Origin of the sequence: Alteromonas gracilis, assembly GCF_043642145.1 — a bacterium.
Classification (GTDB): domain Bacteria; phylum Pseudomonadota; class Gammaproteobacteria; order Enterobacterales; family Alteromonadaceae; genus Alteromonas; species Alteromonas gracilis_B.
The window spans coordinates 115,344-173,014 of the sequence record NZ_JBHZRZ010000007.1 but is presented as its reverse complement, the minus strand read 5'-3'; the positions used below and the strand labels follow the sequence as shown (position 1 = coordinate 173,014).

Genomic DNA, 57,671 nt, shown 5'->3' with positions numbered 1-57,671 from the left:
AAGCGCATTGGTCAGTACTGATAACACTTTGTCAGCAACGTCAGTTTTATCGCCTCAGAAAAGTGCATTTAATGGCGGTGCTCAACATTTGCTAGACGCCTTACTGCAGCGCAATGTAAATGTGGTAAGTATTATGTCACCCGAGCATGGGTTTCGAGGCGACAAAGGCGCAGGCGAAAAGATTAATAGTGATATAGACGTTAAAACCGGCCTACCTATTCATTCGTTGTATGGCACAACCAAAAAGCCAACGCCAAACATGCTAGCTAATACTGATGTTATTGTGTTCGACATTCAGGATGTAGGCGTGCGCTTTTATACCTACCTAAGCACTCTACACTATGTAATGGAGGCAGCGTTTGAACAAAACATTCACGTTATTGTGCTTGATAGACCGAACCCAAACGGAAAACATGTAGACGGCCCAGTATTACAGCCTGGTTTCACCTCGTTTATTGGCATGCACCCCATTCCCGTATTACACGGTATGACATTAGGTGAATTAGCTAAAATGATGATAGGTGAGCAGTGGCTTAAAATAGACGCGAACGCATATTTTAATGCAAAGCTTACTGTGGTGCCCGTAGGGCAATACAAGCGCGCTATGCATTATTCGTTGCCCGTGCCACCTAGCCCTAACTTGCCCAATGATTTAGCAATAGGACTTTATCCGACATTATGCTTCTTTGAGGGAACTGATGTGAGTATTGGGCGTGGCACCGACTTTCCTTTTCAGCTTATAGGCCACCCCGACGTTGAATTCGGCGAGAGTAAAATACAGGTTCAACCCAATAGCGCGGCGCCGCACCCCAAATATAATGGCGCTGTATTACTGGCCCATGTGTTTTCTTATCAAACGTTGCATGATGCATCTTCCAACGGCTTACCATTTAGTGGTTTGCATCTGGCTACATTAGTAAATGCCTATTCTCGGTTTTCTGCATTTAATAATACGGGAGCTGCTTTAGATAAAGGCAAAGTAACGTTTTTCACTCGCCCCGAATTCTTCGATAAGTTAGCAGGTACTGATGAACTTCGACTTCAAATAGAGGCAGGTAAAACCACTAAAGAAATTCAACAAAGCTGGCAGCAAAAGCTAAGCAAGTTTAAAGAGAAAAGAGAGACTTACTTGCTGTACGATGACGCAAATTAAGAGTTATCGACGCACATGTTTTATTGTGCGTTCTCAGCAACGCTCCCAACAAAAGGCCTTGATAGTTAGCAAACACTTACAATCAACAAGACCCACACAGAAAGGCAAACTTATTTGGTTAGCAAACACTAACCTTCTTTTGTTTTGGTTTGAACTAGTGCTGAAAGTTGAGCTTCTGCCGTCGCTTTTTTGTTTTTTAGAGCTGCCTTTTCTTCGCCTTCGCTTTCTGCAATTTTGGCATCAATGTCGGCAATGGTTTGCATCAAACTTTCTTTACTTTTTTCTTTTTTCTCAGCTTCTTCCGCTTTATCGAAAATTACATCCTCGGGCGATGTTTCTTCTTGCGTAGCTTGATGAGGCATTTTGGCAATCATTTTCAAGCCGTCAGGTTGAGGGCGCTGATTAATAAAGCCAGGTGATACTATTTCAATATCGGCATTATGCAAGGAATCGAGCACCGCTTTGTGAAGACGTGAACGTGCACTAAGCAAGCTTTTAACTTCCGTTAGTAGCCCTGAGATTTGGTAGCTTACTGAAAAGTCGCCAAGGCCGACTACCTGTACAAATGGCTCAGTCAGCTCGGCGTTTTCTGCCGCCACAAGCAAGTGCTTTTCTATAATGCTGTGATGAATATCGTAACCTAAACTAATATCAACGCTTACAATTGCACCCGAAGCGCGTGTGACTGAAACTGGTGAGTTCACCATCAAAGTATTCGCAAACGCAATGAGCTCTCTGCTTTCTGTTTGAATCTCAATATCAAGAAGGCCCATTTCAGTAACGCGACCGCTGTAGCCTTCTACTTTAATAAAGTCGCCCACCTTAAAAGGGCGGTTAACGCGAAGCACTATTCCCGCCATTAAATTACCCACCATAGTGGTAGACGAAAATGCGATAACACCTGAAATAAGTACACCTATAAGTGCAATCACTTGATTGCGCGTGCTTTCGCTTACTGGCAGCGTCATCGCAATAACAACAGCACCAACAATAGTAAGTACCAACATACCAACTTGGCGAGGAAGTTTCTGTTCGCTTGTTAGATGACTTTGTTTCGCAAGTAAAATGTAGTGAAGGGCGACAAGAACGCCGATGACAAACACAATAGCAATGAGTAATGGCGCAAATGGAAGCAGTGCTCCCAGTACATTATCTAGTATTGATTGTTGTGCACTGTTAGTTGAACTATTTGTCACTACTTCCCTTCCCTATTCTATTTTTACTTTTTAAAGGTTTTTTGGACTTCGTTGATAAAAGTCACGCGCTTTTCATCGACATAAATTCTACTTTTTTCATTAAGCCAGTCGTTAATGCTTCCGCTCCACGTCTTCTGTATTTCATTGTAACGGGCATTACTTTATCGAAACAGGAGAGCGCCCCTCGGGCGTTAGGTTGCCAACCAGTACTTCTGCAAGTGCGTTAAGGCTATGGCTCACAACTTTCTTAGTCTCTTGTTCAGCATCTTGATTGCCTGTTCCATTAATATTAATTGCATAACTAAATGTCGCAATGGCAATATCTGCAAACCCGCTAACTTCAGTAGCGTTGTAAGGCATTCGAAGCGGTGCAAAAACCACCGTTTTGCGCTGCGACCTAGCAGTCGTCATTATTTTTTTACTAAATGCCATAATTTCTGCTTCTGTTGCTCGAGCTTTAACGTGCTCTTTTTGATCGAAACCACCCAATTCATAATTCGCATGTAAAGGGCTGATGCTTCCTACTACCAACACATCTGCCTGCTTCAAAAGCCCCAGCGCTAGCTGCGTTTTAGGTAAAGCGGTAAGGGGCAAACACGCAAACTCGAAAGGCTTGCCGTTTGCGTTTGCCATTGTGCGTGTAAGTGCAGTTTCAAACGCTAAACATCTTGCAGCGTCTGGCATTAACGCTAACCAGCGTGATGCCTTTACAGGTAACTTATTCTTTCCATAAAGCACAGAAACCGATGCTTTAGAAAGCGCTTTCTCTATTTGAATCCCTCTGCTTTTCAAGCTGTTAGCGTTTTCAGCTTCCCCATTCTCTTTCGCCTCATTCAGCCACCACGCTACTGGTTTAGAGACGAACTTTTGTAACGCAAACCTTTGTTTTGTATAGATAATGCGCCTATGAGACGTCTGCAAGAAAGCGCTTTCTATCGCCAATCCAAAATTGCTATTGCTCATGCCTTTTGCCGTTTTCATGGCAACACTATTAAGTAATTTTTCAAACGCGTTAATATCGTCTTGGTTTCTTATTGTGAACGGCATAAGTGCTATATCAACACCCGCATTATATGCACGAAGGAGTGCTTCCTCGTGCGAGAAAAACTGAGTAATACCCGCCATATCTAATGCATCAGAAACAATGAGCCCTTGATACCCCAGTTGGTTTCTTAGCAGATTCGTTAAAATGTTTTTCGACAAAGTAGCTGGCACTATCTGCGGCTTGCCGTGCTTATCGATAATTGTGGAGCTATCTAGCGATGGGTACTGAATGTGCGCGCTCATTACCATGGCAGGCGGTGTTGCGCTATTGATAATATTGGCAAACGGTAACACATCGCCTTTCATTGCTTGCGCTTTCGTGTGTTGTACCTGCGGCAAACCACTGTGACTGTCTACATGCGTATCGCCATGGCCTGGAAAGTGTTTAATTGCGCCTATTACTCCTGCTCCTTGCAAAGCACCAACAAATGCTTGGCCAAGGGCAGCCACTTGCTCGGGGTTTTCTGAAAAGCTACGCACATTAATTACGGGGTTTTGGGGTTCGCTATTTACATCAACCGAGGGGGCAAAATTGGTGTTGATACCAAGTGGCAGCAAGGTTTGCCCAATATGCGACGCCACGCTTTGTGCAAATGCACTGCCTCGCTGGTGAAAAGTAGCGCCAATGGCCATATTACCAGCAAATGGCGAAAGCATGTCTGAGGGCAACCTTGCTACCCTGCCACCCTCTTGATCAACGGCGATGAATAACGGTTGTCTGCCTGCTTTTACCATGTGTTGTTGCATGGTGTAATTAAGCCTTATTAACTGCTCAGCGTTGACAATATTTTCAGAAAATAGAATGACACCACCGATATTGTGAGTGCTAAGCACATTCAATAGCGGTTGCGGAATGTCTGTCATGGGAGTTCGACAACGAGACGATGGTGTGTTGTCTTCGCAGAAATAACGAAAATCTAGAACAATTTTTTGTCCTAGCATGGCTTTGATTGTACTTATGCTTTGTGTGTCTAGCTCCGCTGCGGTGTTTGCTGGCGAATTTGGTTCAGAAAGTGGTTCTGCTGCCCTAACCGTAAAAAGGCCGCTACTTAAAAAAGCTAAAATGCCGAAAATGACGTGGGAAAGCCCAACTATACGGGTGCGTTTTTTACAAATAACTTGCTGGAATAACAATGTTTATCTAATCCTTGGTAACACGAAGCACAATACGGTACGCTAGCATAAATGAGAGAATCATGTTCGCCAACTATGAACTGTAATCACACGTTCTCTTACGCGCTATCTTAAAGGCGCTTTTAAGCAAAACAGACATACCCGTAGGACGTGTTGCCCTTTTATATACAGCAAAGTGCAAAATGCCCTAGGCACACATAAATTTAAGTTTGGAAAGAAGTATGGATTGGATGTCAGTCATCCCCCCTCTCGTGGCTATCGCCGTCGTTTTTTGGAAAAAAGAAGTCATTTTAGCGCTAGCGTTAGCGGTCCTTTGCGCCGAGGCCTTAATTTTGGTCAATGCAGATATAGCTACCAGCTACATGGCCCCTATTAACGCGATAGAGCGAGTGGTCGACACTGCCGCAAGCCCCGGCAATACACGCGTGCTTATCTTCTCAGTGTTAGTTGGCGCTCTTCTGGCGTTTATCCGGGATTCTGGTGGTGTGACTGCAACGGTAAACTTTCTCGTTAACCGAGGTGTGGCTAAAAGCCGCAGGCAAGTAGGCGGTTTAACCATGTTCACTGGCATTGCGGTGTTCATTGAGTCGAACCTAAGTGTGCTCACCGCAGGTATTTTTGCCCGAGGGCTGTTTGACCGCTTTGGCATGAGCCGCGCGCGTCTAGCCTATATTATCGATTCCACCAGCGCCCCCGTATGCATACTCATTTTATTAAATGGCTGGGGCGCCTTCATACTAAGTCTACTGGAAACGTACGAACTTCCCGCCTCTTCAGCGTCTATTTTATGGGGCAGCGTGTTCTTTAACTTTTACGCCATTTTCACGTTGCTAATTGTGGCTTATACAATTTCTGCTGACAAAGTTCACGGTCCAATGGCAGAAGAAGAAAAGGCGCTGACTCAACTTGAAGTAAATCAAACAACCGAACCTGCAACCAAAGCCAGGTTTATGCTAGTGCCGTTAGTGGTAATGGTATTAAGCATGGTAGGTTTTATGTTCTGGACTGGCGACGGTGTACTATCAGAAGGCAGCGGCAGTAAGTCTGTACTTTACGCTACCGCACTTGCTACCGCTATTGCCTATGGCCTGCTTTTAATACACAAACGTTTTACGCACAAAGAAGCGGTAGATATTGGCTTTAAAGGGATGGGTGAATTACTGCCCCTCGTAACCATAGTTTTGCTATCGTTAACGCTGGGTAATAGTTTAAAAGTACTTGGCACGGGCGTGTTTGTTGCAGGAATCGTGGGCGAATACCTTCCGCTTATGCTAATTGTTCCTATGCTGTTTATAGCTGGGGCAATTATGTCATTCACCACGGGGACGTCATGGGGCACATTCGCCATACTGATTCCTATTGGCGTACCGCTTATTCAAAGTTTAGGGTTACCCCCATCACTTGTTGTTGGGGCTATTTTAGGTGGTGGGATATTCGGCGATCATTGCTCGCCAATTTCTGATACTACCGCCGTATCATCGTTAGCTGCAGGCACTGACGTATTAACCCATGTTAAAACCCAGTTCCCATATGCACTTTTTGCTGGCGCCCTTACGCTTGTAGCCTATTTTGTAGCAAGCTTGGTTATGCTTGGCTAATTCTGTTAGCTACTCTGGCCTGACTGCTTGAGCTTAAGTGCTTGGGCTAAAGTGAGCAGGACTGACCAGGGTTTGGGTTTGGCTACTTTTGCTGGCCTTGGCATATTGATAGAAAGTCTGTAACAAGGAGTTTTCAAATGACAAAACGGATAGGAAACCTGACGTATAAGTCGGTGATAGCGGCGTTGTTTTCAGTCGCTGTTTCGGCTTTAGTTGCGTGCTCTCATGCGCCCAACACGGCGGCTAATAATACTAGCAACCCTGAAGTTGGCTTAAGTCAACAAGCGGTTGCCGTGCCAGATAGTTACAGCGCCAATGCTGCCATGCAAGTGCTTCAAGAAGGCGGAAACGCTATAGATGCAGCAATTGCGGCACAGTTCGTTTTGGCTGTAACCCTGCCAGAAGCTGGAAACGTTGGTGGCGGCGGCTTTATGACGATAAAGTTTGAAGACAGTACTGACTTTCTAGATTACCGCGAAATGGCGCCTGAAAACGCCCACCGCGACATGTACCTTGATGAACAAGGTAATGTTAAATCACAAGAACTGCTGTTTGGTGCTAAAGCATCAGGTATTCCGGGCACAGTAGCAGGCATGTGGGCCGCACATAAAAAGTACGGAACGCTAGAATGGGAGCGGTTAGTTGCCCCTGCTGTAGACTTAGCCGAACAGGGCTTTGTGGTACACGAAAAGCTTGCCAACAACATTGCTCGTTACATGTCCTATACTCAAGAAAAAGGCATTAACAGCAACTTCAATGAGTACTTTGGTCAGGCAGAAGCAGGTGTCACATTTAAACAGCCAGAGCTTGCGCGCACCCTTAAAGCTATTAAAAAGCAAGGGAAAGACGGCTTTTATAAAGGTGATGTGGCTACGCATATTGTTGAATTTATGCAGCAAAACAACGGCCTTATAACGTATGAAGACTTACTCGCTTATAAAGCCGTTTGGCGAAAACCATTGCATTTGAACTGGCAGGGTTACCAGTTAGTCACTGCTCCACCGCCCAGCTCAGGCGGCGTAGCCGTAGCGCAATGGATTGGCATGCTTGAAGCTTATGACGTAAACCACGAATTGCCAGCGCAAAATAGCACCGAATACATTCATGTGATGTCTGAAATTGGTAAACGGGTTTTCGCCGATCGTGCCAAGTACATGGGCGACCCAGACTTCGTAGAGGTTCCTGTTAAGGCATTAACAGATCCTACCTACATCACCAACCGTGCCGCGGATATTCAGCCAACCCGTATTTCTGATACGCCTAGTGTTAAACCTGGACTGAAAGAAAGCGAAGATACTACACATTTTTCAATTATGGATAGATGGGGCAATGCAGTGGCCAACACCACAACAATTAACCTTACCTTTGGTAGCGGTGTTGTTGTGCCTGGTGCAGGCTTTTTGCTAAACGACGAAATGGACGACTTTAGCGCCAAGCCTGGTGTACCAAACTTCTTTGGTGCTGTAGGCGGCGAGGCGAATGCCATTGCGCCTTACAAGCGCATGCTTTCGTCAATGACACCAACTCTTGTTACTAAAGACGGGCACGTTGTGCTAGTAACAGGCTCTCCTGGTGGCACCACCATTATTTCTTCAGTAACCCAATCACTGCTTAATGCACTACTTTACGATATGAGCGCAGAAGAGGCCGTAAACGCACCTCGTTTCCATCATCAGCTTTTACCGCAAGACACTATTCGCATGCATAACGGTATTACTGAAGCCACAATAAACGAGCTTAAAGCTTTGGGTTACACCATTGATAATCGTCGGTTTGGCGATGTGCACCTGATAAAGCGTACAAAAGATGGGGTTGAAGCGGCATCAGAGAAAAGCGGGCGTGGGAAAAGCATGGTACAGCCCTATTAATTGATTAGGCTGCGGTGATGGTACCGCAGCCAAGCTTAACAATACGATTTTAGCGCGTTACATTGCTCAACTACCTATCACACCTAGTTACGTCTTAGCGAAAAACGCTAGAAACCAATCGATGCCAATCTCGTGTTAAAGTAGCAGCGCAGTATCAATAGGCACATACCGAGAGGCGGCTTTTTGAATACTCTCTGCTGTTAGCGTAGGTACACCATAAACCGTCACGGTTTTCCCTTTTGCTTTTAGTGCGTTTACCAGAATATCGAAGTCGCCGTCACCCGATACCAGAACAACCTCGTCGACGTTATCGGCATACTCAAGCGCATCTACCGTAATACCCACGTCCCAATCGCCTTTCGCAGAGCCATCTGCACGCTGAATAAACGGCTTGAGTTTTACGTCAAACCCTATAGCACGCAAGATGTTTTGAAACTCGCGCTGCTTACTGTCGCCACGGTCGATGGCGTATGCAAAAGCGTGGGTTATATCTACGCTGTAAGTTAACGTTTGCCAAAACTGATTGTAATTGAAGTTGCGCTTGTAGGCCTGACGACAGGTGTAATACACGTTTTGCACATCTACTAGTAATAGCGCTTTTTTCACAACAACTCTCTTCTTTGGTTTACTCAAATTGTATTTTCTGATGTTATAACGTTTTGAGAATAAAGCGTAACGAAAACCATAATGATTTCATTGATGCGCAAGGCGCACGACTACCTAGGCTTAGTCTTATTTCTACAAATTGGCTTATGGTTTTTAAGTGGCTTGGTAATGGCATGGCTCCCCATAGAAGAAGTAAGAGGAAACCACCTTAAATACAAGGTTACTACTTCTTGGCAAGGCGCCAGCATCACCCCGTCAGATGTGCTTAGTAACCACAGTAATCTGGCAACGTTTTCACTGACTCATCGTATTTCAGTTACTTCACCCTCAACGCCACTCACGGCTATTCCCGTGTATAAGGTAATAGACAACAACCTGAGTTACCGATACAACGCGCTGACAGGTGAAAAGCTTTTTCCATTGGAAGAGCCTATTATTCGCGAGGTTGCAACACATCAGTATGCAGGCGAAGGAAGCATTGTTCATGCACAGCTACTAAACGCACTTCCCCAAGAAGTACAGAGTTTACCCGCGCCGCTTTGGCAGATAAGTTTCAATGACGAGTTGAACACACGCTTTTATATCGACCCAAACACAGGTGCTGTGGCTAGGGTTCGCACAGACACATGGCGGTTATTTGATTTTATGTGGATGCTTCACATTATGGATTATAAAGATCGAAGCAACTTCAATTCGCCATGGCTGATTGCATTTTCGGGCAGCGCTTTTTTGTTCACACTTACTGGCGTAGCGCTTTTGTACAGGCGTTTTAAACCAAAACGAAAAAAGCGCTAGTTAATAGCGCAAATAAATAAGGCTTAGCAGCTAAGGTTAGTTTGTTGCGAATAGCTGTGAGATATCAGCAAACGCTTTGAATTCTAGTGCATTGCCGAAAGGGTCTTTAAAGAACATAGTGGCTTGCTCCCCAGGTTTACCCTTAAAGCGAACGTAAGGCGCAATAACAAATTCAATGTTGGCTGCTTCCAGTCTATCTGCCAGTGATTGCCACTCGCTCATGGTTAGCACCACACCAAAGTGTGGCACTGGTACTGCGTGGTCATCAACACTGTTAAACGAAGGCGGAGATGGCATTGCTTCTACACAATGGGTCACTAATTGGTGGCCGAAGAAATTCCAGTCTATCCACTGACTATCACTACGACCTTTACCACAGCCCAGCAATTCACCATAGAACGCCTCGGCGTCGGTTAAATTGGTAACCGGAATGGCAAGATGAAAGGGCTGAACCATGAAAACTCCTGTTATAAAAACTTCTTAAGTAGCGATAACTTAAACTTAGAAAACGGTGCATAGCGAAAGAACACGTCTAACGCGAAAGAACGCTTCATTACCGTTTTAATGTGGCTGAATGTATCAAAGCCAGCTTGCCCATGGTAGCTGCCCATACCGCTATTACCCACGCCGCCGAACGGCAGTTCAGGGTTAGTCATAAACAACATGGTATCGTTTGTACACACACTGCCTGAGCTGGTTCGCTTAATAATGTTATCTAGTACCGCGTCTTTATCGCTAAACGCGTAAAGCGCTAGCGGTTTAGGCCTGCTGTTTACAAATTTGATGCCTGCGTCCATGTCTTCTACGGTAATAACAGGAAGAATAGGACCGAAGATCTCTTCTTTCATTACTGGGCTATCAAACGATGGCTCTAATACAATGGTTGGAGCCATTGCCGGGCGCGTGTGATCAAGTTGTCCTCCGTAAACTACGTTTACGTTTTCAAGATAACTCTCTAAGCGCTTTAAATGGCGATGATTGACAATGTTTCCGTAATCTTTAGATGACAACGGCGATTTACCGTACTGCTTTTTAAGCTCTTTTTTAACCGCATCTATAAGCTTTTTTTCAAAGCCTTTTTCCACAATCAAATAGTCTGGAGCTATACAGGTTTGCCCTGCATTCATCCATTTACCCCACACTAAACGACGTGCGGTTACGGCAAGGTTTGTATGCTTATCTACAAAACACGGGCTTTTTCCACCTAACTCAAGCGTGACGGGCGTTAGGTGCCTTGCCGCTGCGCTCATTACAATTTTTCCAACGGCTTCACCGCCTGTGTAGAAAATATGATCCCATTTGCAGGCAAGTAATGCCGATGCTTCATCTTTGCCGCCTTCAATTACAGCAACACAAGATGTATCCATATATTGAGGAATAAGCTTTGCCACCAGCGATGACGTTTCTTCGGCCAGCTCTGAGGGTTTTAGTACCGCACAGTTTCCCGCGGCTATGGCTGCAATATAAGGCGCTAGTAAAAGCTGAAGTGGATAATTCCAAGCGCCTATTATAAGCACGGTACCGAGTGGTTCAGGCTGGCGAAAACTTTTACCAGGCCACGCCACCATAGGCGTAGACACTTTTCGTGGTTTTACCCATTTATCTAGGTGCTTAAGCGTATGCTTAATATCAGAAAGTAAAAAGCCTTGTTCGGCCACGATGGCCTCAGTTTTACACTTGCCAAGGTCGTTTTTTAACGCTTGTAAAATATCGTGCTGATTATCTTTAAGTAGGGTTTCTAATGCCTTTAGCTGGTTTTTACGCCATTGAAGCGATTGTGTTTTACCCGTATCGAAACTGTTATTGAGTTTATGAACAACATCAACAAAACACACACCCGATTCAACAGCATGAAGAGAAGGTCTATTTGGCATAAGAAAGCTCCGATTGCATGAAACCCGTTGCAACAATACGCATAACCAAAGCCGAGATGTTGACGAGTAAAGCAGCGCAATAATTAACTGATACTATCTTATATTAATAGGGATGTTCCAAGACAACGCAACTAAAATGTTAATTAATGTTTAATGCATCGCGCGTTGCTACGCAATACATGCGGGTGATACCCAAGCGAAACGTGCATTTTTTCTTAAGCAATAACTATAAAAAAGCCCAACTAATGCTGGGCCTTTTAATGCAATTTATTGAAAACGACTTAGGCGTCGTAAGGGTGACGTAGAACGATAGTTTCGTTTCTGTCTGGTCCGGTTGAAACGATATCAACTGGCACACCCGTTAGCTCTTCTAAACGCTTGATGTAGTTTTTAGCCGCTTGTGGAAGCGCTTCAAACTCAGTCACACCAAAGGTGTTGTCTGACCAACCCGGCATTTCTTCGTAAACTGGCGTTACTTTTTCGTAACCGTCAGCAGCCATTGGTGGTACGTCTTTTACGTTGCCGTCTGCATCTTTATAACCAACGCAAATTTGAAGACTCTCAAGACCGTCTAGAACGTCAAGCTTAGTTAGGCAGAAGCCAGTGATAGAGTTAATTTGTACAGCGCGTTTCATCGCAACCGCATCGAACCAACCAGTACGACGCTTACGACCTGTGGTTGCACCAAACTCGTGACCTTTTACACCTAGGTGTTGGCCAACTTCGCACTCAAGCTCTGTTGGGAACGGACCTGATCCCACGCGCGTGGTGTACGCTTTCACGATACCTAGCACGTAATCTAGCTTCAGTGGGCCAAAACCTGCACCTGTCGCAACACCACCAACGGTCGTGTTTGAAGACGTAACATAAGGATAAGTACCGTGGTCGATGTCTAGAAGCGTGCCTTGTGCACCTTCAAACATAATAGGTAGACCTGCGTTGTGCGCTTTGTCTAGCTCGTCAGTTACATCAACAACCATGGCTTTCAAGATGTCAGCCACTTCCATTGCACCTTTTAAGGTTTCATCGAAGTCTACTGCCTCTTCGCCATAGTATTGCGTAAGCGTAAAGTTATGCACATCTAGTACTTCTTTAAGCTTAGCCGCGAAATCTTCTGCATTAAACAAGTCACCAACACGCAGTCCGCGACGGGCAACTTTGTCTTCGTACGCTGGACCTATACCACGGCCTGTTGTACCAATAGCTTTCGCGCCACGCGCTTTTTCGCGCGCTACGTCAAGTGCAATGTGATAAGGAAGAATAAGCGGACAAGCTTCACTAATCTTTAATCGCTCGCGTACGGGAACTCCACGCTCTTCAAGCATGGTAATTTCTTTCATAAGTGCGTCAGGGCTTAGTACCACACCATTACCAATAATACAGGTAACATTGTCGCGTAGAATGCCTGATGGGATTAAGTGAAGAACGGTTTTTTCACCGTCGATAACTAGAGTGTGACCTGCATTGTGCCCGCCTTGGTAGCGAACCACATATTTTGCGCGATCAGTGAGTAGGTCTACGACCTTGCCTTTACCCTCGTCACCCCATTGAGTGCCGAGTACCACAACGTTCTTTGCCATGAATCATATGTGTAAGAAAATTAGGCGGGGATTCTACAAAATTCTAGGGCAAGGATCACCCCTTTTTCGAACAAAAATACGACTATTTTATTTTTATTTCTGAAAACACAACCACGGTGAACAGCCGCTTTCGCTTGTTGCAAGAGAGGGGCGAAATGCTCCCAGTTGAGATTCAGTTTCTAAGACGCTAATTTTCAAAGCATTCTAAATGGAGCGAGGCATAAAAGCTGAGCAAGCGGTCTACTGCTATCTATAATAAAGCCCTCTTGCCAAGCTTAAGGCGCTTATTCATTTTTGTTTGTATACTTTGTAATTGAGTGACGCTTGTTTGCCTGTGGCCTTCGTTAAAGCCAAGTAGAGGGCGTTGTTAAGCGCATTTTTTATACAGCGGTAAAGTTATTTTATACTCACTATCTACATGGCGAACACATAGCAAATTAAGAGCAGTACGGCCAAAGCAGCGTCTAGCTAAAATAATACAGCAACAATGCACCCAGAATAACAAGCGTCCCGCCAATTTGACGTAGCTGATTGCTAGGCTGCTGACTAATTTCCAGTAAATAGTTACGCCATTTATTAGGAAATAGCAGCGGTCCTATACCCTCTATTATTAATACTATTGCTAAAGCGGGCAAAAACCACTCCATGAAATTATCCTTAATTAACGCACAAGTAGTGAACTACACCAATTTCAAAAGCGGTGATAAATCAACATAATCAGGGGTATGGTAAAGGCCAAAGCCAAACCGTAAGCGGTTACCTCTATAGTCTGTAAGAATATGGTGGGCTTTCAGTTTTAAAGCAAGGTCTTTCGTCACGTCGGCATCATCTAGTTCAAAGGTGAGGAAGTGCCCCCTACATGCTTCGTCGCTCACCGCTAAATTACCCTCGTTAAGTAAGGGATGATCGTACTTAGCCAGTTCATCTAGGAACACTTGCTGCATGTTCATAACATAGTCGTTGATTGTTTCTACGCTCATACTGTTTTTCTCGAACATACGAAGTACTGCCCGTAGTCGATACAATGCCGTAAAATCCATGGTTGCCCCCGCAAAGCGCATTCCATCTAAACTGTACTGAATGCGTTCTTGACCGCCAACAGCGCGAGGTTTGTCAAGCTCACCAAACTCGGCGAACCACCCTGTATAAGTTGGCCTCAATTCACATCCAACAGGAACGTGGGCAAAACACGCCCCCTCGCCTGCCTGTGCGTACTTATAACTCCCCGACAAATAAAAAGCCCGATGCGCAATTTCGCTGAGGTCGGTTGGTTTTGCCATAAACCCGTGATATCCGTCGACGACAACCAGCGTGCTTTCGTTGGTTACACTGTTGACAATATCAGCCACATCATTAACCACATAGCCAGAATTAAAAAAGACTTGACTAAAGAATACGAGCTCTGGATTATGTTCAGCTATGGCCGCTTTAAAGCGAGATGAAAACGAGTTGTAGGGCTTTGTTGGTACGGTTATGAGCTCTATAGTTCCTTGCTCTTGTAACCGGCTAGCTTGGCGCTGAAAACTGTGAAACTCACTGTCTGTCGATACCACTTTATAGGGTGCTGATGTGTTAAAACAGCTCATTATTCGATACAGCAGTTCATGGGTATTAGGCGCAAAAACAATTTGCTGTGGCGCGCCAGTATTGAGAATATCACTTATACGCTGCTGTAATTCCGGCACCAGCGTTTGAAAAAAGAAGCCCCATTTTTCGTCAACGTACTTGGCGCTGTCGTCCCAATATTCAAGGGTAGCTTCGCGGGTACAATCAGGCCAAAAATAGTGACTGTGACATGCATAGTGCTGTTTATGCTTATTTGCGCTTAGAAACCCAGAATAAAATTGCTGAAATGCCATGCTCGATTACCAAATATAAAAACCTTGGAAACACTAACAAATTCCGGCTTTTCTCGCATGATTCTGCCTGTACGTCTTAACATTTATTTACAAATTAACTGTAAATACTTTTGCCCACCCTTGTCTGCTAAGTGATATTTCTATTAACTACAAGCTATCTGTAATTCTTTCGAACTCTGCTATACCCTATGAATGCGAGTTTATTTTTGTTGGCCGTGTAAACAAGCTCAGTCTGTTTATTGCGGATGAACATTAAAGGTATTTTATGCGTTTTCCTAAATACGGAAATTATTCATTAGATATATCTGGCAACGTACTTGAGATCTTTGCTACTGGTGCGTGGAACCTAAAAACAACAGAATTTTTTGTAGAAGAAATGCACGAGCTTATCAGAGGGTTTAATAACGAACCATGGGCTGCTCTTATTGATGGGCGCCGCTGGGTACTCACAACCCCCGAGTGCCAAACTCGTTTAGCTGAAGCCATCAAGCTAAATATTTCTCGAGGATTAACGCGTTCGGCTTATGTGCTGGACACCGGGATGGTAAGGCGAGCTCAGCTAGAACGAACTCACCCTTTAAAACAACGCGATTTTAAGGGAGCAAACTACAAACGCGAATATTTTCAAGAATACTTCAAAGCATTAAATTGGCTGCATGCAGAAGGTTTCTCCCCCATAGTAGCGCGGTAACTTCGTTACGCAGCCTAACCCGAATTAATACAACAGGCTGTAAACTTTACGACGATATTCAGACTTCAGTGGGTCGCCATCTGCAAGGGCATTCATCATATCCATCATTAGTTTTCTTGCGTCGCCAAAACCCAGTTCTTTCTTTAAAACGCTGTATAGCAGCTCTAGAGCATCTTGGGCTTTGTTTGCTTGCTGCAGCTGAACAGCTAAGTCTACTTTCAGCTGCAAGTCATCCGGGTTAGCTTCAACTGCGGCAAGTAATTGTCTAATTTCAGGCGTATCTGCAGCCTGCTCAGCAAGTTCAATTTTTCCAGCTAAGCTATTATATCGAGAATCCTGATCCACCAGCTTTATTTCTTCAAGCAATAACTTTGCTGCGTCAATTGAGCCTGTCTCAATGTAACAATCAATAAGCATGTACTTTGCGTTTACATTGTCAGGGTTCAAAGTTAATGCTTCTTTTGCCGCAGGCAATGCTTCTGCATAATTCCCCTGCTGAATGGCCTTTCCTGCTGTGGCAAGCAAATCGTCTTCAGGGTTAGGAAGGTATTTCGCCAGCATTTCGCGAATTTGCTGCTCAGGCTGTACGCCTGCAAAGCCATCAACAGGCTGGCCATTTTGCACCACCATTACAGTAGGTAAACTTCTAATGCCAAACTGAGCTGCTACTTCTTGCTGCGCTTCACAGTCTACCTTTGCCAAAATCAGATGCTGACTAAACTCGGCCGCCAGCTTTTCTAGAATGGGCATTAAGTCTTTACACGGTTCGCACCAATCTGCCCAAAAGTCGATAAGCACCAGCTTTTCTTGAGACGCTTCGACAATGATTTGCTGAAAGTTTTCTACCGTAATATCAACAATAGTTGCTTGGCTATTTGCAACGAGATTTTCCATAACGCAGGCCTTTAATTTCTTTAATTGAATGGAATATGGGGCAGGAGGTAGGAAATTACAAGGTTAGTGACAAGCGAATAGCGGCTTATTCATTGTCGCTTTCACGACAATTTAATTTAACGCGAGATGTTAATGTAGTGTAAAATTGTGCTACTACAGCTTGACTGAGAGGGTTTATGACCACACAAACCAGCGCCAACACTCAATTTGCGTCTTTCAAAGAATTTTATCCGTTTTATCTTAACGAGCACAAAGACAGCACCTGTCGCACACTACATTTTATTGGCTCTTGGCTAGTGCTGGGTGTAATTGCACTGGCAATATTCACTGCAACATGGTCCTACCTATGGTTTATTCCAGTGGTCGGGTATGGCTTTGCTTGGGTTGGACATTTCTTTTTTGAAAAAAACCGCCCTGCCACCTTCAAACATCCAATATATAGCCTTATTGGCGACTGGGTTATGTTTAAAGACATTCTGACTGGCAAAATAAGTTTAAAAGGCGAATAGATTAAGGACGTAAATATTCCTTTAACATGTTAATCCGCCGCTTTAACGCACACGCTTTACATACAAGAAACGAAAGCGATATGGTTAGTGTTTAGCCTTGGTGATCATTGCTATGTTTGTTTAAGTAGCGAAAGGCAAAAACACTTAACCTATTGTGCGTAGCTTCATAACAGTGAAACGCGCTGCGCCATAAATATAATAAAGGAATCGTTATGTTTGCGTCACGTTTCGCCTCATGCCCTTTACGCAAAGGCTTAAATTTAACTTCTACCGCGCTTTCCCTTCTGTTCTTAGGTGTTAGCCAGGCTAATGCGCTGCAGCAACCTAGTTCTGACTCGATACCTAGCAACATACTGTCTTATAACGATACTTTTAATCTTGAGTTTGTTGCTAACCCGCAATTTATTGACAAAGAAACCGTTATTTATGCACGCCAGAGCATGGATGTCATGACCGACAGTCGACAAAGTAGATTGTGGCAAGTAAACATCAAGTCGGGGGAGCATCGCCCATTTATTGGCTTAGATGAAAATTTGTCGCAGGCAACCTTATCGCCAAACGGTAAAATGCTGGCGTATACCAAGTCGGTAAAAGGTCGCGCGCAATTGCATCTTTATTATTTAGATACCCTGCAGTCGGTGCGCTTAACCAATACCAGTGAAGCCCCCCGGCAGTTAACGTGGTCGCACGACAGCAAAACACTGGCATTTACTCAGTTTACTGAAGAAAAACAAAAACCGTTGTTTAGCGAAATGCCTAGCAAACCGAAAGGGGCTAAGTGGGCAGAACAAGCGACCTACATAGACGCAGTGCAATATAGGGGGGACGGAAGGGGTTATTTGCGAGACGGCTTCGATCAAATCTTTGTTCTACCTGTTGAAGGTGGAACACCTCGCCAGCTAACCACAGGTAAATTCCCAAGCGGCGGTACGCTTTCTTTTTCTAAAGACAACGACTGGATTTACTTCGCTACGCCACAGCGCGAAGACTACGCGTTACACCCGCTGTTTAGCGACATTTATAAAGTTAACGTGAATACGGCAGCGGTGGAACAAGTTACCGATATTGACGGGCCTGAAGGCAGACCAACGTTAAGCCCTGATGGCAAATACCTTGCGTTTACCCAACTTAACGACAGAAAGCTGTCTTATCAAAACGGTGACCTAGCAGTACTTGAGCTTAAAAGCGGCGACATTACGCGCTTAACAACGTCTTTAGATAGAAGCTTAGGTAAGTTTGAATGGCGTAAAGACAGCCGCGGATTAATATTTTCATATCTAGACCACGGTGAAACCAAGCTTGCAACGGTGAACTTAAAGGGTGATATAAAAACCCTTGATGTAAGCGTGGGTGGTCAAGCGTTTGGTCGTCCTTATACATCTGGCGATTTTGCGGTTAGCGACAAAGGTGACATTGTTTATACCACCGCACCTCGCACCACGCCTGGCGACCTAGCCCTTTTTAGAAAGGGCAAAGATGACACGCAGCTAACCAATTTAAATAGCGACGCCTTGGCCCATAAAGCCCTTGCTGAAGTGCAAGACCTAGCGGTTACTTCAAGCATTGATGAACGCGCTATCGACGCATGGGTAGCGTTACCACCAGGGTTTGATAGCAGCAAAAAATACCCGCTTATTTTAGAGATCCATGGCGGCCCACATGCAGCCTATGGCCCGCACTTTGCCATGGAAATTCAATTAATGGCGGCGCAAGGCTATGTGGTCGTATGGTCAAACCCCAGAGGCAGTAGCTCGTACGGTGAAGACTTTGGTAATTTAATTCATCATAACTACCCGTCGGAAGACTATAACGATCTTATGGATGTGGTGGATGCAGTTATAGAAAAAGGCTATGTGGATACAGACAACCTATTTATTACAGGTGGCTCTGGTGGTGGTGTACTTACCGCTTGGTCCATTGGGAAAACTGACCGCTTTAAAGCCGCGGTTGTAGCGAAACCCGTTATTAACTGGATGAGCTTTGCTCTGACAGCCGATGCTTATCCATTCTTTAGCCAATACTGGATGGCTGATATGCCGTGGAATGTTGCCGATAAGCTATGGAAGCGCAGCCCACTAAGCTTGGTTGGAAATGTAACTACTCCAACAATGCTACTCACGGGCGAAGCAGACTATCGCACGCCTATTAGTGAATCTGAGCAGTACTATCAAGCGTTAAAGTTACAAGGTGTTGATGCTGCAATGGTGCGAATTCCAGGTGCATCACACGGGATTGCCAGCCGCCCTTCTCGCCTCATTCAAAAGGTGGGGAATATTATCGCGTGGTTTGAACGATACAAAAAAGATGAGAATGATGAGTAGGTAGGATTACGTTAGTGCCGTTCAGCACATAGCTTTATCGCTGAATCGACACCTATTCAATAAGCACTTAATGTAGAAAGGGCGCTATCGGCGCCCTTTTCATTGCTGACACTATTTCGTCAACTTCAAGACTTTTCCGTTTGGCGCATCGGTTAATAAGTAAATGGCGCCGTCTGGGCCAACTTCAACATCGCGGATGCGAGCATGATTGTCGCGTACATATTCAAATTGCTCGCCTGGTTTACCGTCTTCCACTTTAATGCGGCGTAAATGTGTGAACTTTAAAGAGCCAACAAGCACATCGCCATTCCACTCTTTAAACATGTCACCTTGATAGAAGGTTAGTCCGCTTGGAGCAATTGAGGGATCCCAGTAGACCCACGGCTGCTTCATGCCTTCCATGTGTGTTTTATCACTAATGATAGCGCCGCTGTAATCAACGCCATAGGTAATGACAGGCCAGCCGTAGTTAGCTCCTCGCTCAAGAATATTAATCTCGTCACCGCCTTTTGGGCCATGCTCCATTGCCCACACTGCACCTGTTTCAGGGTGCACCGTCAAGCCCTGAACATTTCTATGCCCATAGCTGAATACTTCAGGTGCTTTACCGTCGATAAACGGGTTGTTTTTTACCGCGCTGCCTTCACGATTAATGCGCACTATTTTACCGAAGTGATTGTCAGTGTTTTGCGCTTCTTTCATGTATTTGTAACGGTCACCCATTGCGACATACAGTTGCTTTTCGGCGTCGAACACTAGGCGACAACCAAAGTGAAAACCGTTATCTACAATTGAATCGGCGCTAAAAATTTCGTTAACGTCTTCAAGGCCTGTATTTGTTAGCGTTGCTTTCGCTACGCTACTGCTGCTGCCTGACTTACCCTCTGCATCACTGGCTTTGCTGTAGCAAAAGTAAATGGTGTTGTTGCTGGCAAAATCTGGATCAATTGCAATATCAAGCATTCCGCCTTGGTTTTGCGCGACTACTTCAGGCACGTTGCTTAGGCGTCCCGACAATTTGCCGTCTTTTGATAAGCGCTGAATACCACCGACTCTTTCCGTTAGCAGCATGTCACCATTAGGTAAGAACGCCATTCCCCACGGGTGCTCCAGCCCTTCTGCTAAGGTTGTTACCTTAATATGTTGACCATCATCATCGTGTTCATGATCGCCGTGAGCAAGCGCGCCATGACTGACAGTTAGCGCCAGTGCACAAACTATAGATTGGGAAAACGCGTTGGCTGGCTTGAATAATTGCGCCAAAATAGTGGGTGTTCTCATCGCTAGAAGCCTCAGTTTTAAAGAATATATGTGTATTGCTACACACGCTTCTTACTGTTGTTTTTAATACTTATTTCAGTTATCGCAAGTATACAAAAAAGGGCACAGCGCTGCTGTACCCTTTGTGATAGTTTCACGCCTTTATGCGATTAAACGACGCATTGAGCCTAACAATTCAAAAGCTATTGTTTAGCCTTTTATTTAGCATTCACCTTACTTTGGTAAGGTAGCGCGAAGCATCCACGCAGTTTTCTCGTGAACGCGCATGCGATCGCCAATTAACGCTGCTGATGATTCATCGTCTGCATCTTGCGCTAGCTTCAATGACTCTCGGCATGTTTTAACAACTTGCTCGTGTCCGTGAGTGAGTAAACGAACCATTTCAATTGCCTCAGGAACACCCTCTACTTCTTCAATTGAGCTAAGCTGTGCAAACGACTTATAAGTGCCCGGCGCAGCAATACCCAAGGTGCGAATGCGTTCAGCAATTTCATCCACCGCTTGTGCAAGCTCGGTGTAGTGCTCTTCAAACATTAAGTGTAGTTCGCGAAACTGTGGACCTTCCACATTCCAATGAAAATTGTGCGTTTGTAAGTACAATGTATAAGAGTCAGCCAGTAGCTTTTTAAGTCCTTCTGCCACTGCGTTGCGATCGCTCTCAGAAATACCAATATCAATCTTGCTCATGTCACACTCCTTAACGTTAAACCTTTAAGATTTCAGTTAGGCCAACGAGTTAGCCTCAACAGTATTGACTAAATAGTACTATAGAAATTTTGATTTAGATTAACGGTTTAGTTGATTGCTCTCATCAGATAAATCGATGGCTAAGTGACAGCAACTCGAACGGTTTACTCGTGATGATGGTGGTGGTGGCTTTTAGCTTGGTCTTTCTTCACAGGCAAACGTACTTTTAGTTGGCTATTATCATCAAACGATAGCGTAAGCGTGAACTCGCTCCCCTCTTCTAGTCCTTTTGCTAGGCCAAGTAACATAACGTGATAGCCGCCTGATTCAAACGACACCATCTCACCCGCTGTAATGGCTACACCGTCGGTAAGCTCACGCATTTTCATTACGTCGCCTTCCATTTCAGTCGTATGTATTTGCGCTTCGCTTGCAATGTCTTGTGATACAGAGACCGAGGTAAGCGTTTTGTCGCTGTCACTTTGATTATGCAAAGTAAAGTACACAGCGCCCGTTTTAGCCATTGCAAATGTGGCACGGGCGTACGCGTTCATAACCATTACATCGGCTTGCTCGTTCGCTTCGTGGTGTTTATGCTGGTGGGCATACGCTTGAGGAAAAGCAGATAAACCTAAGGCAAATAGGCCTGTAGCTATGACAAGAGATTTTAGCGTTTTAGACAAAGGTGACATACAACTGGCTCCGAATTGAAAATCGAAACTAGTGTACGTAAGAATGGCATAGGAAAAAAGAAAAATGGTGCCGACTGCCGGAATCGAACTGGCGACCTACTGATTACAAGTCAGTTGCTCTACCAACTGAGCTAAGTCGGCACACTAAATAAAACCGCTGCCTAGACAGCGGATGCGTATTCTAGCGATAAAAGCGTGGGTGTCAACCTTTTAATCGCGTTGCTTCACCAACTAATTTCGGAAAGTACTCAAGTGGTAAATATTTGCTCAGCGCCATAAGCTTTTCACCCAAGCTTTCATAGCTATTAGTGGTCACGTTGATATGCCCCATTTTACGCTTTTCTCGTACCGACTTTCCGTACCAGTGAAGGTGGCTACCATCAATGCTTAGCAAGTCACGTGAGAAGCTGCTACAACCGATAACATTTACCATTGCGCTAGGACCAATTGCCGATGTATCACCAAGGGGCAACCCACATACTGCACGTAAATGGTTTTCAAACTGACTAGTTACCGCACCAGATTGACTCCAGTGACCTGAATTGTGTACACGCGGAGCGAGTTCATTCACTAACAACTTATCGCCCACTTGGAATAGCTCAACCGCTAACACGCCCACATAATCCAAGCCTTCGGCAAGCTTTACAAATATATCGTGAGCTTGAGCTTGAAGTGCATCATCTACATTAGTGGCAGGCGCCACTGATACATGAAGCTGGCCTTGGTGGTGTAAGTTTTCGGCTAGCGGGTAAGTTCGCACGTCACCTTTCGCATTGCGCACACCAATAAGAGAAAGTTCTCTATCAAAGGCCACCATTTTTTCCACCACAAGCGGAACATTTTCAAGGTCTAGCCCTTGCAAAGCGTCTTTAAGCTCTGGTAACTCAGCTTCGTCGCTTAAACGCCATTGTCCATAGCCGTCGTAGCCATCGCGACTAGCTTTTAAAATGAGTTTGCTACCAAGCTGTTTTACGCAATTATCTAGTTGAGACAGCTCTGTCACAATCTTATGGTCGCAATTTGCAACCTTCATGCTTTCAAGCAGCTTTTTTTCGCGAACGCGGTCTGCACCAACTAAAATGCTGTCGATGTTTGGCATTAACTTGTTAGTTTTCGCCGCATCTTCTAACAACCTTTCTGGCACATGCTCAAACTCTACTGTCAGCGCATCGGCGTCTTCTAGTGCTTGAGCAAGTGAAGTTTCTAGTGGGGTTTTGCTAACTGGATGTACAACGGTATCGTTGTTTACGTCCACAGCTTGTACGTCAATACCAAGCGGGCTTCCAGCCAGGTACATCATTTGAGCAAGTTGGCCTGCGCCGTAAACGACTACTCTCATTCATCTAACTCCAATGTGTTGCTTGAAGCCAGAACCGTATCGGTTTGAGACTTTCTAAAAGCGATAACTGCGTCACGAACGCTTTTATCTTGTAATGCAACTACTTGTGCCGCTAATAGCCCTGCGTTAGCAGCACCTGCTTCACCGATAGCCAGTGTACCAACCGCTACGCCTTTAGGCATTTGAACGATTGAAAGCAGTGAATCTAATCCGTTAAGTGCTTTTGACTTAACTGGGCAACCAAACACGGGTAAATGTGTATGTGCGGCAATCATTCCTGGTAAATGTGCTGCGCCGCCAGCGCCAGCAATAATGGCGCTAAAACCTTCTTCGGCTGCGCCTTCTGCAAACTCTACTAGCAAGTTGGGTGTACGGTGCGCCGACACCACCTTCGCTTCAAATTCAACACCAAACGACTTCAGCATTTTTGCGGCCTGCTGCATAGTAGGCCAGTCTGAAGTTGAACCCATTACAATCGCGACTTTTGCCATCTAGAGATCCTCGGAGTAGGTAAAGTGGTCAACTTTGGAAAGGCCGCGATTGTAGCGTAAAACCGTTCAAAATCCCACCGTAAATGCCGCCAAATATGGGGCCTAACCTCCCGTTTTTGGAATTATCGTTTCCTTGTATCGGTGATCTATCTCTTCACAGCATGCCGTATTAACTATAATTAATTTATGATGGAAACTTGCCTATTTAAAACAGGTTAACGTAAGCGGATACCCATCGTTTTCGCTGCTACTTGTGTTTAAGGCATATGAGGTTATTGATGACAGATAAGCATGAACCAGACGTACTTGACGAGGTGATAGAAGAAGTACACGACGTGGTATCTGACTTCTTACATCGCGAAGCTGCCCCAGGTATTCTTTTAATGGCGGCTACCATTTTGGCACTTATTATCGCCAATTCTCCCCTAGATTCGCTGTACGATCGCTTAATCAGTATGCCCGTACAGATTTCTGCAGGCACGTGGGCGATAGACAAACCGCTTTTGCTTTGGATTAACGACGGTTTAATGGCCGTGTTCTTTTTCCATGTTGGTCTTGAGCTTAAACGAGAAGTCTGTGAAGGAGAGCTGGCAAACCCTAAAGACATTATCTTACCTGCAGCAGGTGCTGTTGGCGGCATGGCATTACCGGCCATAATTTACGTGGGTATAAACTGGGACAACCCGGTCGCTATTGCTGGCTGGGCCATTCCTGCGGCTACCGACATAGCCTTTGCCTTAGGTATTCTGGCGTTACTGGGAAGTCGCGTTCCCACTAGTTTGAAAGTATTCTTAGTGACGCTAGCCATTATTGATGACATAGGCGCTATAGTCATCATCGCGCTGTTTTACACCGACAACATCACCGCTGGCGCGCTTTACATTGCTGCGGGCTGCTTAATACTGCTGTGGCAAATGAATAAACGCAATGTGGTTGATATACCGCCTTATGTTTTAGTTGGCATTGTTTTATGGGTAGCCATGCTTAAGTCTGGTGTGCACGCAACACTTGCAGGCGTAGTGCTAGCTGGCTTCATTCCCATGCGCGATGAAAAAGATGAATCTTACTCTCCTGTCACCCGATTAGAGCACGGCTTAAATGGCTCTGTTAGCTTTGCAATTTTGCCCATATTTGCTTTTGCCAATGCAGGAATTAGCTTTGGAAATATTAGTCCAGAAGGTATTTTTCACCCGGTTACTTTCGGCATCTTTCTCGGCCTTGTGGTAGGTAAACAAATTGGGGTATTCGGATTTTGCTATTTAATGGTGAAGTTAAAGTTGGCGAAGCTACCTAGCGATCTTAATTTCAAGCACATTTATGGCTGTGCGCTACTTTGTGGCGTGGGCTTCACCATGAGCTTATTTATTGGCGGGCTAGCATTTGAACAAACGGGAATAAATCAAATTTTCGATGAACGTGTAGGTATCTTAGCTGGCTCGCTGGCCTCCGCGTGTTTAGGTTATGTCGTACTTCGACTTATAAGCGAAGCGCCTAGCGATGATAACAAGGTTGCAACTAACGCCAGTAAGTTCACTGGTAATACTGTCAAATAGACTTGATGTACCAATACGCTTTCTGAACGAAAAATGCCTGCGACTAAGCAGGCATTTTTAAGTTTTGCTACTTCAATAGTACTGTTGCTTACGAAACACTAATGCCCGCTAAAATTAGCGAAAAATAGCCCTACTCGTGCTCTGACAGGCTAGCTTGGTTTAGTGTTGAGCCATGTAGTCAAGCGTAAAGTTTGTAAGTAGCTTCACGCCCAATTTCATGCCTTTGTCATCGACATAGAACTCTGGTGTGTGGTGAGCAGGACTATCTTCTTCAGACACATCAAGTGGCTTGCCGCCCACCCAAACATATAAGCCCGGAATCTGCTCTTGGAAGAACGAAAAGTCTTCGGCTCCTGTAACCGGTTTAGAAAGCAATGTGTTCTCAACGCCAGCGGTTCGCTGCATAGTGGGCAACATAGCCTTGGTTAGCGCTGGGTCGTTGTATGTAATGGGGTAGTAGTAATCTAGAGGTAAAGTAAGCTCGGCTTGCGCCCCCATACTCTCTGCAATGGCTTTCACTTTTCGAGGGAGTGACTCGTAAATATGTTCGCGTGCCGCTTTGTTAAGCGTACGAATTGTTCCCACCATTTCGACTTCACTCGGAATGATGTTAGAGCGATTACCGCCATGGATTGAGCCAATAGACACCACTGCTGCGTCGTCAATCAGCTTTAATTCACGACTGACGATAGTTTGAATAGACATGATCATTTGCGCAGCGGTTACCACCGGATCCACGCTTTTCCACGGATACGCGCCGTGGGCTTGTTTGCCGTGAATTACTATTTTGAACGGGTCGACGGCAGCCATGGTGCCACCGGCGTTGTAGCGCACCTTGCCAATATCTGTGTTGGCATTAATGTGTAAACCAAAAATAGCATCAACATCAGGGTTCTTCAGCACGCCCTCGGCAACCATAACTTCAGCGCCGCCTTTTTCACCAGCGGGCGCCCCCTCTTCTGCGGGTTGGAAGATAAACTTGACCTTACCTTTCAGCTCGCTTTTTATTTCTGTGAGAATTTTCGCCGCGCCCATTAACATAGCCATATGCGTATCGTGCCCACATGCGTGCATTACAGGCACTTCGTTGCCATTGTACTCGCCCATTTGTGTTGAGCGATACGGCAAATCGTTTTGCTCTTTAACTGGAAGACCGTCCATATCGGCCCGCAACGCAACAACAGGGCCTGGTTTGCCAGAATCTAAGATAGCGACCACACCGGTTTTAGCCACACCCGTTTGCACCTCTAAACCCAAACCATTGAGGTATTCAGCAATATATTCAGCAGTTTTGAACTCGCGATTAGACAGTTCAGGAAACTCATGAAAGTGGTGACGCCACTTAATCACATCAGGTTCCACTTTATTCGCCATTTCATCAACGTTAATTTGAGCAGCATTAGCAGCAGACACACAGGCCAGCCCAGCAAATGCAAGTGACAGCAATTTCCGGTTCATCGCTATTATTTCCTTTTGTGTTTTTAACCACTGTAAATCATCTTTGTAAAGAACACACCACTGAACTGACGATTGCTGAAATTAATGCATCAAATAGTGTGGTTAAAGACTGTTGAGTGTTGCTGTATGATTTCACTGCGGTGAATGGGCTATTGGGCAAGTCACATGATTGTGGTTCGAGTAAGCCCGAATAAAAGTCGTCAACAAAAAAGGCGCCCATGGGCGCCTTCTCATCATTTACTTATTTATTAGCGAGCTTTTCTTAGCTTTTTTGTCTACGCATGGCGTCGAAGAACTCGTCGTTCGTCTTCGTCATCGATAGCTTGCTGATAAGGAATTCCATCGCGTCAATTTCTGACATCTCGTGAACGATTTTACGAAGGATCCACATTTTTTGTAGTTCGTCTTGCGCAGTAAGTAGCTCTTCACGACGGGTACCTGAACGGTTGAAGTCGATAGCTGGGAATACACGTTTTTCTGCAATTTTGCGATTAAGGTGCAGTTCCATGTTACCTGTACCTTTGAACTCTTCGTAGATAACTTCATCCATTTTAGAGCCGGTATCAATAAGCGCAGTTGCAATAATGGTTAAGCTACCACCTTCTTCAACATTACGCGCAGCACCGAAGAAACGCTTAGGCTTATGCAGTGCGTTAGCATCTACACCACCAGTAAGGACTTTACCTGATGATGGGATAACCGTGTTGTACGCACGAGCTAAACGGGTAATTGAATCAAGTAAGATAACCACATCTTTTTTGTGCTCTACAAGACGCTTAGCTTTCTCGATCACCATTTCAGCAACCTGAACGTGGCGGCTAGCTGGCTCATCGAACGTTGATGCAACCACTTCGCCTTGTACAAGACGGTGCATCTCGGTTACTTCCTCTGGGCGCTCGTCGATTAGCAATACCATTAACTCACACTCTGGGTGGTTAGCAGCAATTGACTGAGCAATATTTTGAAGAAGCAGTGTTTTACCCGCTTTAGGCGGTGCAACGATTAGACCACGCTGGCCTTTACCGATTGGAGACGCTAGGTCTAAAACACGTGCTGTAATATCTTCTGTCGAACCATTACCACGCTCCATACGCAAACGATCTGCTGCGTGAAGTGGTGTAAGGTTTTCGAAAAGGATTTTGTTACGTGAATTTTCAGGCTTGTCGAAGTTAACTTCGCGGATTTTTAGCAGGGCAAAATAACGTTCGCTGTCTTTTGGTGGGCGAATCTTCCCGGCAATCGTATCGCCTGTACGCAGGTTAAAGCGTCGTATTTGGCTTGGCGATACGTAAATATCGTCTGGTCCTGCAAGATACGAAGAATCAGCTGAGCGTAAGAAGCCGAAACCGTCCTGTAAAATTTCTAATACCCCGTCCCCAAAAATGTCTTCACCGCTTTTTGCGTGAGTTTTAAGGATAGAGAAAATGATGTCTTGTTTTCTGGCGCGTGCCATGTTTTCCAGGCCCATTTCCTCGGCCAGGGCAACCAACTCGCTAATTGGTTTGTTCTTTAATTCAGTTAAATTCATACTGGTGGGTCTTTGTGCTTGAACTTCGCTTACAGGACTTAATGTCACTCTGTTCTCGTTTAGATTTGGTATCACCCGGATATGGGCGTAAGCAGAATGCTGCTCGGATGAGCGCTGAAGAAAAGTTAGCACTATATTTAATCAACGTCCAGCGTTTTACCGTTGAAATATTAAATTATTTGCTATTTGCTTTTCTGATTAGATGCGTGAGTGCCTGTGTTAAAAACAAAAACCGGCGCCTTATTAGCACCGGTTTTAAGATTGCTACTAATTAAAGATTTTCGTTTAGAAACTCTGTTAATTGAGCTTTTGATAGCGCGCCAACTTTAGTTGCAGCAACGTTACCGTTTTTGAAAAGAAGCAATGTAGGAATACCACGAATACCATATTTAGGTGGAGTTTCGTTATTTTCATCGACATTCAACTTGCCAACTGTTAACTTGCCATCAAACTCGGTCGCAACTTCTTCCAAGATTGGTGCGATCATTTTACACGGGCCACACCATTCGGCCCAGAAGTCAACCAGTACAGGACCTTCAGCATTGATAACATCTGCTTCGAATTTATCGTCAGATAACTGGATAATTTTGTCGCTCATTCTTTTCTCCATTATTGGTCTGTCGCTGATTTGTCTCAGCCCGACCATAAGTGTTATATAGAAACTGTTTTTTAATGCAAGCACTGATAAGCTATAAGCTATGCCTACTCACTTAACTGATACTCACTTTTCCGACCTGCCGATTAACGGCAAGGTTGTTGACGCCTTGACGGCAGCTAATTTTTCACATTGTACACCAATTCAAGCACTTGCACTGCCTCCATTATTGGAAGGTCACGACATTGCAGGTCAGGCCCAAACCGGAACCGGTAAAACCATTGCTTTTTTGGTGGCTACATTTCACTATTTGCTAAGCAAAGCAGAAAATGCAGATAACAGCAAATCAAATGGCCCGCGCGCAATTATTATGGCGCCAACCAGAGAGCTAGCCGTTCAAATTTATAACGACGCCAAACTGCTCAGTGAGCATACTGGATTGTCGCTTGGTTTGATTTATGGGGGCGAAGGTTACCAAAGTCAACGTGAAACTTTGGAAGAAGGGGTAGATATAATAATTGGTACGACAGGACGCATTCTGGATTACTACAAACAGAACGTGTTTACCCTGAAAAATATTCAGGTAGCCGTACTCGATGAAGCCGACCGCATGTTCGATTTAGGCTTTATCAAAGATATCCGCTTCTTATTCCGTCGCATGCCTCCTGCAAGCGAACGTTTGAGCATGTTGTTCTCTGCTACGCTTAGTTATCGCGTGCAAGAGTTAGCATACGAACACATGAACAACCCTACTCACGTGCAGGTAGCGCCAGAGCAAACTACTGCAACGCGCGTAACTCAGGAGCTACTCTACCCATCTGACGATGACAAGATGCTGCTTCTTCTTACACTGCTTGAAGAAGAGTGGCCAGACAAAGCGATTGTTTTTGCCAACACCAAGAACAGCTGCGAGCGGGTTACCGATTGGCTAACTGCCGATGGTCATCGTGTTGGCTTGCTGAGCGGTGATGTGCCGCAGAAGAAGCGCTTGGGAATATTGGAAGATTTCACCAAGGGTAATCTAGATATTTTGGTCGCAACTGATGTTGCAGCACGCGGCCTTCATATTGATGCGGTAACCCACGTATTTAATTACGATCTGCCTGACGATGCCGAAGACTATGTTCACCGCATAGGTCGAACAGGCCGTGCCGGTCAAAGTGGTGTGGCAATTAGTTTCGCATGTGAAAAATACGCACTAAACTTACCTGCAATAGAGCAGTACATTCAAAAGGCAATTCCGGTTACCGATTACGACAGAACCGCACTGCTTGACGATGTAACACCGCCTAAGCCACGCAGAAGGCGCGCGCCGAACAACCGTAACACATCACGTCGTGGAAACGGTAGAGGCCGCGGAAAGCCCCAGCAACGCAACAACAGAGCGCAATAACACGGCGTAAAGGTAGTTAATAAGAATCGAGATTTTATGCAGGCAGAACTCCAGCACAACGCACAAACCTACGGCGAGTATTACGCCGCCGTAGACTTAGGCTCAAACAGCTTTCACATGGTGATTGTTCACGTTGTTAATGGCAGTGTGCAAATAATAGGGAAAATTAAACAAAAAGTGCGGCTGGCGGCAGGATTAGACGACAATCTATCGCTTGATGACGTAAGCATGGAACGCGGCTGGCAGTGTCTGCAAGTATTCTCGGAACGCCTGCAAGATATCCCTCCTTCGAATATCAAAATAGTTGCTACCGCTACCTTAAGGCTAGCAACCAATGCGCATGTATTTATTCGCAAAGCGGAAGAGATTCTCAATCACAAGCTTGAAGTGATCAGTGGTGAGGAAGAAGCACGTCAGATTTATCTTGGTGTAGCTTACACATCTGCAAATCAAGGCAATAGCTTGGTGATTGATATTGGCGGTGCCAGTACAGAAATTATTATTGGCAACGACATGCAGCCTATTCATTTAAAAAGTTTAGATATGGGCTGTGTTACGTTTATGGAGCGCTATTTCACTGGTGGCGTGATTAGCGAAGAGAGTTTCGAGAGCGCCAAACAAGCAGCACATGCACTTATTGCTGATGTGTCGAGTGCGTTCTTGTGCTTCGACTGGGAAAACTGCTTAGGCGCATCTGGCACGCCACAAGCAATTACCGAAATTCTCGTAGCACAAGGCATCAGCGATGCCATTCGATTAGACTATTTGTATCACTTAGAAAAACAGTGTATTGACTGTGGTGACATTAAGACCCTGGACATTGATGGGCTGGAAGAAAATAGGAAAGCTATCTTCCCCTCTGGTTTAGCCATACTAATCAGTTTATTTGAAGCGCTAGACATACAGCATATGAATATTTCAGGTGGTGCGCTTCGCGAAGGCCTTATTTACGGCATGTTAGACAATGTCACCGATAATGACAGACGCCAGCAGACGTTAAATCAAGCAAAACATCGCTATCACATAGACTCTAGCCATGCTAATTCGGTTAGACACGTTGCGTTGACAATGTGCCATCAATTATGCGCACAGCAAAACATTTGTCACCTAGATACAGAGACTATTTTAGGTGCAGCAGCACAGCTTCATGAAATTGGCCTTCACATTGAATATAAGCGCCATCATGAGCATGGTGAATATATTCTAAGCCACATAGACTTACCTGGTTTTACCCGCCTCCAGCGCGCAGCGATTCGCGACTTAGTCGCTCAACATAGGCTAACTATTAAAGCCGGCGCTTTTGAAAAATACCATGAAGACTATCGGCCAATGCTTAAGGGGCTACTGCGTATATTACGTATTGCAGTGGTGCTTTGTCTTCGCCGCCAAAACAAGCACATTCCAGAAGTCACCTTGAAATGTGAAGATAGTAAGTGGACACTTACTTTCCCTGAAGGCTGGCTTAAAGCTCACCCTTTAATTAATGCAGAGCTGGCGAATGAATGTTGGCTTCAGCATAAAGCGGGTTGCGAGCTAGTTTGTAAGTAGTTACTCACTCATTCGAGCTAGAGTTAAAAAAGCCGTGCATTGCACGGCTTTTTAATTCTTTCGCCCCACCCTAATTTTCATCCGCGCTTTAGAGCTTATTATGCAAGAGGTGGCAAGTAAAAGCGGCTTAATTACTACTTTGTTTTGCTATCAGCTCAGCCGCTTTAGGTGCAAAGTACGTTAAAATTCCGTCTGCACCAGCGCGTTTAAAGGCAAGTAATGACTCTAAAATTACCGCCTCTTCATTCAGCCAACCGTTGGCGAAGGCGGCTTGATGCATAGCATATTCACCGCTTACTTGGTAAGCGAATGTTGGCACTTTGAATTCATCTTTGCAGCGGCGGACTACATCTAAATAGGGCATGCCCGGCTTAACCATTACCATGTCTGCACCTTCTTCAATATCAAGGGCAATCTCATGTAATGCCTCGTCGGTATTTGCAGGGTCCATTTGATAGGTTTTCTTGTTGCCACCTTTAATGTTCGCTGCTGAACCGACCGCATCGCGAAATGGACCATAGTAAGACGATGCATATTTCGCAGAGTAAGCCATAATACATGTATTAATGTGACCGGCCTCTTCAAGTGCTTTTCGAATGCTGCCTATGCGGCCGTCCATCATGTCTGACGGTGCAACAATGTCAGCACCGGCTTCAGCGTGTGACAGTGCTTGTTTGATTAGTACCTCGACCGTTTCATCGTTCATCACATAGCCACTGTCATCAAGTAGGCCATCTTGACCATGAGATGTGAATGGGTCTAATGCTATGTCAGACATCAACATTACTTCAGGAAATGCTTTTTTAAGCGCTTTCATGGCTTGCTGAGCCAGCCCGTCGGGGTTAAATGCTTCGCTAGCACACTCGGTTTTAAGGTCCATTGGCGTTACGGGGAAAAGTGCAATAGTTCGAATACCTAGTTCGACCCACTTTGCCGCCTCTTGAACTAACAAATCAATAGAGAGCCTTTCTACACCAGGCATTGAAGGCACAGCCTCTCGCGCGTTATTACCTGGCAACACGAATACAGGGTAAATGAGATCATCGGTAGTTAAACGGTGCTCTGCCACAAGCCCTCTTAGAGCATCTTTAGCGCGTAAACGTCGCATTCGTCGATGAGGGAAAGGTGAAGATGTCATAGTTTTTCCTGTAAGTGTTTGTGTATTACTGTGTTGCGGCCCGCTGCCTTCGCTTCATAAAGGCATTCATCGGCAAACTTAAATAATGCTTGCGCGTGCTCTTCGTCCTCGATAATGGTCGTAGAGACGCCCGCACTCGCGCTAAGATTAATGGTTTCACCCTCATAATCAAGTGGCGATGACGCCAGGCTATTTCGCATGTTTTCGGCCACGTGGTATGCGCCGTTTAAGTCGGTATTAGGCAATATAATGGCAAATTCTTCACCACCTATGCGACACAAGTCATCAGTGGGTCGATGAAGGTGTTTTTGAAAGACATTAGTTACGTGAATTAGGCAGGCGTCACCGCCATCATGGCCGTATTTGTCGTTGATTTGCTTGAAATGATCCACATCAACGATGATAAGCGACAGTGGCGTTTGCTCTCGGCGACTGCGTCGCCCTTCTGAACGTAAACGCTTCGTGAAATGTCTGCGGTTGTGCGCACCCGTGAGAGGGTCAATGGCATTCAGCCGTTCTAGCTCTTGGTTAACTTCTGAAAGCTCGCGCAGGGTAATTTCAAGCTCAAGCGTTCTCTCCTCAACTTTATATTCCAAATCGTCTTGATAGCGTTTTTGAACATCGAGTAAGTTCTCTTTCGCGGTATTTGCCTGCTTTTCTTGCTCTAGCGCAAATTGCTGCGCCTCTATCAGATCGTCACGGCTGTGGCTGTAATGAATCGCAAGTATAAGTGCCAAGATAAGGGTTTCTACAGCCCCCCCAATAATGAGCAAATTGTTCGATGAAATAGGTAGCTGAATAATGTTCACGTTGTCTAAACTTGCACTTAATGCGCTAACTAATAAGAAGCCCCACGCAATTGTGAAATATCGAGCGACAACCACTCCTTTAAGCGCTAACCAAATGCCCATCCCTAAAATGTACACTACAATTAAACTTAGCATTAAGAGAAACGCTTTTATCATAAAGGGGTAAGGTAGAATTAAACCGGCAACTATGCTGAGGACACACATCCAACTTATACCCAGCGTTGCTTTGTCTAGCTTTTCACTGTGGGCTTTGATAGGCAAAAGGCTGCGCGTAAATAGCGCTGCAAACATAATGGTAGCATTAGAAAAAACGATGATGGACTTATTCTGAAACCAGATGCTTTGAGGCCATAAATACGCATATCCGTATCCGTGAAGGGTAACTAATACAAGCGCTAAACTTGTTACGTAACCTGAGTAATGCAAAAACGACACATTGCTTGTTGTAACAGTTAAAAAGGCATTACTCACACCCATCGCAACCAAAATACCAAAGAAAATGCCTAGCGCTAAATTCCGGCTTGAGGTGTAAGCGATAAATTCTGTTTCATTCCAAATGCGAATAGGTAGACGGATATTACCGGAGGTCTGAACCCTAATGATCACGCGTTGTGATTGAGCACTTGAAGGCAATGGAAATAATGGTTTTACATGAGAAATGGGTCTTTCATCAAAGCGTTGTTCATCGCCTCCAAAGTAAGACACAATAGGTGTGCTACCTATCTGGCTGTAAACAGCCACATCCAAGTTGTCTAATAACGGGTAGTCGATATGGAGTAAAAAGCGCCCCTCATTACTTTGTGTGGGATCAATGACCATCGAAAACCAATACACATCGGTATCAATTCCCAAATTAATTGGCGATGAAATAGAAGACCATTCATTTAGCGGTTTTTGAACTATATTATTAAAATCCAGTGTGCCGCCTTCCCCTTCATTAAAGTAGAAAAGTTGTGAAAATCTTGGTGAACTTTGTGTAGTGGGCGATAGATTTAGCAGTACAAACATAAACGCAACAACTGCCACCACCGTAATTAGGATAAGACCCGCATCGTAATTGCGCATCGCTTTCAAACTTGTCTGCATATATACCTATGTTGGGCTAAGAAAAAATAGCTCGCAGCTATTAGCATAACTGCTCATACACAATTTATCAGTCTCTACTTGCAGATATTCGCCTAATTGATTAGCGATGTGAGGCAGAAATGCAGGTTCGTTATTACGTTTCCTGGGGCGAAGCGTTTTTGGAAATAGGTATGGCGCATCAGTTTCTAAAACAAGGCGGTTCAGGGGAATATGCTTTACGGCATCTCTTAAGTCTTCGCCGCGTTTTTCGTCGCATACCCAGCCTGTAATGCCAATATAAAGCCCTAACGACAAGTATTGTTTTACCTGTTCAGAATTACCGGTAAAGCAATGCGCAATCCCACCTTTCAAACGAGGCATATATTGCGTTAACAATGCTACTTGCTCGTCAAAAGCATCTCGTTCATGCAGATAAACCGGCAGATTTATAGAGGCAGCTATCTCTAGCTGAGCTTCAAACACCGCTAGCTGGACTGATTGAGGGGAAAAGTTGCGATTAAAATCCAGGCCGCATTCTCCAACGGCAACACAGCCTTCTTGCTGAGCAAGCTCACGTAAGCGCGCGTAGTCTTCAGCGTTGACGTCTTTAGCATTGTGCGGATGAACGCCAATGGTATAACAGCATTGCGTAGGGTATTTGCTATATAAAGCAAAGGCCGCATCCCACTCATTTGGATGAGTAGTAATAATGCATAGCTTGTCTACCCCTGCCTCGCTAGCACGACGAATAACTTCGTCGGCGTCAAAGCGCTTGTCCAGCAAGTTGACGCCAGCATCAAAATAGCGCATTTATTTAATGCGTTTTACTTTAATACGCTTGTTCAAGCCTTCAACGCTTAGGAAGAATGAGCCCAAAAAGCCACGCTCCACAGTTACGCTTTGGCCTTCTTCAAGCTTTATGTAATTACCGTCGGTTTGTTGCCAAACTGAGTCATCACTGAAACTAATAACGTACTTGTCGCGAAGGTTCTTCTTAATTGAAGTGATGGTTAAGGCAATTTCAGAAACCTCTTTTTTATTTCGCTTGTTCTCTAAACCGAATTCATTTACCGGTTTCGCTGCTGGAGCAGGTTGTGGCGAGACTTGCGACTGTGCATTTGCATCTGTTCTAACTTGTGCGCTGCTGCCTGGCTTATAAGCTTTCATCTGGCTTAGCTGCTCATTCAAGCCATCGTACTGATTTAACGACTTTGCCACGCCATCATAGCAAATTAAGCGCTTTAGGCTGTCCTCAGTCTTGCGGCATTTCTCAACCGCTTCACCCAGCGTTTCTGCTTGAGCACTAAATGCTCCCAGTGCGCACATTAAAGTGGCAATAGAAAGTTGTCGAGTTTTCATTTTTATCCCTTTCCTTTTTAGAATTCTATGTTTTATCGGGCGTCTGTGATGAGGGCTCGTCTTTTGGCGCTCTGCCAGCGTAAAACCCACCAACAATAACCCCAACTTCAAAGAGTAACCACATTGGAATAGCTAATAGTGTTTGCGAAATGACGTCTGGCGGCGTCAATAACATGCCCACCACGAAGGCACCAACCACGACATACGGTCGCTTTGCACGCAAAGACTTGGCGTCGGTCACTCCAGTCCAGCACATCAAAATAATTGCAATAGGTATCTCAAACGACACACCAAATGCGAAAAACAGCTTCAACACAAAATTTAAGTAGCTGGAAATATCTGTACTTACGGTCACGCCTTCAGGCGCTACGCTGGTAAAAAACGCAAATGCGATAGGGAACACTACGAAATACGCAAAGGCCATACCGGCATAAAACAATAGCGTGCTGGAAAGCAACAAAGGTGCAACCAGCCTCTTTTCGTTCCGGTACAAACCTGGCGCTACGAAGCCCCACACTTGATACAAGACATACGGAATAGCGACAAAAAATGAGAGAACTAACGTAAGTTTGAAGGGAGCAAAAAAGGGTGACGCTACGTCAGTTGCTATCATGCTTGCGTTTTCAGGCAAGGCTTCAAGCAGAGGCATTGCTAATAGTCTATATAAGTCTTGGGCAAATGCGGCCAAACATATAAACACAATAAGCACACTTAGAAGGGCCTTGAGAATACGGCTACGCAGTTCTATTAAATGAGAAATAAGGTTGTTAGCGTCAGACATCTATTGCTTTTTATAAGGTTCTTGAACCGACTCTGCAGCTTTTTTTAGCTCATCGACGCTTTGTTCAAGTTCAGGTGAAAGATCTTTAAGCCCTTGTTGCTCAGCTTTTTTCAAGTTTTCATGCAATTCATGCACGCGCAACTGATGCTCAACTTCCTGCTTAAAGCCCGTTGCTACATTTCGTACACTGCGAATTGTATTAATGGTAGAGCGCATGGCACCTGGCAGTCTCTCTGGCCCCAAAATAAGAAGGGCCAAAACACCGATAACCAATAGCTCCCAAAAGCCAATATCGAACATTAGGATTTTTCTTTAACGTCGCTCTGCGTCTTTGTTGAAACAGGTTCTGCTGATGACTTTTCTTCTACCTGCTTCTTTTGGTCAAAGTCGGCATCTTTTTCTTCTTCACTAACGGCTTTTTTGAAACCCTTAATGGCACCACCTAAATCTGTACCAATACCTTTAAGTCGCTTTGTACCGAATAAAAGCACTACGATAACCAGTATAATCAGCAACTGCCAAATACTAATACCACCCATAAAAATAATCTCCCTAACATCGTTAAGTACAGTATGCCATTGCCTGCTGATGCTTTCACCTGAATATTTACTTCAATGAATAAACATTGACGTTTTGATAATGACACTCCATGCTCTGTAAATACCAAGCTAAGATAAATATCTACTTTAACTATGCCATTTCAAACAAGGAGTTAGTGAGTAATGCTATGCCTTACTGTGGCATTTTGCCATTTACTACTCACCGCTCCAATTGCCCCTTCTGAGGTTGAAAGCACGGTGAACGCTACTGTAGGTGCGACCAATAGTAGCACGGCTTACGGCGATATTCTGCGACCAGAAAACACCAACTCAACCAATCAAAATCCAGTCGATAAAGGTGCGCCGGCTTCAAGAGAAACAGAGCAGAGTGAACAGTGGTTCGATGTTTGGCAGCGCAGTTTTACTGACACTATGGACTTTACCGTAAAACGCCTTGATGGACTGTTTGAAAGTGAAACAAATGTCTATTCCACAGACTCTAAACAAGCCAAGGCTGAGGGCCGAATTCAGCTTGCTTGGGAGCCTAGAAGAGGCATGCTTACCGACACCGATGTGCGCTTTCGCGTACGAGTTCGGCTTCCTGCACTAAAAGAACGGGTAGACTTGTTGCTGAGCGACAATGAAGACGAAAGCCAAGACAGCACAATACGCGCTGCCCGTGATACGGGTAACAACGACCGTGACAGGACAACAATTGCGCTGCGCTTTCGCCCCGAACAAGACTCACACTACTCGTTGAGAGTGGGTGCAGGACGACGGGATCAACTTTATGCCATGGCAAGGTATAGAGATGCTCACGCCTTCTCAAAACATTGGGCTATGCTTTACGATGCCGAACTGTATTACTACACACGCGACCGATTAGGTGCAGAAGTCGGCATTGCAGTGCAATATGAGATAAGCACAAACCATATAGCAAGGCAAAACAATCGTTTTTACTTCCGTGACGACACTAATGATTGGCTCTGGCGTCATGAAGTGCATCACTTGTATTCGGTAGATGAGCACAACGCAATAATCCCTCACTTTATGGTAGAAGGGCTTAGTCAACCTAACTATCGCGTAGAAGAGGTTTACACCGGCGTTAGATGGCGCAGCAATACGCTGCGCGATTGGTTGTTCTTTGAGGTCGAACCGTTTGTGCTGTGGCTTCGCAATGAAGACTTTAAAGCATCTTGCGGTGTAGCCCTTCGTGTTGAAGCTTATTACGGCAAAGATACGTGAAAAAGTTAGTCGTAGACAACAAACGGAACATAGCTATAAGCACAATAGCGCAGTTTGTTAAAATGAGACTCTTCTGAGGGTTGTAACACGTGTAAATTTCCCTCGTGCTGCCACCGAATCATGTCTTTTGAACGACAAAGGTTGCCCGATTCAAAGCGCCACTTGCCTTTATCATCACGTTTAAAAGTTGACGGCTTTTGCAAGGGTTCTAACGAGAGACTAAGTTTACCTAGATTAATCTGTCCTGATGTATGAGCAGGTAAGTAGCTTGCTTCACCAGCAATAACACGCTTTGGACCAGCAGTGGAATGTGAGATGTCTTCCTTTCCTTTGCTCATATCAACAATAAATACACCGCCTTTGCCTAACACTGAAAAAGAGACGTTTTCAAACGGCGCTTTGGCGTCGACGATTAACGCTGTAGTTTCATCGACGCCGAAACCAAATAATTGACCGCTAGATGCTGTGGCAGCAATTAAACGCACCTCGCGATCGCGTTCAGAGAAGTGAGTATCAAGTAATCCAAAATTGAAAAGGCCCAAACCACCGTCAGGGTTTATCGTCATGGCCCCATCAATGAGTCGGTGATCGCATTGAGCGTCGTCCTCGCAACGTTGTGATGTTGGGTTTACGCCATATACACCACTCGATAAAACCCCCTCGGAACTACCACTCGTCAACATAGGCACAGGTCGATGGTTATTGTATCCACCAGCCTGCACCGCTGTTCCTGCACTGGTTCCCCCAACTACAATCTGATCGTCTCGCCACAGCTTACGAAGGGTTATAAGAAAGTCGCTAGGTTTTCCTGTTGGTGTACTTAATGCTGCTAGGGTTTTACTTTGGTCTCCTCCATTAAAGAATAGGCCGTCTAGGGTAGACAGCGTATCTTTGGCCAACTGGTTATCTTCACACCACAAACGTTGTTTGCTCGTGCGCTCAGGGTATAACCTTTCTTTATCAAATAGCGCATGTTGCGCTCTAAAAAACGCCAGGTTGTTACAGCCTTTGCCTTCCAAGCTTTCAACATAAACGGCCTGTTGAAACGCGGGAGTTAACGGTATCCAAATTACGTCAACGTTGGGTCGCTGAAAAACGCCAGTGTAAAAGTCTATGGCTTCAAATGGGTCACGAGACGATGCCGTGACAATTCCGATAGTGGTTCGAGTGGCGGTTTCAGCGCTATCCTTTTCTGCACGTTTAGCTTGCCGCTTCGCATGCGCTGCTTCAATAAATGCGGTGTAGATATCTACTGACGCCCTAGCTTTCGTATTTGCTAGCGATACTTGCTCTTGCAATCGGTTGCCTTCTTCATCTAGTTGCTGCGACTCTAGCGCGTCTAACAAGATGAAGTAATCAGTATCAGAAAAAGCACGAATACCGCTGTTTGAGAACCCAGCATCATTAAGGGCATCTAATAGCGCATTTTTTGTATATAGCCGCCCACCCCCAGATGAATTTATATTCACTAATTTTGAATACAAAGAATCATTACTTTGTGAGTATTTGTTCGCCAACTCTTGATATCTACGCAGTGACTGCTGATTTATTTCGTACAAAATGTCTGCTTTTCCCGACGTAAACTGTAACGATGAACTGCAGTTTTTCGTTGACATACTCGAACATGTCTTCAATGCACCTCCCGCCAAAACAAGGTTAGGCGACGAGAAACAAAACATAGAAAATACAGAAAGATAAACACTCAAAAGCAATAACACCAATGTTTTCAAACTACTCTTAAAACAGTAAAAATTTGCGCGCAAAAAAATAACTTTCATTAAAACCAACAGAACATTTAATTGATTGACTTTTATTCACCGTAGTGTTAACTAATTATTAATGTCAACGGTAAAGTTTACGCCGTACAACAATATTTGATTCAGACGAAATGCATAATTCGTCACAACACTGGTTTTTTTTCGATGATCAAGAAAGCTGCCAACTTAGGCAACTATCGCTATCAAAACTTTTACTTGTCGGAGTGGTTCGACGAGTAGCTCCTTCGCCCTTCAATTCATTGAAGCGGTCACGCTGCGCCTTGCAGCAAATTTTTATCTAAACAAGTGTTGAATCGCGCAAAAAGCGGCATTAGACCGTGCGCGTTATGGGGATCACAATAATGAAAAAATCGACGTTACTTCACAAAATAGGTGTGTCTGTTGGCACGCTAAGCTACCTATCGCTTTGTATATCTGGCGCTGTTTTCGCGCAAGCTGTATCAGCACAGGAAGCAAGCGAGGAAGAGGTTGTAGAGCGCATACAAGTTACCGGCAGTAATATCCGCGGCGCGGATATGGAAGGTGCACAACCGCTTACCGTTTTAACTTCAGAAGATATTGCACGCACGGGCGCATCTACCATTTCAGAGCTAATGCGCACAGTAACGCAAACCCGAGGCGGCGTGGGTACATTTGACACCACCCAAAGTGGGGCAACGTCTACCTCTACACCACCAGGTCAAGCGGCCGCATCGCTTCGTGGTATCGGCCCTTCTTCAACGTTGACACTTGTGAACGGACGCAGAATTGCCGCAAGCTCGTTCGCGTCTGGCACTGAAAACTTTGTTGATATCAACAGTATTCCTGCCTCTGCGGTAGAACGCGTAGAAATTTTGGCAACGGGGGCATCAGCCATTTATGGCGCAGACGCCGTAGCAGGTGTTATTAACTATATCCTCAAAAATGATTATGAGGGGCTAGAGCTTCAAACGAACTATGAAAACACCACCAACAGCAATGACCATGGTGCGCTGAACTTTCAAATGCTGTGGGGTAAGAATTTCGATAACGGCAGTAATTTAACTGCATTCTTCGATTACTTCGATAGAAAAGCGATCCGCGCTACCGATTTTTCGCAAACCCGCGACCCTATTTTGGAAAGTAGCTACTCGTATCTTGCCAAAGGGCAGCCAAACATTTTCTTCAATAGCGCAGTAGACGGCAATGAGATGCCTGCGCCTAACTGCCCTAATGAGCTAACAATAACCGAGTTCGGCGAAGAAATTTGTGCATACTACGCCAATGAAGACGACTATTTTGAAACACCGCTAGAAACGTTATCAGGTGGCTTCACCTATACATATCAAGGTAACGATGTTACGTGGCGAACAGACCTTCTAGTCTCGCACACCAAATCAACCTCGTTCTCAACGCCTGCCCCCATTAATCAAGTCGACGATGAAGAAGGTGCATGGATTGGCATTGATGCCCTAGACGTGCTCGAGGAGGGAGCGCGTAACGCTATTCTTAACAACTTATACATAGACCCCTTTGATACCGTTGCAGGTCGCGAGCTAGAAGGCTTTCAATACGATGCCCGTTTTACAACCCCGCGCACGGTGGAAATAGAAACTGATGCCATTCGACTGGTTTCGTCTTTACAAGGTTACCTTGGTGAATGGGAATGGGAGGCTGGCGCACTATACTCTCGCAGTGAGTCTGAACAGGTCGCCACGCAAGGTATCTACAACCGTTATCTTTATACAGCGGCCGCTCACGGAGAGCTCTGTGATACTGGCGATATTGCTCAGTACGATAGTGCAGACGATATTCTAAGCTGCGGTGGTGGCACATTACTGCCTGCCTACAACCCTTTTCTGGTAGGCGATGCGCAAAACGACGCTATCTTGGGCTTAACACAAGCACGTCCAACACGTGACGGAACCAGCGAAGTGTTCGGTATAGATGCTAAAATTAATGGTGAAATAGCGCAGTGGAATGGCAATGCAGTATTGCTAGCGGCAGGGGTTGAATTCAGACGTGAAGAAATTACCGACTTGCCGTCTTTAGACTCACAAGCGAGAGCGGAAAACGATTTCCTTGTCGATGTATTCGGATTCGGTTCAAGTGCCTCAGCGGCAGACAGAAACCAGATGGGTATTTTTACAGAGCTCTTTGTGCCTGTAACCGACCAATTTGATATTAGTCTTGCCGGACGTTTCGACGACTACAACGATTTTGGCAGCACGTTTAATCCAAAGGTTGGTTTCACCTATCGCCCTATTGACGATTTAGTGCTTCGCGGTTCGTGGTCAACAGCATTCCGTGCCCCCTCTTTGACCCAAGCAGGTGTGCAGCTACGAACAACTCGTGCTTCGTTCGACTGTTCGGTGAACGACGCTGTTGCAGATTTGTATTGTGAAGGCCAAGGTACAGTTCGCGGCAATAACGTACTTGAGCTTGGTAATCCAGCGCTGCGCGCTGAAGAGTCTGAAACTTACTCATTTGGCTTAGCCTACAGCCCAACAGAAAACACCACGATTACGGTTGATTATTGGACCTTCGATCACGAAGACATTGTTGATACAAATATGACGGGAGTTTTAGATCGCGCCATTACCGATGCTTCGCTTCGCCACTGCGGCGTGTTGGATGAAGGCGAGATAGGTATTTCGTACTTAGAAGACCTATGTTTGGTAACCGATAATGCAGGGAATACCATTGAAGATGATGGCGCTAACTTAACTGAAATCCTAGATGCATGGGTTGAATTTGACGACCCACGCTTTGCTGAGTTACCGCTGTTTAGAGATCATATTTTATTGCTTGATAATACGGGCACTCAAGAACTCGAAGGCATCGACTGGGACATTGACCATGATTTTCAGTTAGATAGCGGCACGTTGGAGCTAGGCTTTTCTGGCACTCACTACCTTACGTACGACCGCAATAGACCAGGTTCTGATGAAATTGAATCACTAGCAGGTACTTTCCTTTACCCTGAAACCGTTGCTACTGCTGAACTTTTCTATGTTCAAGAAGATTGGTACGTAGGTGCTTACGTCTTCTATACTGGCAGCTATGATGACGATATCATTCGTTTGCGCAGCAGAGAAATTGACGAGCTAATTGAGTTGGGTGCTATCGCAGATGAAGACGATACCCGCGAAGTAAGCAGCTGGACTACCGTAACACTAAGCGCTGGCTATTACTTTGAGAATGCTGACTTGCGCCTTACTGTTGATAACGTGTTTGACCGAGATGCTCCTACAGCTTATGGCTCTGGTAGAGGTTTCGACGCCTTTAACCACGACCCGTTTGGTACGCGCTACACACTTGCGTTTAGCTACTATTTTCACTAAGTGATAAAAGAGGGCGTTAAGCCCTCTTCACTTTCGGAGGTAAGGTTGCAACATTCACCTTCTACATCGCGAATGCCTGATGCATTCGTAATCTTATTTTTTGTAATACTGCTTGCAGGGCTAGTGGCTTGGCTTGTGCCAGCAGGCACCTTTGACACCAAAAGTATCACTACATCAGACGGTAACGTGAAAACCGTGCTTGATGCCGATAGCTTCAGATATGTAGAAGAAAGCCATGGTTTTGTGTTATTCGATGGCACTGGCAACACAACAGGCATAGCCAACTATGCTTTTGACGGTATGGTTTCCGGCGACAAATGGGGCGCGGCAGTTGGTGTTATCGCTTTTATTCTAATTGTTGGTGGCGCTTTCGGCATTGTGATGCAAACAGGTGCAATCAATAACGGTATTATGGCGTTGATAAAGCGCTACCAGCACGCCGACAATTTATTGCTTCCCGCGCTATTTTTACTGTTCTCATTAGGTGGAGCAGTATTTGGAATGGGCGAAGAAGCCATTGCATTTTGTATTGTGTTAGTGCCGCTAATGACCGCCATGGGCTATAACGGTATCATGGCAGTGCTTGTAACTTACGTGGCTACGCAAATCGGCTTTGCTACAAGCTGGATGAACCCGTTTTCTGTGGCAATAGCACAAGGCATTGCCGACGTGCCGCTAATGTCTGGCCAATATTTTCGTATGACCATTTGGGCTCTGTTTACGGCTTTTGGTTTAATCTTCACTTTGCGTTATGCAAAACAGCTAAAAAATAATAATCAAACGCTTAACAGAACAGCTGAGGCAAGTAACCAAGCGCCATCTCTAGAGTTCACAACTTCCACTGCATCAACGAATGAACTCGCTGAACCGCATTTTTCCGTTACCGACAAACTTATTCTTGCCGCCTTTTTTGCCTGTATTTATTGGGTAATGTGGGGGGTGATTGTTCACGCTTATTACATCCCACAAATTGCTTCACAGTTTTTCTGTATGGGCATCATGGTAGGTGCCATCGCGTGGATTGGCGGACGCATGCGAGTCAATGATATTAGTGCTGCGTTTGTTAGCGGCGCACAATCGCTGCTGCCTGCCGCCCTTATTGTTGGTATGGCAAAGGGCATAGTATTAGTACTAGGTGGTGACGACGTGACTTCTCCCTCTGTGCTGAACACCTTGCTGCATCACACTGGCAGCGCGTTGGCACAAACCGGTTCCGTAATGAGTGCTTGGCTAATGCTGCTGTTTCAAAGCATCTTTAATTTCTTTATTGCTTCTGGATCAGGACAGGCCGCTATTACCATGCCTCTAATGGCACCGCTATCAGACCTTGTGGGCGTCACTCGCCAAGTTGCCGTGCTAGCTTTTCAGTTAGGCGATGGCCTGACTAACTTAATCATTCCGACTTCTGCTTCGCTAATTGGTTGCTTAGGTGTGGCTGGCGTAAGTTGGACAACATGGGTAAAATTTATCGCAAAGTTTTGCGCCTGCCTTTTCGCACTTGCGTCGCTAACTGTTATCACCGCCGTTCTAATAGGTTTCTCTTAAATGCTAACGCTTATCAAAAATGTAGAGTGCTACTCGCCTTCACCACAAGGCACGGTAGACATTCTTATCACCAACAATGCCGTTGCACATATTGCCCCCAACATGTCGATGCACTCGCCTTCATTAAACATTATCGACGGCAGTGATTTAATTGCGCTGCCGGGTCTTGTTGACAGTCTAGTACATATTTCTGGCGGTGGTGGCGAAGGAGGTTTTCACACTCGCACACCACAAATGCAACTAAGTGATGCGAGTTTGCATGGCGTAACAACCGTCATTGGTGCGTTAGGTACCGATGCAACCACGCGAACGCTTCCTGATTTAGTTGCTAAGGCAAAAGGCCTAAACATGGAAGGGATCAGCGCATATTGCTACACAGGTTCTTACCATTTACCGGCCCGCACCATTACCGGTAACGTTACTGATGATGTTGTGCTAATTGACTGCATGATTGGTGTGGGAGAAGTTGCTATTGCCGATCATAGGGCTGCCGAACCCACTGTTCAAGCCCTTGCAGAGGTTGCAGCGCAAGCACGAACTGGTGGCATGATTTCCGGCAAGGCAGGTATTGTTTACATTCATACTGGAGACGGAAAGCGCCAACTTTCTGTATTGCATAATGTTGTTGATAACACGGATATACCGGCAAGTCAGTTCTACCCTACTCACATCAATAGAAACCAAAGTTTGCTAGATGCCGGCATTGCTTGGACGCAGAAAGGCGGTGTTATTGATATGACCACCAGCACCAACGAGCAATTTATTGAAGAGGGTGAAATACCCGCTGCAGAAGCCGTCGCCTACTGCTTAAATCAAGGTGTACCTGCAAGTTGTTTAAGCATGAGTTCAGACGGAAACGCTAGCCTTCCCGTTTTTGATGATAATGGCCTGCTTGTAGGCTTAGAAGTGGGAAAAGTAGGCAGTTTATTCGACGCATTTAAAGCTCTGGTTTTACAACACAATGTATCGTTAGAAAATGCCATTGCCGTTGTCAGTAGTACTCCAGCCAAAAGGCTTAAGTTGCATCACAAAGGAAAAATAGTTGTTGGCTGTGATGCTGACATAGTGTTATGCGATAAGGCGACACTGGACATTGTGCATGTTATCGCTAAAGGCAAGCAACTGGTTAAGCAGGGCGAAGCGTTGGTTAAAGGCACGTTTGAGTAACTATGGCTGCATGATAAAGTTCGCAGTGTTTTGCCTCGCAACAGAACAATAAAAAAGGGCGCTAGCGCCCTTTTTCGTTTTTTATAAATGAAGTATTACGTTAGTTTCCAAACCACTCTACTTTAACCACTTTACTCAAACCAATGTACTTAGGGGCGAAGTGCCCTATCACCTCGTGCAAGACCACACACGCCGGTGCGTGAAGACTCTATAATCTCGGCACATTGCCCCATCGTCGCCGCAAACGCATCCAGCTTGTCCGTCGTTCCGGTAATTTCTATGGTGTAGTTGTTCACGTTCACATCCACAATACGCGCACGGAAAATATCTGAATTACGCTTTACTTCAGAGCGCACTGACTCGGTGCGTGTAGCCACTTTTATTAGCATAAGCTCACGCTCGATATGGGCACCTTCTGATAAGTCGACGACTTTAAGAACATCAATAAGCTTATTCACCTGCTTAGTGATTTGCTCAATGACCTTATCATCACCATGAGTGATAATAGTAAGGCGCGAAAGACTTGCATCGTCAGTGGGTGCTACACAAAGTGAGTCAACGTTGTAGCCGCGCTGTGAAAATACACCGATAATTCGAGAAAGTGCGCCTGGGGCATTTTCCATTAATACAGAAATAATTCGTTTCATCAGGTTCGCTCCGTCTTACTTAAGCGCATGTCATCCATTGCGCCAAACTTAATTTGCATTGGATATACGTGTTCGTTTTGGTCTACTGCTATGTCCATGAACACTAAGCGATCTGTGTAGCTGAAACATTTCTCCATAGCTGCATCTAACTCTTCGAGCTTGTCTACTTTAATGCCAACGTGGCCGTAAGCTTCCGCCAATTTCACAAAGTCAGGCATTGAATCCATATACGAGTGCGAGTGACGCCCTTTATAAATCATATCCTGCCACTGGCGAACCATACCCAAGGCACGGTTATTCAGTGAAATAATTTTAATGGGAAGGTTATACTGCAAGCAGGTAGACAGCTCTTGAATATTCATTTGAATACTTCCGTCACCCGTTACTACAACCGACGTTGAACCAGGATGCGCGAACTGCACTCCCATTGCCGCTGGCAAACCAAAGCCCATGGTGCCAAGGCCACCTGAGTTAATCCACTGACGCGGTTTGTCATACTGGTAATATAGCGCCGCAAACATTTGGTGCTGACCTACATCAGAGCTTACATAAGCTTTTCCATCGGTATGCTTATAGAGTGCTTCAATAACACGCTGAGGTTTAATGACCTCTTCGCCTTGGTTATAATTCAAGCACTGACGCGAACGCCACGTTTCAATTTGCTGCCACCAATCTGATAACTTTTCTTGTTGGCCAGATAAATCTTTCTTATTAACCTGCGCCAATATTTGATCAAGCACTTTATCAACCGACCCTACAACCGGAATGTGTGCATTTACGGTTTTAGAAATAGAGGCAGGATCGATATCTACATGAATAATATCTGCGTGAGGACAGAACTTATCTACATTATTTGTTACACGGTCATCAAAACGAGCACCTAACGCAATAATACAATCAGCATTGTGCATGGTTTTATTAGCTTCTAATGTGCCGTGCATGCCAAGCATGCCGATAAATTGCTTGTGTGTGCCTGGCATAGCGCCAAGTCCCATCAGCGTACACGTTACCGGCGAGTTAAGCTTTTCAGCCAATTCAATAACTTTAGCCGATGCATCGCACGCTACTGCGCCACCGCCAACATAAAGCACGGGACGCTCTGCTTTAAGCAACGACTCAACCGCCTTTTTCACCTGTTTAGGGTGGCCTCGTTCAGTTGGGTTGTACGAACGCATAGTCACGTCGGTTGGGAACACATATGGATGCTCTTCCGCCACGTTCACTATATCCTTTGGCAAATCAACGACAACCGGGCCAGGACGACCTGTATTGGCTATGTAATACGCTTTTGCAATCGCTTCTGGAATATCAACCGCACGCTTTACCAAAAAACTATGCTTAACGATTGGACGCGAGCATCCGACCATGTCTGTTTCTTGAAACGCATCTTCACCGATGTGCTTCGAAGGCACCTGTCCCGATAAAACAACCATCGGGATAGAGTCCATATATGCGGTTGCAATACCAGTGATAGTATTGGTTGCGCCTGGACCTGATGTGACGAGCACTGTGCCGGTTTTGCCAGTTGAACGTGCATAACCATCCGCCATATGAGCGGCTGCCTGTTCATGACGTACGAGGACGTGTTTGACATCATCCTGCGCAAATAGCGCATCGTAAATGTCTAGTACGGCACCACCTGGGTAACCGAACACGTGTGTCACTCCTACATCTTTTAGCGCTTCAACCACCATGGCTGCGCCCGACATCATTTTCACAGTGCTTTCTCCTGTAATGGGTTGGGGGGTTTGTCAGCGTACGTTGACGATGCCCCGACTATATCTAAGGTAATAGGAAGATAAAACACTAAATTGCGCAAAAGTGAGATATATATCCCAATATTCGCAATAATTAGGATATATGTTTCGATCTAAGTGTAATTTTTACTGAAAATAGGATATTTGTTTACAAAAAATTAACACTGCAAACAATAAAATGATGGAAAGTGAGTTGCGCGCCTTTATCCATTCAACAGGAATAAAGGCGTACCTTTAATTATCAAGGTCTATGTCTAGATCACTGTTATCGCTCATATCCCCCTCATCGTCAACATCTTCTTCAGCAGCTCGTTTAGATCCGTAGATACTAGCGGTTTTGGGTCTGTTGATTCTAGCTTGATATTTTAACCATGCTTTTTCTTGAGGCGTCGCCGGTTCACGATGTCCAAGCGCAGACTCTAAGTAAGCTTGCTCTTCATCGTTTTCGGGAGTGATTTTGCCGTCCACTAGCGCTGCAAACAAGCTACCATGAGCTTGCAGAAGTTTACTTTCATTAATAGAAAAATCCCCAGAACGGGCGAAGCCATAGGGGTAATTTTTCTTATCCATAAAGGGCTTTCTTGTGACTTGCTCTTTTGTGATTACAGACATCTTAACCTCTTCCATCGCTAATACCTGTGTCGACCACACAGACAGTGTTACAACATAAATGTTGAATGAAATAGACTACCGATTCAGCGCCTTAATCGCTTTAAACGTTATTCTTAGTTGGGTTTTGATATCCTGTCAAACAGAAATAGAGATGAAATAAAAACTTAATAAAGTGCTAGTTTTAACGACACAAAAAAAGGCCGCTTATGCGGCCTTTAGTAAGCAAGTGCAAACTAGCGCTTCTCGCTCACCCATACTGTAATTGTGCCATCAACAACCACTGTCCCTTCAGCATTGTAAGCTTTAACAGATATAGGCAAGTCGCCAGGCTTCCATGCATCATCAGGCACTTCTGCTACACAGCGAATATCGGAATCGGCTTTAGCGGGATACTTCACTTCCATACCTTTTGGAATCCAACGCAAGTTCTTTGGAATTGACGCTTCACACATAAATCCCATTGCCATTTCTAAGCCGTTACAGATGGCGATAACGTGAACCGTACCAATGTGATTCTCTACCGCTTTACGCTTTTTAATGTGCACTTCGCAATAGTTTGGTTTTATGTCTGAGATAATTGGCGAAACAGTGGAAAAATACGGTGCTCTTCGCGCTGAATACCAGCTAAACAGCTTTTTGCCAAACGGAAGTTTCATGAATTTATTATAGGTATTTAATACATAGTTCTTTGACATAGTGTCCACGCTAGCTTCAATTAAGCCTTACAAAAATTCGCCTTTACACAACGTAGATTACGTGTGCCGCCAATCTGGTTTGACCAGTTAAATACCTATAAACATAATCGTTGTGTTAATTGGTTGCAACCGATGATTGAAAGTAAACACAAAAAGCAGCACGTATACAGCTTTGCATCGCGGCTTACGTTTCTACAGAAACATTGCCTTAAGGGTATCAAGCTGTGGCTCGTAGCGTTTCCAGCGCCCAATAGACTTTGTGTTAATCGGCTCTCGAACCTGTACTTTACTGGCGGTAGAAACGGGAAGCGTATTGTTTTGTACTTGCAGACACTGTGCTTCCCAAGATAAGTCACAAAAAGCAAGCATCTCTTTAACCTCTTGCTCTGGGTTTTCTACCAGGGCTTCATACGATTGCACACGAATAGACTCGGGATAGGCATGAGCAAAGGTGTTAACCCAATCACTAAACCCTAGATAAAACTGCCCTATTACATCCAAATCATAGGCATAAGCATAGTAGGGGCTATGAATAGAGAACAACTGTCGAAAGTTACCCACGCAAGTATCCATTGCGTTGCGCTGTAAACAAATAATTTTTGCATTGGGCAGTGCACGACGAATTAAGTCTATATAAAAAAAGTTGAACGGTAGTTTATCAACAAGGTGTTTATGACCTTGTCGCAAAAAGGCCGTTCTTGATAAATAACGTTCGCCTATTGCAGATAAATCACTGCGATACGCTTGTGCAATTGTGGGCGAATCAAGTACCAGTTGACTGTCGGTATTGGAAATCTGTTTTACTGCAACACCAAAATCTTGAAGCTCTCCCCCCGACGCTACCTGCGAATGATGGCTTAATATGCGTTCAACTAATGTGGTTCCACTTCGCGGCATTCCTACTACGAATAGAGGTGCATTGCTGGTTTGCGTGCTTTGCGGTGTTTCAACTGACAATTGGCTGTGAAGCGTGTTGAAAATAGATTGATAGTCGTTAAGGGTGGCAACGCTGCGTTCACGATGCGGCATTTTTGCGTGCTGCAACGCCGCGAATGCACGTTGATAATCACCTAACGATTCATACTCTTTTGCCAGTGCATGGCCAATGTGAAGGCGCCCATCGGGGTTATTTTCTACTTTAGAAGCCAGTGTTTTCAGCCGGTTTAGATGGTTTTGCTGCTTTGAGATATTACCTAAGTCTGATAGCGCAAAGTGGGCCTGATAGAAGTCGGGAGCATGGCTTATCGCCTTTTCGAAATGATGACGAGCCAATTCGAACTTTCCGGCAAATTTGCAACTAACAGCAAAGTTATAATTGTATTGCGGGTTATGTGGCGTTAAGCGCAACGCTTTTTCAAAATATGCCTTTGCCGCATCGTGCAAACCAACGCGAGATAACGATACTCCGACCGTGTCTAAATCTAACGCACGTGTAAGCGTATCGACAGGTGCCTCTTTTACACAGTCTAACGCTTGCCGCATATCCCCTTTTAAAGCGTAGCATTTAGCCATATAAGCAAACGTAATTGGCCGATGCTCTATACTGTTTGATTTTTCAAATAGCGCAATGGCTTTCTCTATCTGACCAATGTCGATATGAATAATACCAAGCAAAAAATAAGCGTGCGCATGAGGGCCACTTTGTTGAATAACTTCAACACAACAACGGTGTGCTTTCTGATAGTCGCGTTTGTTTAAAAAACTTACAGCATCGTCTAGAAGGGTTTGGCTTGAATTCATTTTTTTTTAAGAACCTGTTGAATACGCAAAAGGCGCTTACACATCAAGCATAAGCGCCTTTATCTAGCATTGTGCAGCGATAACTATACTACATGCCAAATCGATAATTGACCATCAATCCAATGGTACGTGGCATTAATAAATAGTGACCGTAATTACGCTGTAGTGCTGTGCCGTTAGGTTCTAGCACATCGTTAAACTGGCCTAAACCAATATCACCCACATTACGACGGGTTGACGTGAATGCATACTTGTCAAACAAGTTATCTACATAAAGCGTAACCGACCAGTCTTCATCTGAAATGGTGGCGTTTAGATTACTCACCGCAAAACCTGGCAGCGCTTCACCGTCTTGACGAAGTCCAACCGTGGTAAATACATCGCTTTGCGCAGTAATACCGTAGTTTACGTTTAGCATTTTGTCGTCAAATACTTCTTGGCTGTAGGTGATACCAAACGAGAACTGATGTTCAGCCGTTCCAGGTAAGCGGTCGCCATCTTTACCGTCGTAAAAGTCTTGAAGTTCTGTACCCTGGTCATCTAATACCGCGAATAAGAATGGCGCATCTGCTGTTAACTCAGCTTTTGTGTACGCATAGGTTGCGTAGGTAGTGATGTGATCACCAATAATACCGCGAACCGAGAACTCTGCCCCTTTCGACTCTGCACCTTCAGCGTTTACCGTAATTGGCTGCTGGCCATTAACCGTTGCGCCCTGCACTTGAGGGTCTTGCCAATCAACGTAAAATAGCGCGGTATTTAGCTGAAGCTTGTTTTTAAAGAAGCTTGTTTTAACACCTAACTCATAGTTAGTGGTGGTATCGGCTTCAAATAACTGCTCTTCGGGCGTAGCACACACGATCTGATTGTTTAACTCATCAACATTATCTGGACACGCTCCAACACCGTTAGCGCCACCAATTCTAAAGCCTTCACTAATGGTCACGTAACCCATGGTGTTGTTAGTAAACTGATAACTGGTATTGAATTTAAATAGCGTGCCGCTATCGTCCGCTTCGGTTTCACCGTAGTCCAACACAATTGAATCTGATGCTCTACCCTCAAAAACAGAGTTGTACAGTGGCAAATCAACCGCTGAGCGAGAGAACACATCGTATTGATATGCACGCAGCCCAAGTGTTACATCCCATTCCTGCGTTATCTCGTAAGTTAATTCACCAAATAACGCTTTTTCGGTTATTTCGGTTTCATCAACCGAGAAATACTCCAGTGAATCTGGACGGTAATTGCCATCTACACCCCATACATCTATAGCATAAACGTCGAAATTAGGCGTGAATTCTTTACTGCTGCCGTCACTGCTTAAATCGTAGTAGAAGCCACCCACAATCCACGACAAAGGGCCACCAGTTTGCGAAACCAATCGAAGTTCTTGCGTAAAGATTTCGCGCTCTTCAACTTCTTCGGTATAAGCAGAAAAGGCAGGGAATTCTTCGTAGCTATAGTCTAAGCGGATAAGAAGATCGGTTTGGTCACGCTGTCCATTGGCTTCAAAGTTAGAAAGACCTGTTGCTGACACAAGCTCGGCAAAGCCAAGATCTGCGCTTACTTCTAAGCTTAATAGTTCATCTTCTTTTTCACGAGGCTCTTCATAACGATAGGCAGACTCGTAAGGCCCAATAATTTCACTTAATGGGTTTTCTGCTGAAAGCGCGTCGAAGTGTGTAATAGACCGTCCTTCAACATCCTGCTTTTGGTAAAAGTACGTTAGTGTACCGTCTAACCATTCAGTTGGAGCCCAGCGCACTGCAACACGACCTGTCAGCGTGTCTTCACCGTTAGCATCTTCTACACGTCTTAGATTTTCATTTACTTCTTCTTCGTTAGACCAATCTGGGTCGGGTAACGAAACACCAGGCTCTCTTACCACGTAGTTGTAATCAAGAAAGCCAGGGTTATTAAAGTAATTTACTGAAGCGCGTACCGCTAATTCGCCGTCGATGATTGGCGCATTGAACACGATGCTGCTTTCGCTACCTAAAGAGTCGCTTTCGTTAATGCTGAATACATCTCCTGACACTTCACCAGACATGTACTCTAAATCAACCTTTTTAGGAAGATAGCGAATGGCACCGCCAAGTGTTCCTGCGCCGTAAAGCGTACCCTGAGGCCCAATTAGTACTTCAACGCGGTCTACATCAACTAAACGCATATTAAGGAACAAAGGTATATCACCGAAATATGTGGCAACCGTTTCGCCGTTTGAACCTGGACCAGAAGAGTTGGTATTTAGGCCTCGAACGATAATGGGAGAGTCGTTGCGCCCACCTTGATCAGTGACAGTCAAACCCGGCACCCAGCGAGCTACGGCATCTAAGTCTTCGATGTTCTGTTGATCTAAAACATCTGAAGTTAACGCAGAAATATTGATGGGTACTTCTTGAAGCGTGCCGCTTCTACGCGTTGCTGTTACTTCTACTTTTTCGATTTGTTTTTCATCTATCGCCACTGATTGGGCATACGCGCCTTGGCTTGAACAGGCAGCTAAAACTGCACCTGCTACAGCGGAGATATGAAAAGGAGCACTCTTATTATGCATTTTCTCTCTCTTAAAATGGACATTGCTAAAGAACAACCAGCCTGTTCCATAAGAATAATCAGAGTCCTTCTGATAAAGCGTTTTTAGCGTTAAATAGGTAATTTTGCGTACCGACTCGTCTGCGATAGTGATTTTATTCTTATTAGAAACTAATCGCTGATAGGGCCTGCAGACTTCTAACTCAGCAGAATACGTGCCGATATTTGCGCGCATTCTAATATAAAAATGAGTAAAAGCCAGAGTGAAACAAAATATTTATTCACTGAAAGTGCAATTTTTCCCACATTTACACCACCACTGATTTTTCATTTTGTTTTTCACACATTCAAAAAAGTTAATTTATTATATATAACAATGAATTAGAGAGCACATCCTCGTAGCAAAGCATCAACGCACTTTTACGGTGCAAGTAAGAGCGAATGGAAACCCACTTAAGGAGATAGGCTTATATCAATTGGTCGAAAAACTCGGTTTAAACAGTCAGTGTCTACTTCTTAACGCGTTTATCGATATATTCACTAAAATTACTGTGATCTCGACATTTCACTGTTCCTTCACTAGGCCACGCTGAGGAATGCGAAAAACTGGGAAGGTCGCGATCTTCTAATACCACTCCCTTGTTGCGGCTTAGAAAATTAAACAAAGCGCCTTTTTTTGTAGTGCAGTCGACAACAATTTGCATACTTTCAATCAATAGCTCTTCCTCTGATTTAAAAGGCTTGATGATTTTACGTTCGCCTTGCGCAGAAGCGTTTTTGCGTTTGTTGATAGCGTCTTCGGCGAGGTGTTGCAAACGCGCTTGTTCAAGATGCTTTATATAGTTGGACGCTGCGCGTTTAATCTCTATTGCGCTAGGCAAAGATATGGGGGCAGGCATAAGCTCAGGCAGGTTAGGGTCTGGCTTTAATGTATTTACAGGCGCTGTAGTATTTTTGATGTTGCCTTTGATGCTCTCTTCAATACCTTCATTCCTTGCAGAGACGTTACTGTCGCCCTGCCCTTCTTGTTTACTCGGTATTGCTGGCGTAGCAGTGCTACCCTCAATCTTCAAGGAGTTGGACTGCTGCACGACGCTTTTTGAAACCTGTGGTTGAAGTACACCAACACTGGGCTTTATCAATATGGCTTTGATCACGCTATGCTGACTGAAGTAATTGTTTGAAACAATGTTTGAATTGCTTGGTTCACTGCTACGCATGCTCATTGCAAAGCCCAACAGCATTAAACCATTTAACACGACAGAAAGTGAAATGGCACTTAAGGCGGATGTATTAACACCCCGCTTTTGAGGAGATACTTTTATCTCAATATACCGACTGCCATTCCCTTGCTCAATCATCATTTAACTGTCTGTAATTGCAGAAATGATTTGAACACAATCCACGCAATTGGTTCAGACTAACGTTCTGAAAACTGTTGTTTGATTAAACTGTAGATATGAAAATTTGGAGCGGGAAACGAGATTTGCTAACTGGCCGACACTCGGTCGCGGGCCCATCAAGGGGTCGGACTTAAAAACTAGATAAGTTTTAATTTTTGATGTGTCTGAAAAATTTGGAGCGGGAAACGAGATTCGAACTCGCGACCCCGACCTTGGCAAGGTCGTGCTCTACCAACTGAGCTATTCCCGCATAGAGTCGATGCTGTGCATCTTTTGATATCTGATTAGATTCAGATTTAAATTTGGAGCGGGAAACGAGATTTGCCAACTGGCCGACACTCGGTCGCGGGCCCACAAGGGGTCGCGCTTTTCACGCCCACTGAAAGTAATGAATACTATCAGATTTGAAAATTTGGAGCGGGAAACGAGATTCGAACTCGCGACCCCGACCTTGGCAAGGTCGTGCTCTACCAACTGAGCTATTCCCGCAACAAAAGAGGTACTTCGTTTGAAGTGGTGCGCATTTTACAAAAATTTTGGGGTAACGCAACCTTTAATTCTACTTTTTTTGTACCTCAACGTTTGAATGCTTAAATCGTAAACACTTTTTCACGATAATAGCGCATTTCTTCAATAGACTCGCGAATATCATCAAGCGCTAAGTGCACGCCCTTCTTTTTAAATCCATCAAGAATTTCTGGCTTCCAGCGTTTAGTAAGCTCTTTAATGGTACTTACATCAATACTGCGGTAGTGAAAATACTCCTCAAGCTCTGGCATGTACTTCACCATAAAGCGTCTGTCTTGCCCAATAGTGTTTCCACACAGAGGCGACTTGCCCGCATCTACCCATTTTTCAAGAAAGGCAATGGTCTGCGCTGACGCTTCTTCTACACTTACTTTACTTTCACGACAACGAGCCGTTAGCCCGCTTTCACCGTGCACTCGGGTGCACCATTCGTCCATATTATCTAGCACTTCATCACTTTGATGAACCGCTATAACTGGGCCTTCAGCCAAAATATTTAGCTGCGCGTCGGTGACGATAGTGGCAATTTCCATTACAACACAGGTTTCAGGATCTAACCCTGTCATTTCCATGTCTATCCAAACAAGGTTACTGTCGTGTTTACTCATTACTTTCCTCTTTGCGCTTCAGACATGGCAACCATGCCCTACAAACGGTATTATTGACATAGTATACGTGAAACTAGAAAAGAATCGTGGCGAAAAAACCAAAACTTACACAACGACAGAAACGACAAGTCGCAGCAAACCGAAGCAAACGCTTGCGTGAAAAGAATGCTTCAAAAGCTGCTGCAAACCTTGATGAAAGCACGCTAGAAAGCGGCACGGTAATTGGCCGCTTTGGTAAACATGCCGATGTTGAAGATGCTAACGGCGTGGTATCTCGCTGTCATATACGCCGCACGGTAGATTCGGTAGTGTGCGGCGACAAAGTGTTTTTCAGTAAAGGTGACGATGCCGAGTCTGGTGTACGTGGTGTTATCGAAATTGTGAAAGACAGGCACTCTGTGCTTACCCGCCCCGATTATTACGACGGCATTAAACCCATCGCTGCAAATATAGACCGCATTATCGTGGTTAGCGCCATATTACCTACTCTTTCACTCAATATTATTGACCGCTATGTAGTGGCGTGCGAAGACATCGGCATTACACCGCTTATCGTGCTTAATAAAGTAGAGTTACTTAGCACCGATGAACGAGCAACCGTCACAGAACAACTAAAAACTTACGAAAACCTAGGCTACGAAGTATTGTTCACCAGTTGCAAAACTGGCGAGGGCATTGATGCGCTAAATGAATACTTAAACGATAATATTAGCGTATTTGTAGGCCAA

At 44.9% G+C, this 57,671-nt stretch carries 48 protein-coding genes and 3 tRNA genes (2 of these 51 cut by a window edge); 15 read left to right on the top strand and 36 right to left on the bottom strand.

The features are described 5' to 3' along the window. Positions 1-1,153, top strand: partial view of an exo-beta-N-acetylmuramidase NamZ family protein gene (locus tag ACHUFN_RS14400; protein WP_394223125.1) — the 3' portion only. 365 nt of this gene lie to the left of the window's left edge; the window shows 1,153 of its 1,518 coding nt (coding positions 366-1,518); its start codon lies off the left edge, out of view; it ends in the stop codon at positions 1,151-1,153. Between the two features lie 128 nt (positions 1,154-1,281). Here ACHUFN_RS14400 and ACHUFN_RS14395 read toward each other — a convergent pair whose 3' ends face one another. After that, positions 1,282-2,349, bottom strand: coding sequence for a mechanosensitive ion channel family protein (locus tag ACHUFN_RS14395; RefSeq protein WP_394223124.1), 1,068 nt, complete (start codon positions 2,347-2,349; stop codon positions 1,282-1,284). A gap of 156 nt (positions 2,350-2,505) precedes the next feature. Next, entirely contained in the window at positions 2,506-4,527 is a 2,022-nt protein-coding gene (locus tag ACHUFN_RS14390) for a glycoside hydrolase family 3 N-terminal domain-containing protein (protein ID WP_394223123.1), read from the bottom strand. A gap of 221 nt (positions 4,528-4,748) precedes the next feature. Here ACHUFN_RS14390 and ACHUFN_RS14385 point away from each other — a divergent pair, with 221 nt between their 5' ends. Together ACHUFN_RS14385 and ggt are read left to right on the top strand one after the other, a co-directional pair. Continuing rightward, positions 4,749-6,125 carry a Na+/H+ antiporter NhaC family protein gene (locus ACHUFN_RS14385; RefSeq protein ID WP_394223122.1) on the top strand — a complete coding sequence of 459 codons (1,377 nt, stop codon included), beginning with the start codon at positions 4,749-4,751 and terminating at the stop codon, positions 6,123-6,125. Positions 6,126-6,262: 137 nt separating this feature from the next. Then, positions 6,263-7,993, top strand: a complete 1,731-nt coding sequence (gene ggt, locus ACHUFN_RS14380; protein ID WP_394223121.1) for a gamma-glutamyltransferase — start codon at positions 6,263-6,265, stop codon at positions 7,991-7,993. Positions 7,994-8,128: 135 nt separating this feature from the next. Here the strand turns inward: ggt and ACHUFN_RS14375 are convergent, their stop codons facing one another. Beyond that, entirely contained in the window at positions 8,129-8,599 is a 471-nt protein-coding gene (locus ACHUFN_RS14375) for a LabA-like NYN domain-containing protein (RefSeq protein WP_394223120.1), read from the bottom strand. Between the two features lie 81 nt (positions 8,600-8,680). Here ACHUFN_RS14375 and ACHUFN_RS14370 point away from each other — a divergent pair, with 81 nt between their 5' ends. Then, positions 8,681-9,394 carry a PepSY domain-containing protein gene (locus ACHUFN_RS14370; protein ID WP_394223119.1) on the top strand — a complete coding sequence of 238 codons (714 nt, stop codon included), beginning with the start codon at positions 8,681-8,683 and terminating at the stop codon, positions 9,392-9,394. Positions 9,395-9,430: 36 nt separating this feature from the next. Here ACHUFN_RS14370 and ACHUFN_RS14365 read toward each other — a convergent pair whose 3' ends face one another. The 5 genes from ACHUFN_RS14365 to ACHUFN_RS14345 all read right to left on the bottom strand — a co-directional run bounded on the left by ACHUFN_RS14365 (position 9,431) and on the right by ACHUFN_RS14345 (position 14,707). Beyond that, the gene (locus ACHUFN_RS14365; protein WP_394223117.1) at positions 9,431-9,850 is read right to left on the bottom strand and encodes a VOC family protein; all 420 of its coding nucleotides are present in this window, start codon (positions 9,848-9,850) and stop codon (positions 9,431-9,433) included. A gap of 11 nt (positions 9,851-9,861) precedes the next feature. Continuing rightward, the gene (locus tag ACHUFN_RS14360; protein WP_394223116.1) at positions 9,862-11,268 is read right to left on the bottom strand and encodes an aldehyde dehydrogenase family protein; all 1,407 of its coding nucleotides are present in this window, start codon (positions 11,266-11,268) and stop codon (positions 9,862-9,864) included. Between the two features lie 281 nt (positions 11,269-11,549). Continuing rightward, positions 11,550-12,848 carry an adenylosuccinate synthase gene (locus ACHUFN_RS14355; protein WP_394223115.1) on the bottom strand — a complete coding sequence of 433 codons (1,299 nt, stop codon included), beginning with the start codon at positions 12,846-12,848 and terminating at the stop codon, positions 11,550-11,552. Positions 12,849-13,312: 464 nt separating this feature from the next. After that, positions 13,313-13,495, bottom strand: coding sequence for a DUF2065 domain-containing protein (locus ACHUFN_RS14350; RefSeq protein WP_394223114.1), 183 nt, complete (start codon positions 13,493-13,495; stop codon positions 13,313-13,315). A 33-nt stretch (positions 13,496-13,528) separates the two neighbouring features. Next, positions 13,529-14,707, bottom strand: a complete 1,179-nt coding sequence (locus tag ACHUFN_RS14345) for an aminotransferase class V-fold PLP-dependent enzyme (RefSeq protein WP_394223113.1) — start codon at positions 14,705-14,707, stop codon at positions 13,529-13,531. 265 nt (positions 14,708-14,972) lie between these two features. Here ACHUFN_RS14345 and ACHUFN_RS14340 point away from each other — a divergent pair, with 265 nt between their 5' ends. Continuing rightward, positions 14,973-15,398, top strand: coding sequence for a hypothetical protein (locus ACHUFN_RS14340; RefSeq protein WP_394223112.1), 426 nt, complete (start codon positions 14,973-14,975; stop codon positions 15,396-15,398). A gap of 24 nt (positions 15,399-15,422) precedes the next feature. On the opposite strand, the gene trxA (ACHUFN_RS14335) is transcribed toward ACHUFN_RS14340, so the two are convergent. Further along, on the bottom strand, positions 15,423-16,292 hold the full coding sequence (trxA, locus tag ACHUFN_RS14335) for a thioredoxin (protein ID WP_394223111.1): 870 nt from the start codon (positions 16,290-16,292) through the stop codon (positions 15,423-15,425). 176 nt (positions 16,293-16,468) lie between these two features. Here trxA (ACHUFN_RS14335) and ACHUFN_RS14330 point away from each other — a divergent pair, with 176 nt between their 5' ends. Both ACHUFN_RS14330 and ACHUFN_RS14325 read left to right on the top strand, forming a co-directional pair. Continuing rightward, entirely contained in the window at positions 16,469-16,801 is a 333-nt protein-coding gene (locus ACHUFN_RS14330) for an Mpo1-like protein (protein WP_394223110.1), read from the top strand. A gap of 212 nt (positions 16,802-17,013) precedes the next feature. Then, positions 17,014-19,122, top strand: a complete 2,109-nt coding sequence (locus ACHUFN_RS14325; protein ID WP_394223109.1) for a S9 family peptidase — start codon at positions 17,014-17,016, stop codon at positions 19,120-19,122. Positions 19,123-19,233: 111 nt separating this feature from the next. Here the strand turns inward: ACHUFN_RS14325 and ACHUFN_RS14320 are convergent, their stop codons facing one another. From ACHUFN_RS14320 to purE, 6 genes are all read right to left on the bottom strand, one after another. Next, a complete protein-coding gene (locus tag ACHUFN_RS14320) occupies positions 19,234-20,403 on the bottom strand; it encodes a PQQ-dependent sugar dehydrogenase (RefSeq protein ID WP_394223108.1) in 1,170 nt (389 codons plus the stop codon). 213 nt (positions 20,404-20,616) lie between these two features. Continuing rightward, positions 20,617-21,090, bottom strand: coding sequence for a Dps family protein (locus ACHUFN_RS14315; RefSeq protein ID WP_394223107.1), 474 nt, complete (start codon positions 21,088-21,090; stop codon positions 20,617-20,619). Positions 21,091-21,254: 164 nt separating this feature from the next. Beyond that, positions 21,255-21,782 (bottom strand): copper chaperone PCu(A)C, encoded by a 528-nt coding sequence (locus ACHUFN_RS14310; protein ID WP_394223106.1) that lies wholly within the window; start codon positions 21,780-21,782, stop codon positions 21,255-21,257. Positions 21,783-21,847: 65 nt separating this feature from the next. Continuing rightward, positions 21,848-21,923: transfer RNA gene (locus ACHUFN_RS14305), tRNA-Thr, on the bottom strand. A 61-nt stretch (positions 21,924-21,984) separates the two neighbouring features. Then, positions 21,985-23,121, bottom strand: a complete 1,137-nt coding sequence (locus ACHUFN_RS14300; protein ID WP_394223105.1) for a 5-(carboxyamino)imidazole ribonucleotide synthase — start codon at positions 23,119-23,121, stop codon at positions 21,985-21,987. After that, positions 23,118-23,612: a 5-(carboxyamino)imidazole ribonucleotide mutase gene (gene purE / locus ACHUFN_RS14295; RefSeq protein WP_394223103.1), complete on the bottom strand. Its 495-nt coding sequence runs from the start codon at positions 23,610-23,612 to the stop codon at positions 23,118-23,120. The genes ACHUFN_RS14300 and purE overlap by 4 nt, the downstream gene beginning before the upstream one ends. A gap of 278 nt (positions 23,613-23,890) precedes the next feature. Between purE and nhaA the strand changes: the two genes are divergently transcribed. Further along, positions 23,891-25,165 carry a Na+/H+ antiporter NhaA gene (gene nhaA / locus ACHUFN_RS14290; protein WP_394223102.1) on the top strand — a complete coding sequence of 425 codons (1,275 nt, stop codon included), beginning with the start codon at positions 23,891-23,893 and terminating at the stop codon, positions 25,163-25,165. 159 nt (positions 25,166-25,324) lie between these two features. On the opposite strand, the gene ACHUFN_RS14285 is transcribed toward nhaA, so the two are convergent. The 3 genes from ACHUFN_RS14285 to trxA (ACHUFN_RS14275) all read right to left on the bottom strand — a co-directional run bounded on the left by ACHUFN_RS14285 (position 25,325) and on the right by trxA (ACHUFN_RS14275) (position 28,749). Next, complete coding sequence (locus ACHUFN_RS14285; RefSeq protein ID WP_394223101.1) at positions 25,325-26,623, bottom strand: amidohydrolase; 1,299 nt, start codon at positions 26,621-26,623, stop codon at positions 25,325-25,327. A gap of 262 nt (positions 26,624-26,885) precedes the next feature. Further along, the gene (rho, locus tag ACHUFN_RS14280) at positions 26,886-28,151 is read right to left on the bottom strand and encodes a transcription termination factor Rho (protein WP_014997165.1); all 1,266 of its coding nucleotides are present in this window, start codon (positions 28,149-28,151) and stop codon (positions 26,886-26,888) included. A 271-nt stretch (positions 28,152-28,422) separates the two neighbouring features. Then, entirely contained in the window at positions 28,423-28,749 is a 327-nt protein-coding gene (gene trxA, locus ACHUFN_RS14275) for a thioredoxin TrxA (RefSeq protein WP_012517074.1), read from the bottom strand. Positions 28,750-28,849: 100 nt separating this feature from the next. Here trxA (ACHUFN_RS14275) and rhlB point away from each other — a divergent pair, with 100 nt between their 5' ends. Further along, positions 28,850-30,139, top strand: a complete 1,290-nt coding sequence (gene rhlB, locus ACHUFN_RS14270) for an ATP-dependent RNA helicase RhlB (protein WP_394223100.1) — start codon at positions 28,850-28,852, stop codon at positions 30,137-30,139. Between the two features lie 36 nt (positions 30,140-30,175). After that, entirely contained in the window at positions 30,176-31,687 is a 1,512-nt protein-coding gene (locus ACHUFN_RS14265) for a Ppx/GppA phosphatase family protein (RefSeq protein ID WP_394223099.1), read from the top strand. Between the two features lie 127 nt (positions 31,688-31,814). On the opposite strand, the gene hemB is transcribed toward ACHUFN_RS14265, so the two are convergent. The 7 genes from hemB to tatA are packed head-to-tail and all read right to left on the bottom strand — an operon-like array spanning position 31,815 to position 37,378. Further along, a complete protein-coding gene (hemB, locus tag ACHUFN_RS14260; protein WP_394223098.1) occupies positions 31,815-32,825 on the bottom strand; it encodes a porphobilinogen synthase in 1,011 nt (336 codons plus the stop codon). Next, positions 32,822-34,720, bottom strand: coding sequence for a sensor domain-containing diguanylate cyclase (locus tag ACHUFN_RS14255; protein ID WP_394223097.1), 1,899 nt, complete (start codon positions 34,718-34,720; stop codon positions 32,822-32,824). Before ACHUFN_RS14255 ends, hemB begins: the two co-directional genes overlap by 4 nt. 6 nt (positions 34,721-34,726) lie before the next feature. Next, entirely contained in the window at positions 34,727-35,509 is a 783-nt protein-coding gene (locus ACHUFN_RS14250) for a TatD family hydrolase (RefSeq protein WP_394223096.1), read from the bottom strand. Next, on the bottom strand, positions 35,510-36,058 hold the full coding sequence (locus ACHUFN_RS14245; RefSeq protein WP_394223095.1) for a hypothetical protein: 549 nt from the start codon (positions 36,056-36,058) through the stop codon (positions 35,510-35,512). A gap of 25 nt (positions 36,059-36,083) precedes the next feature. Next, positions 36,084-36,839, bottom strand: a complete 756-nt coding sequence (tatC, locus tag ACHUFN_RS14240; protein WP_394223094.1) for a twin-arginine translocase subunit TatC — start codon at positions 36,837-36,839, stop codon at positions 36,084-36,086. After that, entirely contained in the window at positions 36,840-37,139 is a 300-nt protein-coding gene (tatB, locus tag ACHUFN_RS14235; RefSeq protein ID WP_014948087.1) for a Sec-independent protein translocase protein TatB, read from the bottom strand. Beyond that, positions 37,139-37,378 (bottom strand): Sec-independent protein translocase subunit TatA, encoded by a 240-nt coding sequence (gene tatA / locus ACHUFN_RS14230; protein WP_394223093.1) that lies wholly within the window; start codon positions 37,376-37,378, stop codon positions 37,139-37,141. Before tatA ends, tatB begins: the two co-directional genes overlap by 1 nt. Before the next feature lie 183 nt (positions 37,379-37,561). Between tatA and ACHUFN_RS14225 the strand changes: the two genes are divergently transcribed. Next, entirely contained in the window at positions 37,562-38,623 is a 1,062-nt protein-coding gene (locus ACHUFN_RS14225; RefSeq protein ID WP_394223092.1) for a hypothetical protein, read from the top strand. A gap of 5 nt (positions 38,624-38,628) precedes the next feature. Here ACHUFN_RS14225 and ACHUFN_RS14220 read toward each other — a convergent pair whose 3' ends face one another. Continuing rightward, on the bottom strand, positions 38,629-40,239 hold the full coding sequence (locus ACHUFN_RS14220) for a cyanophycinase (protein ID WP_394223091.1): 1,611 nt from the start codon (positions 40,237-40,239) through the stop codon (positions 38,629-38,631). Between the two features lie 503 nt (positions 40,240-40,742). Between ACHUFN_RS14220 and ACHUFN_RS14215 the strand changes: the two genes are divergently transcribed. From ACHUFN_RS14215 to iadA, 3 genes are read left to right on the top strand one after another with little or no spacing between them, the layout of a single operon-like run. Beyond that, a complete protein-coding gene (locus ACHUFN_RS14215; RefSeq protein ID WP_394223090.1) occupies positions 40,743-43,703 on the top strand; it encodes a TonB-dependent receptor plug domain-containing protein in 2,961 nt (986 codons plus the stop codon). 45 nt (positions 43,704-43,748) lie between these two features. After that, entirely contained in the window at positions 43,749-45,248 is a 1,500-nt protein-coding gene (gene yfcC, locus ACHUFN_RS14210; protein ID WP_394223089.1) for a putative basic amino acid antiporter YfcC, read from the top strand. Beyond that, positions 45,249-46,415, top strand: coding sequence for a beta-aspartyl-peptidase (gene iadA / locus ACHUFN_RS14205; protein WP_394223088.1), 1,167 nt, complete (start codon positions 45,249-45,251; stop codon positions 46,413-46,415). A 149-nt stretch (positions 46,416-46,564) separates the two neighbouring features. Here the strand turns inward: iadA and ilvN are convergent, their stop codons facing one another. The 10 genes from ilvN to orn form a co-directional block, all read right to left on the bottom strand. Further along, a complete protein-coding gene (gene ilvN / locus ACHUFN_RS14200) occupies positions 46,565-47,062 on the bottom strand; it encodes an acetolactate synthase small subunit (protein WP_394223087.1) in 498 nt (165 codons plus the stop codon). After that, positions 47,062-48,780 (bottom strand): acetolactate synthase 3 large subunit, encoded by a 1,719-nt coding sequence (locus ACHUFN_RS14195; protein ID WP_394223085.1) that lies wholly within the window; start codon positions 48,778-48,780, stop codon positions 47,062-47,064. The genes ilvN and ACHUFN_RS14195 overlap by 1 nt, the downstream gene beginning before the upstream one ends. 273 nt (positions 48,781-49,053) lie before the next feature. After that, positions 49,054-49,446 (bottom strand): MaoP family protein, encoded by a 393-nt coding sequence (locus tag ACHUFN_RS14190; RefSeq protein WP_394223084.1) that lies wholly within the window; start codon positions 49,444-49,446, stop codon positions 49,054-49,056. Positions 49,447-49,664: 218 nt separating this feature from the next. Continuing rightward, positions 49,665-50,126: a hotdog fold domain-containing protein gene (locus ACHUFN_RS14185; protein WP_394223083.1), complete on the bottom strand. Its 462-nt coding sequence runs from the start codon at positions 50,124-50,126 to the stop codon at positions 49,665-49,667. 192 nt (positions 50,127-50,318) lie between these two features. After that, positions 50,319-51,866, bottom strand: coding sequence for a sulfotransferase (locus ACHUFN_RS14180; protein ID WP_394223081.1), 1,548 nt, complete (start codon positions 51,864-51,866; stop codon positions 50,319-50,321). An 88-nt stretch (positions 51,867-51,954) separates the two neighbouring features. Then, complete coding sequence (locus ACHUFN_RS14175; RefSeq protein WP_394223080.1) at positions 51,955-54,426, bottom strand: TonB-dependent receptor; 2,472 nt, start codon at positions 54,424-54,426, stop codon at positions 51,955-51,957. Positions 54,427-54,913: 487 nt separating this feature from the next. Continuing rightward, the gene (locus tag ACHUFN_RS14170; protein WP_394223079.1) at positions 54,914-55,768 is read right to left on the bottom strand and encodes a hypothetical protein; all 855 of its coding nucleotides are present in this window, start codon (positions 55,766-55,768) and stop codon (positions 54,914-54,916) included. A 213-nt stretch (positions 55,769-55,981) separates the two neighbouring features. After that, positions 55,982-56,057: transfer RNA gene (locus ACHUFN_RS14165), tRNA-Gly, on the bottom strand. 163 nt (positions 56,058-56,220) lie between these two features. After that, a tRNA-Gly gene (locus tag ACHUFN_RS14160) sits at positions 56,221-56,296 on the bottom strand. Positions 56,297-56,397: 101 nt separating this feature from the next. Further along, positions 56,398-56,943 (bottom strand): oligoribonuclease, encoded by a 546-nt coding sequence (gene orn / locus ACHUFN_RS14155; protein WP_394223078.1) that lies wholly within the window; start codon positions 56,941-56,943, stop codon positions 56,398-56,400. Between the two features lie 86 nt (positions 56,944-57,029). On the opposite strand from orn, the gene rsgA reads away from it, so the two are divergent. Continuing rightward, positions 57,030-57,671, top strand: the 5' portion of a protein-coding gene (gene rsgA / locus ACHUFN_RS14150; RefSeq protein WP_394223077.1) for a small ribosomal subunit biogenesis GTPase RsgA. The gene runs 402 nt beyond the window's last position; the window shows 642 of its 1,044 coding nt (coding positions 1-642); the start codon lies at positions 57,030-57,032; its stop codon lies off the right edge, out of view.

Coding starts and splice junctions, on each gene's coding strand:
- ACHUFN_RS14385 (WP_394223122.1), top strand. CDS start 4,749: ATGGATTGGATGTCAGTCATCCCCCCTCTCGTGGCTATCGCCGTCGTT.
- ggt (WP_394223121.1), top strand. CDS start 6,263: ATGACAAAACGGATAGGAAACCTGACGTATAAGTCGGTGATAGCGGCG.
- ACHUFN_RS14370 (WP_394223119.1), top strand. CDS start 8,681: ATGATTTCATTGATGCGCAAGGCGCACGACTACCTAGGCTTAGTCTTA.
- ACHUFN_RS14365 (WP_394223117.1), bottom strand. CDS start 9,850: ATGGTTCAGCCCTTTCATCTTGCCATTCCGGTTACCAATTTAACCGAC.
- ACHUFN_RS14360 (WP_394223116.1), bottom strand. CDS start 11,268: ATGCCAAATAGACCTTCTCTTCATGCTGTTGAATCGGGTGTGTGTTTT.
- ACHUFN_RS14355 (WP_394223115.1), bottom strand. CDS start 12,848: ATGGCAAAGAACGTTGTGGTACTCGGCACTCAATGGGGTGACGAGGGT.
- ACHUFN_RS14350 (WP_394223114.1), bottom strand. CDS start 13,495: ATGGAGTGGTTTTTGCCCGCTTTAGCAATAGTATTAATAATAGAGGGT.
- ACHUFN_RS14345 (WP_394223113.1), bottom strand. CDS start 14,707: ATGGCATTTCAGCAATTTTATTCTGGGTTTCTAAGCGCAAATAAGCAT.
- ACHUFN_RS14340 (WP_394223112.1), top strand. CDS start 14,973: ATGCGTTTTCCTAAATACGGAAATTATTCATTAGATATATCTGGCAAC.
- trxA (WP_394223111.1), bottom strand. CDS start 16,292: ATGGAAAATCTCGTTGCAAATAGCCAAGCAACTATTGTTGATATTACG.
- ACHUFN_RS14330 (WP_394223110.1), top strand. CDS start 16,469: ATGACCACACAAACCAGCGCCAACACTCAATTTGCGTCTTTCAAAGAA.
- ACHUFN_RS14325 (WP_394223109.1), top strand. CDS start 17,014: ATGTTTGCGTCACGTTTCGCCTCATGCCCTTTACGCAAAGGCTTAAAT.
- ACHUFN_RS14320 (WP_394223108.1), bottom strand. CDS start 20,403: ATGAGAACACCCACTATTTTGGCGCAATTATTCAAGCCAGCCAACGCG.
- ACHUFN_RS14315 (WP_394223107.1), bottom strand. CDS start 21,090: ATGAGCAAGATTGATATTGGTATTTCTGAGAGCGATCGCAACGCAGTG.
- ACHUFN_RS14310 (WP_394223106.1), bottom strand. CDS start 21,782: ATGTCACCTTTGTCTAAAACGCTAAAATCTCTTGTCATAGCTACAGGC.
- ACHUFN_RS14300 (WP_394223105.1), bottom strand. CDS start 23,121: ATGAGAGTAGTCGTTTACGGCGCAGGCCAACTTGCTCAAATGATGTAC.
- purE (WP_394223103.1), bottom strand. CDS start 23,612: ATGGCAAAAGTCGCGATTGTAATGGGTTCAACTTCAGACTGGCCTACT.
- nhaA (WP_394223102.1), top strand. CDS start 23,891: ATGACAGATAAGCATGAACCAGACGTACTTGACGAGGTGATAGAAGAA.
- ACHUFN_RS14285 (WP_394223101.1), bottom strand. CDS start 26,623: ATGAACCGGAAATTGCTGTCACTTGCATTTGCTGGGCTGGCCTGTGTG.
- rho (WP_014997165.1), bottom strand. CDS start 28,151: ATGAATTTAACTGAATTAAAGAACAAACCAATTAGCGAGTTGGTTGCC.
- trxA (WP_012517074.1), bottom strand. CDS start 28,749: ATGAGCGACAAAATTATCCAGTTATCTGACGATAAATTCGAAGCAGAT.
- rhlB (WP_394223100.1), top strand. CDS start 28,850: ATGCCTACTCACTTAACTGATACTCACTTTTCCGACCTGCCGATTAAC.
- ACHUFN_RS14265 (WP_394223099.1), top strand. CDS start 30,176: ATGCAGGCAGAACTCCAGCACAACGCACAAACCTACGGCGAGTATTAC.
- hemB (WP_394223098.1), bottom strand. CDS start 32,825: ATGACATCTTCACCTTTCCCTCATCGACGAATGCGACGTTTACGCGCT.
- ACHUFN_RS14255 (WP_394223097.1), bottom strand. CDS start 34,720: ATGCAGACAAGTTTGAAAGCGATGCGCAATTACGATGCGGGTCTTATC.
- ACHUFN_RS14250 (WP_394223096.1), bottom strand. CDS start 35,509: ATGCGCTATTTTGATGCTGGCGTCAACTTGCTGGACAAGCGCTTTGAC.
- ACHUFN_RS14245 (WP_394223095.1), bottom strand. CDS start 36,058: ATGAAAACTCGACAACTTTCTATTGCCACTTTAATGTGCGCACTGGGA.
- tatC (WP_394223094.1), bottom strand. CDS start 36,839: ATGTCTGACGCTAACAACCTTATTTCTCATTTAATAGAACTGCGTAGC.
- tatB (WP_014948087.1), bottom strand. CDS start 37,139: ATGTTCGATATTGGCTTTTGGGAGCTATTGGTTATCGGTGTTTTGGCC.
- tatA (WP_394223093.1), bottom strand. CDS start 37,378: ATGGGTGGTATTAGTATTTGGCAGTTGCTGATTATACTGGTTATCGTA.
- ACHUFN_RS14225 (WP_394223092.1), top strand. CDS start 37,562: ATGCTATGCCTTACTGTGGCATTTTGCCATTTACTACTCACCGCTCCA.
- ACHUFN_RS14220 (WP_394223091.1), bottom strand. CDS start 40,239: ATGTCAACGAAAAACTGCAGTTCATCGTTACAGTTTACGTCGGGAAAA.
- ACHUFN_RS14215 (WP_394223090.1), top strand. CDS start 40,743: ATGAAAAAATCGACGTTACTTCACAAAATAGGTGTGTCTGTTGGCACG.
- iadA (WP_394223088.1), top strand. CDS start 45,249: ATGCTAACGCTTATCAAAAATGTAGAGTGCTACTCGCCTTCACCACAA.
- ilvN (WP_394223087.1), bottom strand. CDS start 47,062: ATGAAACGAATTATTTCTGTATTAATGGAAAATGCCCCAGGCGCACTT.
- ACHUFN_RS14190 (WP_394223084.1), bottom strand. CDS start 49,446: ATGGAAGAGGTTAAGATGTCTGTAATCACAAAAGAGCAAGTCACAAGA.
- ACHUFN_RS14185 (WP_394223083.1), bottom strand. CDS start 50,126: ATGTCAAAGAACTATGTATTAAATACCTATAATAAATTCATGAAACTT.
- ACHUFN_RS14180 (WP_394223081.1), bottom strand. CDS start 51,866: ATGAATTCAAGCCAAACCCTTCTAGACGATGCTGTAAGTTTTTTAAAC.
- ACHUFN_RS14175 (WP_394223080.1), bottom strand. CDS start 54,426: ATGCATAATAAGAGTGCTCCTTTTCATATCTCCGCTGTAGCAGGTGCA.
- ACHUFN_RS14170 (WP_394223079.1), bottom strand. CDS start 55,768: ATGATGATTGAGCAAGGGAATGGCAGTCGGTATATTGAGATAAAAGTA.
- orn (WP_394223078.1), bottom strand. CDS start 56,943: ATGAGTAAACACGACAGTAACCTTGTTTGGATAGACATGGAAATGACA.